Here is a 57,671-nt window from a genome sequence, read left to right on the forward strand (position 1 = left end):
GGGATTACCTCAACCCATGTGCTAAATCGGGATTTCAACGCCACGGCACCTAATACGAAATGGGTCACCGATGTGACCTATCTGCCAATCGGTTCTCGCTTTCTGTACCTGTCGGTTATTTTGGATCTGTATACTACGAGGTTGTTGCCTTTCGGATCGGACGCCACAACTATTTAAAGCTAGTGCTGGAGACCGTCCAAGTTTCAAATCGATGGTAATTTCGGCGGCACAGGGGGCATTGCCGAGATGCTGCTGCAAAGCCACGCTGGTTTGATCCGTCTGCTGCCCGCTTTGCCAAACAGCTGGAGCGATGGGGAAGTCAGAGGGCTGCGGGCACGAGGCGGCTTTACCTTGAATTTCACCTGGACCAAGGGACAGGTTACTGAAGTGATCGTGTTCTGCGCAGTCTCCGGTCCATGCCGTATAAAAGCACCTGGACTTGACCCTGATTCATTTACGGGAGAAGCCGGCCGCACCTACACGTTCATCAAGAAAAGGGTTGAGTGAGTATCAAATAACTTTATTGATCGAGATACGCATTCTTAATGAGGCTACGGATCCGGCTCATCATCTAATGACTGCTGCTGGACTCAGTTTCTGTATTCACTGGGCGCCATCCCCGTCCACCGCTTGAATTGGCGGCTGAAATGCGCATTGGTTTTATACCCCAGCATCATCGCAATATGATCAATGCTTAGGTCTGTTTGCTTCAACAGCCGCTGGGCCTCATTCAGGAGGGTTTCGGATAAAAACTTGCGCGGTGCTCTGCCGTATACCTGCCGAAAGATCCGATTCACCTGCGACGGACTAAGGTTCAGCGACTTGGCGATGTCTTGGATCCAGGTTCGCTCGGTCTCCTGAATTTCACCGTGAAGATGGATATATCTTACGGAGTCCTCGATTTGCTCGGCGATCTGACGGGCGATGGATTCTTTTCTGGATAAGGTGACGGATGTGGTCTGCGACAGCTGTCCGACCAGGGAGCCGAGCAGTTCGAATACGGCGGCATGGACCCTCATCTGTTTGGAGGCCGGCAGCGGGCTGGATAAGTGCTCTGTGGCCAGATTGTACAGTGTAGACAGAGAAGAAGACATTCCCTGGGCTAACGCCGAATCAGCCGGATAATAAATGTCCTTGCAGCGGTTGAGTTCTCTGCAAAAGGATGTATCGTGAATGCTAAAATGAACGGAGAAGTAAGTGAAACCCTGCGGACCGGCGCCCGTGCAGGAATGTGTCATGCCGGGGCGAATGAACAACAAGTCTCCAACGGACTGCTTGTACAGCTGTCCATTGACCACCATATTCATCTCCCCGTCCATCATCCAATGAATTTCATACATGGAATGCTCGTGGGACGGATAAGTCCAGCGGGAATCCACTTTTCTTGCATGCAGCCCCAATAATTGAAAAGACATGCGAACATCGGGCAGACGACCTAAATATGCGGCTTCGGAAAGCTTGGTCACAGCAAACCTCCTCTGTATGTCCTGTTTTCCAGTAACGGTTAGACTCATCTTAACAGAAAAATTATGCGTGAAAAGGGTAAATCGTCGTAGAGATTAGCGCATCGTCATGGTCGATCGGTGGTGCTATGGTAGTAGTATCAACCCGATGGGGAAGAAATGGGGGCAAGCCTGAATGCGAATTATTCGATTTCTAGACAGACAACAGAAGCGGCTGGCAGCAGTCACGGATGATGAGAGAGTCTATCGTCTGCCGCAGCCGGATTTTATGACGTTGATCCATCAAGCTAGGGAGCGGGATATTTTACCTGTTCAACTGGTTGAAAGCGCTGTTATTTCGTCAAACGAGCTGGCTGGCGATTGGACTTCTTTGCACCTTGTCACGCCAGTGGACGCGCCGGAAGTATGGGCGGCGGGTGTTACGTATCAACGAAGCCGCGAAGCACGAAATTATGAAGCTACGGATGGAAGGCTGGATGCGGAGACATTTTACGATAAAGTCTATGACGCTGAGCGGCCGGAAATCTTTTTCAAATCCACAGCCGCCCGCACCATCGGACCGAACGAGGCCGTCACGCTGCGCAGCGATTCCACATGGCAGATTCCAGAGCCTGAGTTGGGACTAGTCCTTGCCGCTGATGGAAGTATAGTGGGATACATCGTGGGTAATGACATGAGCTGCCGCGATATCGAAGGGGAGAACCCGCTGTACCTGCCGCAAGCAAAAATATGGCGCAATTCCTGCTCCATCGGACCGGCCATCCGGCTTGCGGAAACGGTGCAGAATCCATATGCATTCAGCATCATCTGCGAAATTTACCGCGAGGGTCGTATGGTCGTTAAGAGCGAGGCCAGTACAAGTGAATTAAACCGAAAGCTGGATGAACTGGTCTCGTTCTTGGCAAAGGACAATGATTTGTTTGACGGTACGGTGCTTTTGACAGGCACAAGCATTGTGCCGCCTAATGAGTTCACGCTTGAGCCCGGGGACCGGATTGAAATTTCGATCAGTAGTATCGGTACGCTGGTGAACCCTGTCATATCAAATTAGTTTTTAATAAGGAGGGCGTATTTCCATGACGGCATTTCAAGGAGAGCAAGTATACAGGAACTATATCAACGGAGAATGGATGAAGGCTGCGTCCGGAGAAACCGAACCCAGCATCAATCCGGCAAACCGGAATGAGGTAGTCGGTTTTGTACCGGTTTCCGGTATAGAGGATCTGAACCGTGCTGTCGCTGCGGCCAAAGCGGCAGGCCTAGCCTGGCGGCGATTAACCGGCGCGGAACGCGGCAATGTTCTGTTCAAGGCGGCGAATGTGCTGGAACGCCGGGCCGACGAGGTCGCCGAGGCGATGACGAGGGAAATGGGCAAAACGCTCGCAGAAGCTAAGGGAGAGACAATGCGCGGCGTCGCGATCCTAAGGTATTACGCCGGCGAAGGGATGCGAAAAATCGGCGATGTCATTCCTTCGACGGACAGCGAAGCGTTGATGTTTACGACCCGTGTACCGCTTGGCGTCGTGGGCGTGATTGCCCCATGGAATTTTCCCGTAGCGATTCCGATTTGGAAGACGGCCCCGGCTCTGATATACGGCAATACCGTTGTGTTAAAGCCGGCGCAGGAAACGGCGGTCACGGCAGCCAAACTGATGGAATGCTTTGAGGAAGCGGGAATTCCCGCAGGCGTTCTCAATCTTGTATGCGGCAGAGGTTCGGTGATCGGATCTGCGCTTGCCGAGCATCCGGATGTCAGCGGGATAACGTTTACAGGTTCCAACGAAGTCGGAAAACGGGTCGGCGCCGCCGCTTTGGGGCGGGGAGCCAAGTATCAGCTTGAAATGGGCGGCAAAAATCCGATCATTATCGCGGCAGATGCGGACCTGGACTTGGCAGTCGAGGCGACCATCAGCGGCGGCTTGAAATCCACTGGCCAAAAATGCACTGCCACCAGCCGGGTCATCGTTGAGCGGAAAGTATATGAAGCCTTTAAAGAAAAGCTCCTGTCGCAAATCCGGGAGATCCGGTTGGGCGACGGCATGTTTTCCGAAAGCTGGATGGGACCGTGCGCAAACGAAGGACAGCTCGAAACGGTGCTGAACTATATTCAGAAAGGGCAGGATGAAGGTGCCGTGCTGCTGACCGGTGGAAAAAGAGCGGAAGGTCCAGGACTTGAAGAGGGATTCTATGTCCAGCCAACCGTATTTGAGGGGGTCGAACCGCATATGTCCATAGCCCGGGAAGAAATCTTCGGCCCTGTGCTTGCATTGATCGTAGTGGATTCCCTGGAGGAAGCCATAGAGACGGCTAATGACAGCGACTTTGGCTTAAGTGCCTCTATCTATACGCAAAATGTCGGGGCAATGCTGTCTTTCATCCGGGATATGGATGCCGGATTGGTCAGGATCAATGCGGAAACGGCCGGCGTAGAGCTGCAGGCACCGTTCGGCGGGATGAAGATGTCAAGCTCGCATTCCAGGGAACAGGGTCAAGCGGCCATCGAGTTTTTTACTTCCATCAAAACGGTTTTCGTGAAGTCATAAGCTGCGGGAGGGTGCCATGCACGAACAGATTATGTCGATTATGGGGGAGAAAGACTCAAGCGGTTTCGATATTATGGCGTATGCTCCCGGGGCGGCGGGACGGCTGCCTTTAACGGATGACTTGCTGCGGAACGCTCCGAGCGGCGACTTGTTCGGCATGTCCCAGAATGTCGGAATGGGCTGGAAGCCCGGGGAGTTGAACGGAAAACAGTTTCTGATCCTGAGCACGCAGGGCGGAATTCGCAACGAGGACGGCAGTCCTGCCGCCCTCGGTTACCATACGGGCCACTGGGAGGTCGGCCTGCTCATGAAGGCCGCGGCGGAAGAGATATCGGGCCGCGGTGGAATTCCGTTTGCCGGCTATGTCAGCGACCCTTGTGACGGCCGATCACAGGGAACGACAGGCATGTTTGATTCCCTTCCATACCGGAACGATGCTGCCATGGTGTTCCGCAGACTGATTCGCTCCTTGCCGACGCGCAAAGGGGTGATCGGCGTCGCCACTTGCGACAAAGGTCTGCCGGCGATGATGCTTGCGCTTGCGGGCATGCCACAGCTGCCGGGTGTGATCGTTCCCGGCGGCGTCACCCTTCCGCCTGTCGATGGAGAGGACGCCGGCAAAATTCAGACGATCGGCGCACGTTACGTCAGCGGCGAGCTCTCCCTGGAAGCGGCGGCGGAGCTCGGCTGCCGGGCATGCGCTACACCGGGGGGAGGCTGCCAGTTTCTGGGCACGGCGGCAACGGCCCAGGTCGTCGCCGAGGCGATGGGCATGACGGTGCCGCATGCCGCGCTTGCACCATCCGGGCAGCCGATCTGGATCGAAATGGCTCGGCAATCCTCACGCGCACTGATGGTGATGGAGTCCCGGAGGCTAAGAATGGCGGACATTGTCACCGATGCGGCGATTCGCAATGCGATGGTCGTTCATGCCGCATTCGGCGGCTCTACCAATCTGCTGCTCCACATTCCCGCCATTGCCCATGCAGCCGGTTTAACCGTGCCTGCGGTACAGGACTGGATCCAGGTCAACAAAGATGTGCCGAGACTGGTCAGCGCCCTGCCGAACGGCCCGATCTTCCACCCGACCATTCGGGTGTTTCAGGCCGGAGGCGTGCCTGAAGTGATGCTTCACCTCAGGCAGTTTGGCGTACTGGATGAGTCCGTGCTTACCGTAACAGGTACAACGCTGGGCGAGGTGCTCGACTGGTGGGAATCGTCGGAACGCCGTCATCTGCTGCGGAAGCAGCTGAAAGAGAAGGACGGGGTGGATCCGGACAGTGTCATTATGAGCGCGGAGTATTCGCGGCGTCTTGGCATTACCTCTACGGTAACGTTTCCGACCGGGAATATCGCTCCGGAAGGCTCTGTGATCAAATCCACATCGATCGACCCTACGGTACTGGATGACCATGGCGTGTATCGTCACAGAGGCAGAGCCAAAGTATTTACAACCGAACGCGAAGCGATCCGTGCGATTAAGCACGGCGGAGTTCTGGCAGGCGACGTCGTCGTACTTCTCGGGCGGGGTCCGTCAGGGACCGGGATGGAGGAGACTTACCAGCTTACGTCTGCGCTGAAGCATCTGTCTTTCGGCAAATACGTGTCGCTCATTACCGATGCCCGGTTTTCCGGTGTTTCCACCGGCGCGTGCATTGGCCATGTTGGCCCCGAAGCGCTGGCAGGCGGGCCAATCGGCAAGCTTCGGAACGGTGACTTGATCGATATTGTCGTGGATCGCAACACGCTGGTAGGCAGCATGAACTTTGTCGGTGAAGGGGAAATCGAGGTTTCGCCGGAGGAGGGAGCTCTCATCCTGGCACAAAGGCCCTTCCATCCGGATATGCGGCCTGATGAAGCTCTACCGGATGACACCAGGCTGTGGGCTGCGCTGCAGTCCGTCAGCGGAGGGACATGGAGAGGGAATGTGTACGACGTGGAGCGGATCATAACCGCTCTGGAAGCCGGCAAAAAAGCACTGGGCTGGCATTGAAATCAAACATTTTTTGTACAAACATCATTTTCATACCGGAGGTTGCTTCAATGAATATGATCACGAACCCCGTTCTTCGCGGTTTTCATCCCGATCCGTCCATATGCCGGGCGGGGGAAGATTATTATATCGCCACATCCACCTTCGAATGGTTCCCGGGCGTACGGATTCACCATTCCCGGGACCTGGTTCATTGGAAGCCGATACAATCTCCGCTGACCCGGACATCGCAGCTGCATATGGAAGGCAACATCGATTCCGGAGGCGTATGGGCTCCCTGCCTTAGCTATGACAACGGCGTGTTTTACCTGATTTAAACGGATGTCAAAAGCCGGGTCGGCGCTTTTAAAGATACCCATAATTACCTTGTGACGGCAACGGATATCGAAGGCCCGTGGTCCGAGCCGGTGTATTTGAACAGCAGCGGGTTCGATCCTTCCTTATTTCATGATGAGGACGGACGCAAGTGGCTGGTCAATATGATTTGGGATCACCGTAAGGGAAAGAACCGGTTCTCGGGCATCGTGCTCCAGGAATTTTCCGTTCAGGAACAAAAACTGATTGGGCCCGCCGTTAACATATTCAAGGGCACGGAATTAGGGCTGACGGAAGCGCCGCATCTGTACAAATATAAGGGGTTTTATTATCTGCTCACGGCTGAAGGGGGAACCGGTTACGAGCATGCGGTGACGGTAGCACGATCCCGCTCGTTACAAGGACCTTATGAGGTCGATCCTGCCAATCCGATCCTGACTTCATGCGGCAGACCGGATTTAAAGCTGCAGAAGGCCGGTCACGGCAGCCTCGTCGAGACGCATACCGGCGAATGGTACATGGCCCACCTGGTCGGCCGGCCCGTCAATGGACAGTTTTGCACACTTGGCCGTGAGACGGCGCTGCAGCAATGTATTTGGAGCGTGGACGGCTGGCTGCGGCTTGCGGGCGGTGACCGATATCCCGAGGTTCAGGTGCCCGCACCGAAAATCAAGCCACACCCTTATGAACCGGTACCGGAGATGGACCACTTTGATCAAGCCATGCTCCGAAGCGATTGGAATACGCTTCGTATTCCGCCGGACCCGACGTGGCTGAGCCTTACGGAACGTCCCGGTTACTTGCGCCTGCGCGGCATGGAGTCGATGAGCTCGACACACAGGCAAAGCATGGTCGCCCGAAGACTGCAGGCTTTTGCGTGCGAAGCCGAAACTTGTCTGGAGTTTGCACCGGACCATCCGCAGCAAATGGCAGGGCTGATTCTGTATTACGATACGAAAGACTATCTCTATTTACGGGTAACTTATCACGAAGAGAAAGGACTGTGCCTGGGAATCATTCAGTCCAGATATGGGGTTTACGATGAGCTGCTGGAGGATATTCCGCTGAAATCGATGAACGGAATCCGGTTAAAGGTTGTGGTTGATCATGACCGTGCCTGCTTCTACTATGCATTACAGGATGATCCGTCCTGGCAACCGGCAGGCGGATGGTGCGATATCACGCATCTGTCCGATGAATCTCCTGAATATATCCGGTTTACGGGAACCTACATCGGTCTTTGCGTGCAAGATCTTGGCGGGACTCGGAAACACGCTGATTTTGATTATTTTGTTTATAAAGAAATGTGAATGGCAAAGGCGGTATCAGACCATGGAGTTCACCCCTTAGAATAACATTGGAATCCTCTGGCTATTCCGATGATTTCTAGGGGTGCATTTTATGATGCAAACAAAGAATAAAATTCATACATTTTCAGAAGACTCAAGCAAGAAACCATCCGACTTCATGCGTAGGAGAAGTGGAGCTATCGACAAATCAACGAACTCGGACACCAATTAGCATTGATGCATTAAGACAAAACGATTTCAGCAACGCAGCAGGCAGGAAGGTGCATATCAAAGCGGTTGTCCTTAATGGGAATAACCGGCATCTTTTTTATTTCGACTTGTGGGGGATGTCCGAACGCGTTGTGGCTCGTCATGGTCCCAGATATGTAACGAACTTCGGCAGAGGAAAACGCTTGACCATCTAACACGCCAAGGAGCTGCTGGGACTCATCTGCGGACAAGTTCACCACTGTGGCGTGAACGCGGCCGTCCGCCCGTTTCGATGCGCTGACGTGCAGTGCCGGCACCTCGGCTTCGGTTGTCCCCGTCAGGTGCTGCTGAATATAGCTCTCGATCCGTGTCGAATCTTGATGCCCTTTATAGAGATCGAATACATGGTACGTCGGTGTGAGCACCATATCCTCGCCTTCCGTCAGGATGACCGATTGGAGCACATTGACCAGCTGTGCCAGATTGGCCATCTGAACCCGATCGCTGTGGGCGTTAAATATATTCAGGGACACCCCGGCGACAATGGCGTCTCGCATCGAATTTTGCTGGAACAAGAATGCCGGGTGAGTCCCGGGCTCCACCTCGTGCCAGGTTCCCCACTCGTCGATAATGATCGACACCACGCCTTTGGGGTCGTAGCGATCCATGACATGTTTATGCCGGGTAATTAATTCATCCATATACAACGCTCGGCGCAGGGTGCGATAATAGGTCGGCTTGTCAAACTCCAGAGCCGGACCTTTGCGCTCCTCGGGATATTCGTCAGATTTGTAATATCCCGGCATGGTGTAATAATGCAGAGACAATCCATTCATATTTGTGCCCGCTTCGCGCATCAAGATTTCGGTCCAGGCATAATCGTTACCATCGGCACCGCAAGCAACTCTGAAAATCCGATGATTGCCGTAATTGCGAACATAAGTGTTAAATTGCTTGTACACATCGGCATAATATTCCGGCCGCATTTGCCCGCCGCATCCCCAATTCTCATTTCCGATGCCGACATATTCAACCTTCCACGGTTCGTGCCTGCCGTTCTGGCGCCTCCAGTTCGCCATTGGCGAGTCTCCGTCAAAGGTCATGTATTCAATCCATTCGCTCACTTCTCTAGGGGTACCGGAGCCGACGTTGGCGGCGATATAAGCCGAGCAGCCGATCTGCTCGCATAGATCCAAAAACTCGTGGGTGCCAAATGAATTGTCCTCCACGACGCCGCCCCAGCCTGCATTCACGATGCGCTTGCGCTCAGCACCTACGCCGTCTTTCCAATTGTAATATTCAGCGAAGCATCCACCGGGCCAACGCAGCACCGGCACCCGGATATGCCGCAATGCCTCCACAACGTCGGTGCGTATCCCTCGGACGTTGGGAATTGGGCTGTTTTCGTCGACATAAATGCTGCCATAAATTCCTCGTCCCAAATGCTCTGAAAAATGCCCGTAAACATTTTTGTTGATTTTTCCGTACTTCCGCCCTGAATCGATGAACAGTAACGCCATAGCCTTCCTCTCCATTCGGAATAATATATGTTGCTAGACCTGTGAACTTCCTTGCGATGTTCCATTATAGCGCTTTCATTTTAACGGTTCAACCCGATTTCATGCTCCCGAACGAGGTCGTAAAGAAATGATAAACTTGTTGAAAACTGCGAGCATAGGGCGAGACAAAAGCGTAAACAAATGTTAGAAATGTAACAGCTCGCCTGTATTCATTCCTAAACTTGAGGGTTAAAATGAAACGTGATTCAAAGCAAAATCGATTTCAAGGGGGTTATTAGCATGAAACGAAGGATTTACCCGAAAGTCGTCCTCATCTTAGCGACAATACTATTAACAGGAGTGATCGCCGCATGTAGTTCCGACTCAAACAATCAACAGTCAACCAATCCGTCAGGAAGCAGTTCAGGCAAATCATCTGAAGGGGGAGCCGCCGCAGCGGAAGGACCGTTCGGCAAATATGAAGAACCGCTTACGATTCGATTTGCCCGCGATGTAGACAACGATATGCAGGATAACATCATACCCAAAACACCTGGCGAAACAGTGGAAGACAACCGCTGGTTGAAAGCGTTCTCGGAAAAACTGGGAATCAACGTAAAATACGATTGGACGGTCAGCGGTGGGGATGCTTATACCCAAAAGGTTAACGTAACGTTGACATCTGGGGATATTCCGGACATGATTCGCGTCACAGCCGCACAAATGAAACAGATGGCTGAAGCAGATATGATCGAGGATCTCACACCGTACTGGGACGAATATGCTTCTGACCAAATGAAGGAGCTGTACGCAGTGCAAGGGCCTGCGGTCCTCCAGGCCGCTACGGTTGATGGTAAGATGATGGGCCTAGGTCCGCCGGAGGTATACGGAGACGGCGTATTTATCTGGCTTCGTGCCGACTGGTTAGAGAAACTCGGGCTTTCAGAGCCCAAAACGATGGATGATGTGATTGCAATCAGTAAAGCGTTTACCACGCAGGACCCGGACGGGAACGGAGTCAATGACACCTACGGTCTAGCAATTACGAAGGATCTGTACGGCGGAGCCATGGGGCTGGAAGGTTTTTTTGCCGGCTACCACGCGTACCCGAACATGTGGATCGATGACGGATCGGGTAATCTGGTTTGGGGCAGTACGCTTCCTGAAGTAAAGGAGGGATTGAAAGCGCTGTCTTCGATGTATAAGGCCGGTGAAATCGACAAGGAATTCGGTGTTAAGGACGGCGGCAAGGTGGCTGAGACGATAGCCGCCGGCAAGGTGGGCATGGAGTTCGGGCAACAATGGAATCCGATGTACCCGCTCATTAGCAACTATCAGAACGATCCGGGTGCAGATTGGAAAGGCTACGCCTTGGTTTCGGTGGACGGGGAACCGGTGCTTTCACCGCAGAAATTTGCCGCATCGGAGTTCTGGGTCGTCAGAAAAGGATTTTCCAATCCGGAAGCCTTGGTGAAAATGTTTAATTTGCACATTGAGTTGAACTGGGGAGAAAGCGGAGATTTCGATTATTATTATATGCCTTCCGCCAATGACAGTGTAGGCGTGTGGAAATATTCGCCGGTACAACCCTACCCGCCATTTAAAAACGTGAATGCGTTCCAGGAAATCGAGGAGGCGCGTAAGAATAAAACCTTGGATCAGCTAACCGGTGAGGCACTGTCGATTCAGAAAAATATGGAAGCCTTCAACAATGGAGAAACCACTTTATGGGGATGGCCTAAAATTTACGGGGAAGACGGCGTGTTCCAGCATAGCGTGAAGTACCTGGAGAACGACCATTTCATGCTTGAGGCGTTTGCCGGACCGCCTACCCAAACCATGGCGGAAAAGCAGTCCACGCTAAAGGCACTGGAAACCGAGGTGTTTGTCAAAATTATTATGGGCGCCACTTCGATTGATGAGTTCGACAAGTTTGTAGAGAACTGGAATAAGCTTGGGGGAGCCGATATGACCAAAGAAGTCAACGAGTGGTACGCATCTGTAAAATAAGTACCTAGGACCATGAGAAAGGATGCTGCATTGACCAAGGGCATCCTTTCCCTTCCTCATTCTCATCTTAAGAAACGGGTGATTTATTATGCAAATAAGAAGCTGGAAAAGGGAATTGCCTCTGCATGTAATGATTTTGCCGGGTTTTCTTTTTTTGCTGGTATTCAATTACCTTCCCATCGGCGGAATCATTATTGCGTTCCAAAAGTTTATACCGGCGAAAGGTTTGTTCGGCGATCAGGACTGGATTGGTCTGCGCAACTTCGAATATGTGATGAACCTGCCGAGCTTCGATAACATCATGTGGAATACGTTTTATATCGCGATGATGAAAGTCATTCTAGGACTGCTTGTGCCCATTGTGATTGCGATCCTATTAAACGAGGTCCGGCATATGGCATTGAAGAGAGGAGTGCAGACCGCGATTTACTTGCCCCATTTTTTATCCTGGGTAGTATTGGGCGGAATCTTTATCGAAATTCTGTCACCGAATGACGGCTTGGTCAACCGGGCGCTTCAATCGTTCGGGATTGAACCGATCTTTTTCCTTGGGGACAATCGGTGGTTCCCAAACACCATGATTTTGACAGACGTATGGAAAGAGTTTGGATACGGAACCATTATATATCTGGCCGCGCTTACAAGCATCAACCCGAATCTGTACGAAGCGGCGCAAATCGACGGAGCGAGCCGTTGGAGGCAGACGCTTCACGTGACGCTGCCCGGGATGCAGATGGTTATCGTATTGCTTATGGTACTTAATTTGGGGAATTTGCTGAATGCCGGATTTGACCAGATTTTTAACATGTACAGCCCGATGGTATATGAAAGCGGGGATATTCTCGATACCTTCGTGTACCGCATCGGACTGCTGGATGCGCAATTCGGGGTTGCAACCGCAGTCGGATTATTCAAGTCCGTTATCGCGCTTGTTCTCGTGTCCGCCTCCTACTACATCGCGTATAAAGTTGCGGACTACAGGATTTTCTAAGGAGGGACTGATATGCCTGTAAAAAAGAAGCTGGATTGGTTTGTTGTGTGCAATAGTATATTCTTGATCGCAGTCGGAATGCTGTGTCTGATTCCGATGATCCACATCCTGGCCGTGTCATTAAGCTCCAGCGCTGTTGCTGCAACAGGAACCGTAACCTTGTGGCCGAAGGAATTTACGTTGAAATCCTATGAATTTGTCGCACATCGTTCAGCCTTTTGGCAATCGATGCTCGTTTCCCTGGAGCGCATCGCATTGGGAGGGACGCTGAATCTCGTATTGATCGCTACTGTCGCATATCCGCTTTCGAAAGAAAAAGGAGAATTCCGGCTGCGCACCTTTTATTCATGGGCCTTTTTTATTACAATGATATTTGGGGCTGGATTAATTCCGACGTATATGGTTGTCAAACAGCTCGGGTTGATCGACACGATCTGGGCGCTGGTCTTCCCGACTGCGATTCCTGTATTCAGCGTCATTTTGCTGTTGAATTTTTTTCGAGCAGTGCCAAAGGAACTGAGTGAGGCCGCGTTTATCGATGGTGCCGGACATTGGCGAACGTTGTGGCAGATTTACGTTCCGGTATCCTTGCCGGCTCTTGCGACCATTCTGCTATTTTCACTGGTTACGCACTGGAACAGCTGGTTCGATGGGTTAATCTATATGAACGATCCCAGCCATTACCCGATCCAGAGCTACATTCAGACGATCGTCGTTCAGCGCTCGTTAGCGACGATGACGCCGGAAGAAGCCAAGCTCATGGCAGACATTTCGGATAAGACGCTGCGTTCGGCCCAGATTTTCCTTGGAGCTCTGCCGATCATCTGCGTGTATCCGTTCCTGCAGCGTTTCTTTGTCAAAGGAATTGTACTTGGGAGCGTGAAGGGATAAACACGAAAGGCCGACCTCGTTTCCCGCAATAATAATCGTGAATAAGGGAGGGAGGGCAGATCAAGAACAGCATTTTCGCACGATTGATCGCGTCCTTCTTATTGGCGATCGTCCTAATTATTTTCTTGGGCATCTATATGTACAATTGGAGCTTGAACACCGTAAAAAATGAAATTATTAATTCTTCGACTGCACAGGTTTCGTTTTACCTTACAAGCCTGGAGGAGGAGATCGAACGCATTAAAATTTTGCAACACGAAAGCTTGACTGATGAATACCTGGGCAAACTCGCGGTACGGTATTCCATCATGGACGAGTATGAAATCATGGAAAGCATGCGAAAGCTCCATCAGCGTCTCGTCACTATTCATAACAGCAGCTCCTACACCTCAAATGTAAGCGCACACATTTTACCGATTCAAAAAACCATTTCCTCCACCGCTACCGTAAGTCCGATCGATATGAACAAATTCGATCAGATTCGCGTTCCGGCGGGGGAAACTGGCGCGCAGCTGGTACAATACAAAAATAATCTTTACATAACCACTCTGCATACCGAGAATGCCGGCTTGCCTCAAAAGTACATGATCGAGATTGAGCTGGATACGACGGCGTTTCAAGAGGCGCTGGGCCAGTTTCATACTTACGACAACAGCGGATCCTTTTTGATTGATCTGACGCACGATATCGTCATTAGCGGCAAAGGCAACGATGCAAATGTACGTTTACAAGATTTGGCGGGAAACTACCATGAACTTAAGAGCGGGAATGTCACATACAGCAACATAAACGGTCAGAAAATGTATGTGGTGTCTGTCAAATCGGATTATTTGAATATGCTCTTACTGCGTTATATTCCCCAAGAGCTCATCTTTGTACCGTTGCGGGATTTTTATATCTGGCTGTGGGTATTCACCGGTGCAGGCGCAATGATTATGTTGTTTTACTCTATCTACACTTATAACTTAATTCACAAGCCCATGCGTAAGCTAGTCGGATCGTTCCGACACGTCGAAAGCGGAAATTTTAACGTCTCGATCCACGTAAACAGCAAAAACGAGTTCGGTTATCTTTATCAAGGCTTTAATTCCATGGTACAGAACGTATCTGCATTAATCGAGCAGGTGTACAAGCAGAAAATTCTTAACCAGAGGGCGGAGCTAAAGCAATTGCAATCGCAAATTAGTCCGCATTTTTTATATAACAGTTTGTTTTTGATTAACACGATGGCCAAACTTGGGGACGATAATTTAATCCCTTTTACTAAGCTGCTGGGTGATTATTTTCAGTTTATTACAAGAAATGCATCGGATTTTTTGCCGCTGCGCGAGGAAGTAGAGCACGCACGGACCTATAGCGAGATTCAGTTCATGCGTTTTCCAAGCCGGCTGACGATCCAATTTGAAGATCTTCCGGATGAGGTCAAAGAAATACAGGTGCCTAGATTGATTCTTCAACCGATTCTTGAAAATGCATTCAAATATGCTGTGGAACAAACCAAAGTCAAAGGCTTGATCACAATGCGCTTTCAGCAGGAGGACCGCGCTTTGCGTATTATTGTAGAGGACAACGGAACGGATCTGTCGGAGTCCAAATTATCCGCGCTCCAAAAGCTCCTTAACGATACGTCCAATATCGAGACCTCAGGTCTGATTAACATTCATCGCCGGCTTCGTTTGATATATGGTGATGAACACGGCCTGATTTTGGAACGAAGCGCAATGGGCGGCTTGAAGGTGACGCTGCAACTTGACCCGAAAGCGAGTGTGTAAGGGATGTACAGACTCCTGATTGTCGATAACGAAGAGATCATAGTGAATCATCTTTATGAAATTTTTCGCGGATTTGATCATTTGGATCTCGATGTCTATAAAGCCTATGGAGGAGAAGAAGCCATCGAGTGGCTCAACCGTACAAGAATTGATATCGTGCTGACCGATATCGACATGCCCCACATTGACGGTCTGCAGCTCATGGAGGAGATTTTTCGAAGCTGGCCTCAGTGCAGAGTGATTTTTTTAACAGGGCACAGTGAATTCAGATATGTATACAAAGCGATTCAGTATCAGGATGTCAGCTATATTCTGAAGACTGAGAACATCGACAAAGTGATTCAGGTGGTCGAAGAGACCGTATCCAAAATCCGCCAGGAAATCAAAACGGAAGATCTGATCCGGGAGGCCAAAGAGCAAATAAACATAGCGCTGAATTTGTTTCAAGAAGATTATCTTCTAGGCATGTTAAAAGGCAGCCGCGGGTTACAAGCCAGCCAATCACAATTCGAAGAATTGTCGATCCCGTTGAATGTTAAGTGGCCGGTTGCCCTGGTCGTGGGCAAGATCGATAAATTCCCCGACTCGACCGGTTATATGCAGAAGATGCAGCAAATCTATGCCATACGGCAAATCATGCACAGGTACTTAGCCACCCGTGTCAATTTCGTGATTGTGTTGGATGATAGTCGCAGATTCGTGATTTTTATTCAGCCTAAGGAGTCGTTGTCCGCCACCGGTACTGAGAATGCGGAGACGATCTTGCAGACGTTTAATAAAACAGTGTCGTTCCTTAAAGGAATATTGGAGGTCATCCAATCGGCATGCCAGGAAAATATCGGAATTCCGATCAGCTTTACAATCGGCAGCCAAGCGGATGGTTGGGAATCAGTTTCCAATAAGTATCACTCGCTCCACCACTTGCTCAATTACCGGATCGGACTCGAAAATACAGTTCTTCTGATCGACGATGTGGTTAGTCATGATGAACCCGATGAGGCAGGCAATGTTCAGGGATTAAAGGAAGAGGATCTCGAAGGAGAAAGGCTTGCGCGGGTGCTTAAGTCCAACGATCTTTCGCTTATCGAGCAATATCTGGAGGCAGGACAAAGGAGTAAGTATTTTGAAGCCTTGGAGCTGCTTCTTGGTCCTATCAGAGACGTTCGCACGAAAAATAATGCTTTTGCCCAGGAAATTTATTACACCGTGTCGTTGTATTTGATGTCCTATATCAATCGATGGGCACTCAATGAGAAGATTGAAGCTCAGGTGGGTCAAAACAAACTGATGCGGATCGATTTTTTTGACAGCTGGAGCGAAGCTTCCTTATATTTGACGGAGTTATCGTCTGTGTTGTTCGACATGCAAAAAGTAGAGCAGAAAAAACGCGCGGATCATATCATCGATTTTTTGCAGGAATTCATTCGGAATCATTTGGATGAAGACCTGTCGTTGGTACGATTGGCGGAACAAGTATATTTGAATCCGTCATATTTATCCCGCATCTACAAACAGGAAACCGGAAACAATCTGACGGATTTTATCGACTCCACCCGTCTTATGCAAGCGAAGCGTCTGCTTCATAGCGAGAATCTCCGAATCGGTGAAGTTGCCCGCCGTGTGGGCTACGAAACCGCATCCTCTTTTACTCGTTTTTTCAAAAAAGCTACCGGCTGTTCACCGCAGGAATACAAGGAAAAGCATATGATCCAAAAGCCATAGCCGGCATGGCTGGCGGGGTGGATATGCAGACTGCCATATGAAATCGAAAAGAGGTTGCTGACTAACGGGCAGGAAAGCGGGACGCCATGCCGAATACCTAGTTTTAAGACGATTTTCCTGTAAATTACTGGTTAGTAAACCCAATGGTGCGATGGCCTGGGTTTGATGAAATTTATGAGTGCCGATTCAGTTTGACAGAATCAAGGAGTATTTGGACATTCTGGTAAACCATTGATCAATAGATTCAAGACAAAAACCTGCATGCTGAATAGGAGAGTTCATATGGGAGATAAGTTGAACTGGGCGGGGAATTATCGCTACTGTTCGATGGAGCTGCTTGAGCCTAAAAGTCTAGAAGAAGTTAAGGACCTAGTAGTTAGCCGCACAAACATGCGAGTGCTTGGCTCGCGCCACTCTTTTAACGGGATTGCCGACACCGGGGGCAGCCAACTTTCGCTTCGAAAGATGAATCGGGTAATCGATCTCGACCGTGTACAGAGAACCGTAACCGTCGAGGGTGGCATTCGGTATGGCGATCTGTGCCGATATGTTAATGATCATGGCTATGCGTTGCATAATTTAGCATCGCTTCCGCACATTAGCGTGGCTGGCGCCGTGGCGACGGCCACGCACGGCTCGGGCGATCTGAATGCAAGCCTGGCGTCTTCTGTACGTGCTATCGAGCTAATGAAAGCGGATGGAGAAGTTACGGTCTTCACGCGGGGGATCGACCCCGAGTTCGATGGGGCGGTCGTCGGACTTGGCGGACTGGGAGTCGTCACTAAGCTTACACTGGATTTAGTCCCCTCGTTTCAGGTAAGTCAGACCGTATATGATCGTCTTCCTTTTTCTGCACTGGAACATGGCCTAGACGAAATTCTATCTTCAGCATACAGTGTCAGCTTGTTCACGGATTGGGCAGAGCCTATATTCAATCAAGTGTGGGTAAAACGGAAGGTGGGAATAAACGGGGAGGACGAGGCACCTTCCGATTTCTTCGGGGCTTTACCAGCGCAGGAAAAACGGCATATGGTAACTGGCCAATCTGTGGTGAACTGCAGCGAGCAGATGGGCGCTCCTGGACCATGGTATGAACGGTTGCCTCATTTCCGCATGGAATTTACCCCCAGTGCGGGCAACGAACTGCAAAGTGAATACTTCGTTCCAAGGCGGCATGCGATCGAAGCGATGCGTGCGTTAGGTAAACTGCGTGATCGAATTGCGCCTCTGCTCTTCATTTCCGAGATACGAACCATTGCTTTGGATACCTTTTGGATGAGCCCATGCTACCGGCAAGACAGTATTGGTTTTCATTTTACATGGAAGCCGGATTGGGAGCGCGTGCGCCAGTTACTTCCGCTTATTGAACGTGAACTGGAACCGTTTGGAGCACGCCCGCATTGGGCGAAACTGTTTACGATGGAACCGGAAATGATACAAGCTCGGTATGAGCGGTTACCGGATTTTCGTCAGTTGCTGCTTCGATACGATCCATTAGGGAAGTTTCGAAATACGTTTCTGGATAAGTACATTATCCGCTGATTCAAAGGGTTAATTACCATGAATGGAACACAAGATTCAAAAGAGAGGATTTGACAAATATGAAAGAGGAAGAACGCATTTTCCAAGGTAAGTTGTTTGCCCCGTCGCACCCTGATTTAAAACTGATAAAACGAAGTGCTCATAATCTAAGTCATCATTATAGCGATGCATACGAGTGGCAGGAAGAAGAACGTAATAGTATACTCGAGCAATTGCTAGGACGTGTGGGGAAGAATTGCTATATGCAAGGACTGTGACGGATCCAGATCAATAAACACGGGACAGAAATGATCCGGTACTGGCAGAATAAAAAGCTCACTGATAATGTTGTCGAAGCCTATGCGGTAGGTCCACGCGAATTTGATTTTGTCGGACTAGAATATGTGCTTGATGAGATATCTGCAGCTTCTTTCCTTGAAGGTTATTCGACGATCCTGGATCCCCCCGATTTATCGAAATATCGTAAGGTGTACCGCTACTTCTACCGCTTATTAGGAGTACAAGGGTCTGTTGATTTGAATCAATGGTACGCGCAGCGGGCAATATTCTGACAGCCTGCCATTCAACTAACGGGACACGATAGCATGACAATAGGCAACCGAGATCTTCGGCTGCCACCTTATAATAATATGATTCGTGATTATCTATGGAGAACATCCGAGTATTCGGAGATACGTTCGAACCGTCCCTTGGCAAACGGGCATAAGGGTAAAATCTTAATACCGTTTTCCCTCGCGTATTCCACCATAGCTTTGATCAGCTTATCGCCAAGCCCTTGTCCTCGGGAAGCATCTTCGACCAAAGTGTGATCAATAATGTAAAGCTCCGGACTTGAGATAACATACGTCATCACCGCAGCAATGCCACCGTTATCTCGAATAAGAAATCTTTTATTAGCGGTATCATGTTCTACAATATGCATGTCTATCACTCTTTCTCTGTTGAATAATCACTGTCCAGACGTCTATACGTCAGTGCTCCGCTTGGACAAGTGTCAATAAGCCGGGCAATTGCCTCCGCAGTATCAGCATCGGGATTAACCCAAGGACGCTTGCTTAAATCAAAAACACCAGGGAGGCCCTTTACGCAAATACCGGAATGAATGCATACCTCCGAATTAAACATTACCTCGATATCTTTACCGTAATATACTTTCTGCTTAATCATAATTTCGTCACCGCTTTCACTTTTGAGTTTGTATAAAGTCCATGTTCTATTCTTCGAAAGCTGTCAGAAATCTCTCCAACACTGAGATAACCGACTAGGGATCGCCTTGGCTCTCGATGTCCGAATTATAAAGAGGAATCGTTGGTAAGTCAACAGTGCTTCATTGGCACAACGTACTGGAGATTAATTATATTAAGTCCGGCACGGAGGGGATTGTTGCAGGCATTAGACCCGGTTCGTTTTCCGGTAAGCGGAAGGACTGACTTTCATCAGCTTCGTGAACACGCGGCTGAGGTAGAAGCCATTGTTGAAGCCGCAAGCTAATGCGATCTGCTCTAAATTCAGATGGGTATCGACGAGCAAGGACTTTGCTTGCTCCAGCCTAATGTGGCTTAAATAGCGCGAAGGAGTCATCCCCACGCTTCGTGTGAATCTGCGGGTGAGCTGAACGGGACTGATGCCCAGCTCGTCCGCTAGCAGCAGCATGCTCATGTCCTTATAGGCGTTCTGCTGGATATAGAGCCGTGCCTGTTCCATCAGAGGATCGGCAGGTTTTTTGTCATCGCCAACCACACCGACCGCTATCGACTGCAAACAAAAGAGCCAAATATCGTTCAGCGCATGGTTTTGCCAATAGCTCCGCTGATCGATCTCCGCTGCAGCTTCGTCCTGCCTCTTGAAATATCTCAAATTAACGGCAAACCTCTCCTTATGCGCGACGGCGGGCTTGTAGGCAGAAGCCGCTAAACGATGGTGGACGTCCTGCACTGCCTCTTGCCCTTCAACCGCCTCTCCCGATATAAAACCTAACGAAAATCCGATGAAATGAAAGGACGGGGCATGGATAACGTCGCGATGAAAATCGATGCCCGGCGGACAAACGATGACGTCGCCCATCTGCGCCGTACCTTCGCTATCGCCGATCCCATAACGGAAGCTGCCGCCCTCCACCGCAAATAGAACCCAATGTCCGTAGGTGTCCACGCTGTATTGAAATTGCTTCTTATGATTCCAAAAGACATGATGCATTAGACTAGGATATAGGATGGGGCTTCGATTTAACATCATCACGGCAATCCGCCTCCAGAATGAAATAAAGTATATGCCAATATGATAGCGCAGTGCATGTTAAATAACGACCCCCTCGATTAAGATGATAGTAATTCTAGGCATGGGGGGATTCGATTGAAGTTTGAATTCATAAAATCCGACATTACCGTTATTGGCGGAGGCCTGGCTGGCGTATGCGCTGCCGTTGCAGCGGCACGTCTTGGCCAAACCGTGTCGCTCGTGAACAACAGACCCGTACTCGGAGGCAATTCTAGCAGCGAGGTACGGGTGTGGGTATGCGGTGCTACGGCGCATGGTACGCAGCGTTACGCGAGAGAAACCGGCATCATGGGTGAAATGTTCGTCGAGAATCAATTCCGGAACCCGGATGGAAATCCGTATTTATGGGATCTCGTCGTACTCGAGACGGTCCGAGCAGAGCCGAACATTGCCTTGTTTCTCAATACGGATGTGCACGAGGTCGAAGCGGAGGGCACGGAGGAGGAGCGCATCATGAAGTCGGTCACGGGCTGGATGATGGGCTCCGAGCGGAAAATCCGGTTTGAAAGTGATATGTACATCGATTGTACAGGAGATGGCCTTGCGGGTTTTCTGGCAGGCGCTAAATATCGGATCGGCCGCGAGGCCGCAGAGGAATACAACGAGGACTGGGCACCGGAGACGGCGGACGATATTACGCTTGGCAGCACGCTCCTGTTCTATACGAAGGAAGCCGATCGGCCGGTCAAGTACATTCCACCGAGCTTTGCGAAGGACATTACGCAAACGGCGATCCCGATGAAGCGGGTCATTCGCAGCGGCGACTCAGGCTGCCACTATTGGTGGATCGAATGGGGCGGCGAGCTGGATACGGTGCATGATAATGAACGAATACGCGATGAGCTCTGGTCGGTCATTTACGGGGTATGGGATTATATCAAAAACTCCGGCAATTTCGATGCCGATCGCATGACGCTGGAATGGGTCGGGTCGCTCCCTGGCAAACGGGAGTATCGCCGATTCACAGGAGATTATATGTTGAACCAAAACGATATTATCGAGCAGGTGCCCTTCACCGATCGCATCGCCTTCGGAGGCTGGTCGATAGATCTTCATCCGCCGCAAGGCATGTATTCGACAGAGAGCGGTTCAAAGCATTTATTTTCGGACGGCATCTATCATATTCCATTTCGGTGTCTGTACTCCAGCAACGTCACTAATCTGATGTTCGCAGGCCGCGATATCAGCGCAACTCACGTCGCATTCGGTACCACGAGGGTAATGGCAACCTGTGCGGTCATCGGCGAAGCAGCCGGAAGCGGGGCTGCACTGTGCGTGCAGAAAGGGATATCGCCGCGTGCGCTGCACCGTGACCATATGAACGACCTGCAGCAGACGATGCTCAGGCAGGATGCGTCGATTATCGGGATCGCGGCAGACGACCCTTACGATCTCGCCAAATCGGCCCGAATTACGGCATCCAGCACAATGACCAAAGTGTCGCTGACGGACTCAACCTATACACACCCGTTGGACAAAGAACTGGGCATCCTGTTTCCCGTGAATCCCTCGCTTGAATCAGTGGCGCTGCTGATCGATGCGGCCAAGTCTGCTACTCTTGAAGTGGAGCTGTGGCATACGGAAAAAGGTGAAAATTACGTGCCAAAGCAGATGGTGGCTGAAGCATCGGTGTCAGTAGCCGAAGGTACCAGGCAGTGGGCTAAGCTGGACTTAGTTTGGCAGCCCGATGCACCCTGCAATGCATTCCTTATTATTAAAGCAAACGAAGCGATTCAACTTCACGGATCGGATTCTCCGATGACCGGCGTGCTGTGCTTTGAGAAAGGGCCAAAGCCGATCGTCTCGACTCTTTTAGAGGATCGTCAGCCGGATCAGCCGGTCGTACAGTGGAGCATGCGCCGTTGGAACCGTAAGCCGCTATGTCTGCAGGTTACGCCAAATACGGAAGCGTACGCTGCCGCGGCGGTGGCGGACGGGTATATTCGGCCGTTCGCCGGTCCGCATTTATGGATGTCCGAGCCGATGTCTCCAGGCAAACCGGAATGGCTGCAGCTGGAGTGGGCTGAAGTGCAATCGATCGCCGAGATCCACGTCACCTTTAACGACGATGTTAATGAAGACTTAATAAATTTGCACCATCACCGCACCGCTTTCGAAGCGATTCCTGAGCTCGTCCGAGCTTATCGGATAGAAGCGCTCATCGGTGAGGAATGGGTCACACTGGCTGAAGAGAAGCACAACCATAAGCGCAAAAAAGTGCATAAGCTCAGCCGTTCCATCTCGTCGCATACGATTAGACTATGGATCGACGAAACGAACGGAGGACCACGCGCGGAGGTTGCCGAAATAAGAGTCTATGCTCTATAATGGAATAAATAAAATGATAGCGCTTTCATTTTGTGCTAAAGGAGAGGATATCATGGTCATAAAGCCGCTTGGCGTATTGATCGTCGAAGATGAAATTCCTCTGCGCCAAGAGCTTCGGATCTTTCCATGGGAGGCGTGCGGAGCCGAATGGATAGGGGAAGCGAGCAACGGGTCGGAAGCGATGCAGCTATGTGCTGAGCGCACACCAGATGTCGTGATAACAGATATTACGATGCCGGTTATGGACGGCATTGCTCTCATACGGGAACTCCGGAAGCGGCACCCGAACGTTCAGATCATATTGTTAACCTGTCACAGCGATTTTCATTACGTACAAGAAGCGCTCCGTCTTGGAGCGCTTGAGTATATCTTGAAGGTGTCATTGGAGGAAGAAGAGCTTAAACAGGCGATGGACAAAGCGAGAGCTGCGGTCGCCAAGGAGCGCATGGTGCACGAGCATGCGAGAAGGGAACAGAGGCAGCTGCAAGCCGCCTTATTCGGCAAGCTGCTTCACGGGCAAGAGCCAGCTGGCTCCGATTGGCAATCGATGACGCTAAGCGTAGATCGTCCAATTCGACTGGTACGACTTCAGCTAGACATTCCTCCATTAGCCTATTTGCCTGTGAAGGAAACGGTTCAGCAGAGGCTGACCGAGCAGGAAAAAAAGGATCCAAACTGGTTGGCTTGGCTGACGGTACGGGAGCGGGAATATTTTGTTCTGCTTGAAGGCAGAACTCCTACCCATGCTGTTCTTGAGTCACTCCGCACGTTCGTTCAACACTTGAGTGAGCTATTGAATCGGAAAGAGACCAAGCAGGAGCGATGCGCTACAGTATCTGCCCTATTTAGCCAACCGCTCACATCGAAGGAAGAAATTGCATCGGCGCTCGCCTATTCAAACGAGTGGAAAGTTGCGCTGTTTTACGACCGATGTCCCGAGGAAAGCGCTGTGTACGCGCAGCATTCGTTGCCTCTAACGGATCTGACGGAAAAGAAAACGAAGGAATTAATCGAGATGCTGAGAAAAGCATCATTGTCTCCTGCGAGCTTGAAGGAATGCTTGCTTGGCGAGTTCAGGGATTGGTGCATCGCAGAGCGAGTGAAGCCAAGTCAACTGAAGGAACGGATACTCCATTGGCAGGTTGATTGGCACAGGCAGCAAGAGGGCGCTGAGCTAAGCGCAGTCCGTATGGGGCTATTAATGGACGCAGGAACGTTAGCTGAGCTGATCGCCAATATTGTTCAGGATATGGAAGCTGCCGAACTAGGGAAGTCGCGTTCGCGCTTTGAGATTCGTTTGGCGGTGCAATGGATCAAAGACCATCTCAAGGAGCCGATTTCGCTGCCCATTATCGCAGAGCAGGTAGGGCTGAGCCCACATTATATCAGCAAATTGTTTCGCGAGGAAACGGGGAGTACGGTCAATCAGTATATAACCCGTCTTCGTATGGAGAAGGCGATTGAGCTTCTTAGGCATTCGAATAAGAAAATATATGAGGTCGCGGAAGAGGTCGGCATTCCGAGCTACCGCTATTTTACCGTTACGTTTCGAAATTGGACCGGGGTATCGCCGACGGACTATAAACGGAATGGCTGATAGCACGGGAGCGTGAGAACGGGCGCGAAAGAAGGGGGATAATGACGAAACTGTTTCATTGGTATGCCAGCCTTGGTCTCGCTACCAAGCAGTTTATTTATTTGTTCATCGTGACGCTGCTGCTCGTTCAAGTGCTTGCATGGCGAAACCTCAACGAGGCTGAAAGTCTGCTTCAGAATCAAGTCATTCGCGATGCAGAGCTGCTCGTCAGCCGGACGAATCAATATATCGATGCAAGTTTGGACAATGTGGAAAATATGCTGCTGCTACTCTCGACCCGCGCCGATTTGCTGGAGGAAGGGAATGAGGTGGCAGCCGTCGAGACGCTTCGCAAGTTTGCGGGAATTAACAACTCCATCGCCAGAACTTTGTACATGATTCGAGCTGACGGCCAAGTATTTGCAAGCTCACAGGTCGTTTATGACATCATCGGCAATCCAAATCTGAATCAACTCTATGAGCTGGCGCTAATTAACTACGGGGCCATTAACGTGAGCGAACCTTATGATTCGCCAATGTCGGGGCGAACGCTTGCTTACGTACTGCCTATAGCGGATGCTGGCAAAAAGGTGAAGGGTGTCGTAGTCGCCGAATTTAATCTCGATTTGCTCACGGAGCGTATTGCGCCGATGATCTATCAATCTTATATACTGTTCACGAAGGAAGGCAGCGTCATTAATCGGCTGGATTCCCGCGATAAGCTGCTCCCCTTCCAAGCCGCCTCGTATCCGCCGAAGCTGGAGGAGAGCTTTCGCGGGCAGCTCGCCTTGCTCAAAGTCGGCGTAAGCGGCATAGAAGGGGATTCCTTGAATCCGCTCGTTGCCGTGAAGTCGACCAAAAACCGTCTAGGCTGGTCGCTTGCGGCGTTCATCGAAGAGGATTATTTCTATCAGGACCTTCAGAGGCTGAACAACAACTACCGGACCGCGAGTATCGTATGGATCATGATGCTTCTGATCAGTGCGTATCTGCTCAGCCGATCGTTCACACATCCGATTCGCCGATTTGTCGAGAAGATGGACCGTCTTAACAACTTTGAGGTTGTGGCGAAGCTGCCTGTTACGAGAATGGACGAAATCGGCAGGCTAACGCAGAGCTACAATGCCATGCTCGAGAGGATTCAGAGCCTGCTCCAAAAGACGAAAAATGCGGAGGAACAGAAGAAGGAATACGAGCTGAAGATGCTGCGAAGCCAGATTGCGCCCCATTTTCTGTATAATACCCTTGCCTGCATAAGCAGCTTGGCAAAGCAGCAGCGTATCGACGAGCTGCGCGATACGATTCGTTCACTGGTCAAGCTGTTAAGCTTCAGCTTCGACAAGCAATCAGAATACGTATCCCTTGAGGAGGAGCTGGAAGGGCTGCGAATGTACATGCATATTCAGCAGGTGCGCTTTGGGGAACAATATCAGTTTAGGATTGATATAAATCCTGACCTTCTGCAGTATCGCATACTTAAGCTTACGCTGCAGCCGCTCGTAGAAAATGCACTTTTTCATGGACTAACGCCGAATCACGGCGGGCTTATCGTCGTGAATGGCGGGCTGAGGAAGGGGATTCTGAGACTCTATGTTCGCGATAACGGGATAGGCATCAGGCAGGAGAAGCGGAGGAGGCTGCTGTTGGAAAATCAGGACGGTGGGCAGGGCTCCATGTACCGGTTTACGGGCATCGGGCTGCGGAACGTACATGAGCGGATTCGGATTCATCACGGTGAGTCGTACGGCTTGCGGATCGGAAGCGCGGAAGGGGCAGGTACTGTTGTCCGCGTCGATATGCCCGTCCTGACGGAAAGTGACGAACGATTAGGTATTTGGCGTTAACCAATAACGATACCAAGGCTGTCACGTGGTTTCTTCAGACCATTCGTGACAGCCTTTACTCATTTATCGTTGATATTGATGCAGATGGATCCATATTCGATGTTAATGATAATGAAGGAAATGCTTACATTTTTTACGTTTTTGTGTATATCGAGGAGACGTCAGGACCTTTATACTTACCTTAATTGGAAGCGCATTCAAACTAGGGAGGGATACGATGGAAGCCAATCATAGCCTAACGCCAGCCCCTCGGATACGGTTATCTCCGCGGACAAGGCTGCTCATGTTTTTAAAGTTAGCCTGGCGGTTTAAAGCCTTTTACGTCATGCTGCTGCCCGGCATTATTTATTTTGTCATATTTCGGTACTTCCCGATGTACGGAGTCATTATCGCTTTCAAAGATTTTGCGATCCTGGACGGCATAACGGGCAGCTCGTGGGTTGATCCGTGGTATAAGCATTTTCAGAGCTTTTACGAGTCGCCTTACTTCAGCCAGCTGCTAACCAATACGCTGTTGATCAGCCTCTACAAGCTGTTATGGGGGACGCTGCCGCCGATCATGCTGGCCGTACTGCTGAACGAATGCCGCGTTCGCTGGCTGAAGTCGATTGTACAAACGCTGACCTACATGCCGCACTTCTTGTCTTGGGTCATTATTTTCGGCATTCTTTTGACGCTCTTCTCCCAGAACGGTGGCCTCATCAACCGCTGGATTGTGGAAGCTGGGGGAAGCTCGATCCCGTTTCTGACCTCGACGGAATATTTCCGCAGCATATTGGTCGGATCGGAGGTATGGCAAAATCTCGGCTGGGGTGCAATTATCTATTTAGCCGCGATGGCGGGCATCGATCCGACGCTTTACGAGGCGGCAAAGGTGGATGGTGCGAGCCGAATACGAATGATCTGGCATATTACGCTTCCTGGCATTAGAAGCATTATCATTCTGCTGTTTGTTCTGAAGCTTGGCCATCTGCTTGATGCAGGCTTTGATCAAATTTACATTCTGTACAATATTCAGGTATACCCGGTTGCGGACATCATCGACACATGGGTTTACCGGACTGGTCTGCAGCAGCTTAATTTCAGCCTGGCGTCGGCAGTCGGATTGTTCAAATCGGTCATCGGGCTCATCCTTGTGCTAGGTGCTAACCGCGTGGCGAAGAAATGGGGTGAGGGCATATGGTAAGAGGCCTCGATGATAAAATTTTTAACGCAATCATATACGTTATTCTCGGATTATGCGGACTTGTCGCCATTCTTCCAATCCTTTATGTCGTATCCGTATCCATCACTCCGTTCGGAGAAGTACTGCGCAACGGCGGATTCATATTGTTTCCGAAGGAAATTACGTTTTCCGCTTACCGCACGCTGCTGACGGAGTCCAATATTCCGAAGGCGTTCCAAATAACCGTTCTCATTACGGTGATCGGAACAGCGGTCAATCTCGTCTTGACGGGACTGATGGCGTACCCGCTTAGTCGCCGGAATTTGCCGGGAAGAAACTTTTTTCTGCTCATGATCGTGTTCACCTTGTTGTTCAGCGGAGGGCTTATTCCGACTTATCTGGTCGTTAAGTCGATGGGGCTGCTCGATTCGATCTGGGCGATGATTCTGCCGAATGCAGTCTGGAGCTTTAACGTGCTTATTATGAAAAGCTTTTTTGAAGGGCTCCCTGAGGAACTGTTCGAGTCGGCCCGAATGGATGGAGCCAAAGAGTTCCGCATCCTGCTGCAAATTGTTACGCCGCTTTCCGTTCCGGTCTTGTTGACGGTTGGATTGTTTTACCTGGTCGGCCATTGGAACGAGTTTTTTCAAGCGATATTTTATGTGACCGATCGCACGCTGTATCCGCTGCAGGTCGTCGTCCGGGAAATTCTGATGCAAAGCCAGCAGCCGCTGGAGAACGCGGAAAATATGATGCCGACGCAGACGATGCAAATGGCATCCGTCATGATTGCGAGTTTGCCGGTCATCGTGATCTATCCGTTTCTTCAAAAGCATTTTACAAAAGGGATGCTGCTTGGTTCGATTAAAGGTTAACCGATGAAACCATTCAGAGAGGGGTTAAGATCATGAAGAAATTAGGGACTTTGCTCGTAGCCGTTTCATTAGCGGGGGCCATGCTTACGGCTTGTTCGGGTGGAAACAGCAGCGATAATCCGGGGAACCAAACGGCTACATCCAAGCCCGGAGCGGAAACGACGGAACAGCCTAGCGGCAAACCGGTTAAGCTCGACATTATCGAGACGGGGAATAATCTTCCGTCGCCCGATAAAGACATGATTAAGCAGGAATTGGATAAGGCGCTGAATATCGACCTGAACCTGACTGTGTATCCAGCAGCGGACGATTACAACAATCAACTAAACGTTCGGATGTCTTCGGGGAACTTTCCCGACCTGTTCATGGTCGACCGGCAGCAGCTCATTCAATTTTCCAAGCAAGGGCTGCTGCTCGATCTGACGCCGTATATGGATAAGCTGGAGCAAACGGTAGCGTTCATCGGGGAGGACAGCGTCAAGAAGGGAATGGTCGACGGGAAAGTATATGGCATCTCCAAATCTCCGCAAATCCCTTACAACACCTTATGGATCCGCAAGGATTGGCTCGACAAGCTGAAGCTGGAAGTGCCGACGACCGTGGAGCAATTGGCTTCCGTAGCGGAAGCGTTCACGAAGAACGATCCGGATGGAAATGGCAAGCCGGACACCTTTGGTCTAACGGGCGGCAAGCTCGGCGCGTTCTCGACCATATTCGGCGCATTCGGCGTCGGAATGCCAGGCAACTTCTACGAGAAGGACGGCAAAGTCGTCAGTGCGCTGCATGAGCCGGCAATGAAGGACGCTTTGGCCTTTATTAAGGACATGATTGCATCCGGATCGGTTGATCCGGAGCTGCTGGCCAATAGCGGTTTGCAGCATCAAGAGAAGGCGATCAAAGGGCAGGCGGGCATCATCTATATCGATTGGCCGAACATGACGAAGGAGCAGTTCGTGGAACAGATCAAAACCGTTAATCCGAATGCGGAATGGTTGCAAATCGCCGCTCCTTCGGGTACAGGAGGACAATTCGACGGTTCGTGGGATATCGGTGCGGCGCCTGGGCGATATGCCATTCCGAAAGCGCTTGAGAAAGACCCGGAGAAACTGCAGCGTGTGTTCGATCTGCTCAACTATATTTCGAATCCGGACGGAGGCTCGCTGCTCGTGCAGTTCGGGGTGAAGGATACGCACTTCACACTTGAGGACGGCAAGCCGAAGATGACGGACAAATCTGGCGAAGTCGGCCATTCTTGGCTGTACCAATTCACCGGCAGACCGGAAATGGAATATTTACAGGCGAAGTTCGCCGCACAATCGGCTGCAATCGAATTTGCGAACGATCAACCCCGTATTGAAGCGTTGAACGGATTTGTCGATAATCCGGAGGGGTATAACCCTGCCGATGCGAATCGGTACATGGAAGAGGAGATCGCGAAGTTTATTTACAATAAACGTCCATTGACCGAATACGATGACTTTATCAAGACGCTGGAAACGTCCATGAACTACAAAGCGTTAGTGGACAGCGCCATGGAACAGCTCAAGGCGCTCGGTTACGGGGACTAAATAACGGGAACGAAAGGCCGACCTCATTCGATGCAGGTCGGCCTGATTCTATCATACGCTATGTGTTTTTCGATACGACGAAGGATTGACGCCGCACAGTTTTTTGAAGCTTTTGCTTAAATGATGCTCGTCGGTAAATCCGCAATGCTCGGCGATTTGGGCAAGGGTAAGCGAAGAGTATACAAGGAGTTGCTTCACTTTGTCCATTCTAAGATTAGTCGCGTAGGCGCTTGGCGTTATGCGGAACTCGCGTGTAAACAGTCTTGTCAGCTGCACCTGGGTTAGACCAAGCTCCACAGCGATCGACTTCAACGATAGGCCGAATTCCGCTTGCTGCCGAAGCAAATGCAGGGCTCGCCCAAGGGTCGGATCCTCGCTGAACAAGGTCTTCGTATACTGCTCGGTTTGCTCGATCTGAAGCAAATAGAGCAGATCCCTGAGGAGATGTTTCTTGTACCTATGACCAATCTCTGCATGCAAGTATTGAGCTTCGCGAAATTGAGAGAGCGTGGATTGGAAGCGTTTGTTGTTCAATAGCCGAAGCTTGCCGAAAGTCGGGAAATCGGCCGCACGCGGCGGCTCCTCTAGGGAATTGATCCATTGAAACCCCATGAGATGAAACGATAAACCGTCCGTTTGCCGGTAGAAGGTTAGATCTGGCGGGCATATTACGATGTCATCCTTGACTGCCCTTCCGCTTTGGCTGCCCATTCTGTAATTAAAAGCGCCTTCTTCGACGATGAACAACGCCCAATGATCATACGTATCATGCGTTTTCTGAAAGTGAGGGGTATCCTTCACGTAGACATGGTATTGCAGATCGGGATCCAGAAATCGGCTGAACTCCATTGCATGACAACGCCCTTTCGCAGATTGAAATTATTTACAAGGAAAATCACTTTATCTTACATTATAACATGTTCGTTGGCCAAATATAATTAAATTAAATACAAGTAGGAGGTATAAAGAATGAAGACAGCCCAATTGGAAATACCGAAATTAATGGAGCAATTTCATGAACAGGGGTATTTGGTTATACCAGATATTTTGTCGCAGGAACAGGTGAGCCGGCTGAATGCCGCGATCGACGAAATTGTCTCGACGGAACCAGAAGCGCTTTCGCACAATATTTATAACAGCGTAGAACGCCATGCCGAGATTGCTGCATTAATCGATCAGCCTTCCATTCTTCCGTTAATCGTTAATTTGCTTGGCCACAACATTCAGCTTCACATTTCCCACCTCACGATCAGGCAACCGAATCCAAACGAAGCCCAAACGTCCACGCACAGCTTTATCGATTGGCATCAAGACGGTCCGCATCCGCAGTTTCCTGTCATTAACGGCTTGACGGCAACCTATTATATTAAGGTTTGTTATATTCTGAGCGATATGTCGGAGCCGGATCGCGGCAATACGAAAGTGATTCCTGGCAGTCACAAGCAGCCGTACAATCCGAATCAGAAGGATGTGCGCCAGCAGCTTGACGGAGAGGTGCAGGTGTGCGGAAAACCAGGTGACGTCTTCGTGTTCGCCCAAAACTTGTGGCATGCTGGCTCGCCGAATCGCTCCACATTCACAAGAAGGCAGCTGTTCCTGGGCTACAGCCCGATCTGGATGCGTCCTATCGACTATCATTCGGCGTCCGTGAGTCTGCTGAAGGACGCCGATCCGATACGCCGCCAGCTGCTTGGGCAGATCAGCGACAACAAATTCAATTATTACGTTCCGGAGGAGTCGATGGTGCCTCTCAAATCCATGCTGATCCATCCATCCTCGCAGTAGATTTTACTATCCATTGAATGGGAAGGATTTTCATCCCTATTGTTTTCTGTTAGAAGAATGAAGAAAGTTTGTTGTGTTGATACCACGGTGCTTGCATCCGGCAGCAACTTCAAAGTCCATTAAATATAGGGCAGGATAGATTGAGATCATTTGCGGTGAACCGTAATTACAAATCATGGCAAGTTTTTTTCGATTGACGGCAATAAGAATACGTGATACTGATGGCAGGATAATAAAGGCAATGCAACCTTCGGGTTCAACCTCGCTGAAAAGTGGGTTGGACCCTTTTTGCATTGCAAAACTAGGGGAGGATTCGGAATGTTGAGAACAGAATTGCTGTTACAGCGGCTGGGCGAGATCGGTAAGTCGCTCGAACGCAAGGGGGGAGCTCTTTTATTATTAGGCGTTGGTTCCGTGGGGGTCGAGACCGGACGGCTGGATGAATATTCGGATTTAGATTTTTTTGTCATTGTAGAGCCAAGGGAGAAAAACAGATATATAGACCGATTGGATTGGCTCGAGGACGTACACCCTCTTGCTTATGCGTTTAAAAATTCGGATGTTGGCTACAAAGTACTGTTCGAGGATGGTATTTTCGGGGAATATGCTGTATTCGAGGAGGGGGAGCTGGGGAATGCGACCTATACGGAAGTCAGAGTCATATGGAAGAACCCCCTGTATTCCAATACGGCCATCGCCAAACCTACCAACCCGGTCCCCAACCTAAAAGTGGATTCCTTGGACTTTCCTTTGAACGAAGCGTAACCAATCTATACGTGGGGCTCGGTCGCTTTGCAAGGGGAGAGCGTCTCTCCGCGACAAGGTTTGTTCAAGGTTACGCAGTGGATCGGATTCTATCCGTGCTTCATCTGCTGGAGCAAGAGGTGGACTACTTTCCCGACCCATTCGGCAATGAGAGGCGGCTAGAGAGGAGATACCCGCGTTTTGCTGAAATCATAGGAGATATGATACAGGGATACGATCATGTTCCCGAATCGGCTCTTCGTATTTTAAACTTCATAGAAGAAGTGTATCCAGTCAATCGAAGGTTAAGCAATGAGATACGACGATTGGCTCACCTGACTTGCTGATAGAATTCTGTCAAGGGACAAGAGTTTAAGCAATTGCCGTAAAGTACAAATTGCTGACCCATTTTTTGAAGGTACACTAAAAAAATGACCCTATTGCATTATGCAATCAGGGTCATTTTTACAAGATTCATGAGTGGCGAACCGAACCTCCATTATGCTGCGCTCCTGACAGACATATTCAGATTTATATTGATCATGCCGACATCCCAACATGCGTCTGTTTTGGGTTTATGACCGTCTGGCGAACGAGCTTAAAGACGCTACCGCAATACCTGTTTAATAATGTGGACCCCCTGAGCGGGTAATGGTTTAAAGGTGTTTCAGATAGGATTTAAAGGACTTTAAGCGCTATCTAAAATTTTTGGCAAAGTAGCACACTACAGGGCCCCCCATGTTACAAGTCCATTCGCAAACTGTGTTGGAAAAGACCAGAAATAAAAGGATCGACCTCTACTCCCTCTGGGCTGCCTCCCCTACAATAAGAGACAAGACAGAGAAAAGTAGGTGGAGATCGTGAGCAAACGTAGCGGAAGAGAAGGCACTCTCCTGTACGCCGGCGGACGGCGTTGGAAGCTGATTAGAGGCAACTTGGATATGTATTTGCTGCTTATACCGGGCCTTGCGTTCTTGTTATTGTTCAAATACACGCCGATGTACGGGATCGTTATCGCTTTCCAGGATTTCAACATTTTCGGCGGCATATCCGGCAGCGAGTGGGTAGGGATGGCGCAGTTCGAAAGGTTGCTGCAATCGGATGAATTTCTGCAAGTATTAGTAAATACGCTGCTCATCAGTTTGTATAAAATAACGATTTTATTCCCGATTCCGATTGTCATCGCGCTTATGCTCAATGAAGTGCGGCGCATGTTCTTCAAGCGGACGATCCAAACGATCATTTATTTGCCGCATTTCCTTTCCTGGGTCATTATCTCGGGGTTGTTCCTTAACATTCTATCACCTACCGGCGGTATCGTGAACGAAATCATCCGTTCGTTCGGCGGAGAGCCGATCTCGTTTTTTACCGACAACAGCCTGTTCCGCAGCTTGGTTGTCTTCACGGCAGGGTGGAAGGAAATCGGCTGGAACGCTATCGTGTTTATCGCCGCGATCGCGGGTATCGAGCAGGAGCAATACGAAGCCGCAGCCATCGACGGGGCGGGGCGGATCAGACAGATGTGGTCGATTTCGCTTCCGGGCATACTGCCTACCATCGTGTTGATGTTCATCCTGCGGATCGGCAGCCTGCTGGAGGCGGGGACGGAACAAATTTTGACCATGTATAATCCGCTCGTGTATGAGACCGGGGACGTCATCGGCACCTATGTATACCGGATGGGACTCGGCCAGCAGGATTACAGCTTCAGTACGGCGGTTGGCCTATTCAACTCAGCGGTCGGATTCCTGCTTATCGTCATCGGCAACATGCTCAGCCGCAAATTCCTGAATCGCAGCATCTGGTAAAGGAGGAACGACCATGTATAGGAAAACTGTCAAAGATTTCATGCTCGATGGCTCTATCTACGTTCTGCTCATCGCGATGGGGCTTATTACACTGCTTCCGTTTGTAAACGTATTTTCCAAGTCGATTAGTGAAGAGTGGGCCATCCTGTCTGGCCAAGTCGGAATTTTCCCGGTCGGCTTTCAGCTCGAAACGATGAAATTCGTCGTCACGAACAGCCAGTTTCTAAACTCACTCTGGATATCGGTGCTGATTACAGTCATCGGTACCCTCGCATCGCTGCTCATTACGGCGCTGACCGCTTATCCGCTCTCGAAGCGCGAGCTACCGGGCATGGGCATCATCATCGTTTTGTTCATCTTCACGATGATGTTTAACGGAGGCATCATCCCCAACTATCTGCTCATCCGCGAGTTGGGCCTCATTAACCATCTAGGCTCACTCATTTTGCCGGCGCTCATCAGCGTGTTCAACATGCTGGTCATCAAGAGCTACTTTGAAAGCTTGCCGGCCAGCCTGGAGGAATCCGCCAAAATCGAAGGAGCTAGCAATTTAACGGTTCTGTTCCGTATTATTTTGCCGCTAAGTGGTCCCGTGCTTGCGACGATTGGTCTGTTTTACGCCGTTTATTATTGGAATGACTACTTCAACCCGATGCTGTACATCAACAGCTCGTCGCTAAAGCCGTTGCAATTGTACCTACAGGACATCGTCATGAACGCCGATACATCTTCGGCGCTTGACAAGACGGCCGACGATCTCATGAACGTGCCTGCGGAAGGCGTCAGGTCAGCAACGGTCATCGCATCCACGATTCCGATTCTGCTCGTTTATCCGTTCCTGCAGAAATATTTTATCAAAGGCGTGCTCATCGGTTCCGTTAAAGGTTGATTGCAACCAAGTAAAGCAGCTTTCCGAAGGCATTAACTTTTCCAGCAGCGGCGATGAACGTCAAGGCATGACTTCAGGTACCGGAGAATCGCCCCGTCATCGGGACGTTGCGGGAGAATTAATGATATAGATTATACTGATTGCAGGAGGGTCTCATTATGAAAAAAGCATTCAAATTGATGTCTGTCATGGCCATGTCTGCGCTTCTGGCAATGACAATGGCTGCTTGTTCCGGCAACGGAACGAACACGAGCAACGAAGCGACGGCCAAACCGGATACGGGAAAGCCTGCCTTAAAGCGACTGAACGTATGGCAGAACGAAGAATACAATGCATACCCGGTTGCCAAGCTGCTCGAAGAAAAAACGGGCTACAAAGTGCAATACGATATGCTGCCTCAAGACAAGTGGGCGGAGAAGCTGAACCTGATCATGTCCTCCGGCGAAGCGTATGACATCGTCACTTCCTATAACGACATGGCTTTATATTCGGACTATGCGCAAAAGGGTGCGCTCGTCGACCTGACGCCGCTTATCGACGAATTTGGCCCACATATTAAGGCGGCTATAAAGCCCGAATCGATGGAAGCGCTTAAGGTAAATGGCAAGCTATACGCGCTCCCGGTAACCGTTACGTATGATATCAACAGTTCCATACTCATCCGTACGGACTGGCTCGAGAAGCTGGGTCTGTCCATGCCGACGACGACCGAAGAGCTGACAAACGTTCTCACGCAATTCAAGGAGAAGGACCCAGGCGGCAACGGCGACCGCAACGTGCCGCTTACGATCAAGGGTGACCAATCGATGATTGACAACCTCGTAGGCGCTTTCGGGATCGCCAATACTTGGAACGACGTAGACGGCAAGCTCGTGCCGCGTGTCATGGACCCGGCATTTAAGGATTATGTCGCTTACGTAGGCAACTTGTACGAGAAAGGATTGATCGACCGAGAATTCGTAGCCAACAAAGACGCTACAGCGAAGGAGAAATTCGCAAGCGGCGTAGCTGGCGCCATCGTTGTTCACTGGGCGGACATTCCGGCCATCTCGGATTCGCTTGCGAAGACCAAGCCGGAGGCCAAATTCGCATTCGTGCCGGCGCTCAAGGGGCCTAACGGAGAAGCCGGCTTCGCGGCAAACGCTGGATTTGACCGTCTGACGTTCATTCCGAAAGCATCAAAGCATCCGGAAGATGCGATCAAATGGATCAATGCAAGCCTGGAGCCGGAAACGTTCAAAAATATGGCCATCGGCGTGGAAGGCACGCACTATAAAGTTGTTGACGGGGCATACGAGCCAATCCAGCCGATCTTCACCGACGAGCGCAACTTGGCGAATAACTACATGGCGGGAACGGATGAAGAAAACTATCCTCAATATTGGCAAGCGCGCGTTCGCAAAAACCCGGTTATGTTTGACGCGTTTAACTTCCTGAACAACGAACAGCCAGCTGAAGTGAAAATTAAAAACGTCCTGGGTCTTGCTCCGTACATGCAGCAATATTCGAAGACGAATCAGCAATTGAGCACCATGGTTGGCGACTACACGGTCAAACTGATCGCCGGCGCAGAGTCCATCGATAGCCTAGCCGACTTTCAATCGAAGTTTATGTCATCGGGCGGGGAAGCGGCTTCAAAGGAAATTAACGATTGGTACGCAACGACTAAATAAAAAACAGGATAAGCGGAGGCGATCCTTTTTTGCGCATATCGCTTGTTCTACACTAAGGGAGAGATCATCATGAAACATGCAGTGTATTCGTTCGAACGTCAAGTGAAAGCCCATGCCAAGGCCGACGTTGTCGTCATCGGAGGCGGACCTGCAGGGACGGCCGCTGCCATTGGCGCGGCCAGACGCGGCAAACAGGTGATCTTGCTGGAGAAATCCGCTCAACTCGGCGGGATGGGGACGCTAGCCAATGTAAGCGTCTTTATGCCTGTCGGCAATGTGACTGGCATCTACCGCGAGATCATCAAGGAGATGCTGGCCGACTATCTGCCCGCCGGCCATGACGAATCGGTCGCGCCGCAGTATTCGCCATTTTTGCTTCGCCAATACTTGAATGACAAAATGAAGAAGGAAGGGGTATCGGTCTACTTCCATTGTGAATTCGTTGGCACGATCCGCAGCGGCAGCAGGATCGGTGCGGTTATCGTCTCGACGCGCGAAGGTCTAAGGGCGATAGAAGGCGATGTCATCATCGATTGCACCGGCGACGCGCGAGTAGCCATCGATGCGGGTGTGCCTTACCGCACCGGCCGCGAGTCTGATGGACTCACGCAGCCGATGACACTTATGTTTACGATGCAGGATACGGGAAAGCCGGTAGAGAAGATACTTCCGGAAGGCTGTTATTATTACGAGGAGGTATCCGATCTGCCGCAGGGGCGCAGGTTATATTGGAAACAGCGCGACGACGGCGTGTTGCTCATTAATATGTCGCGTGTCAAAGCGAACGGAGCCGATATGGAGCAAGTCAATTACGCGGAGACCGAAGCGCTTAAGCAGGTGTTCTCGATCGCGCATTATTTGCAGAGAACGGGCTTCGAGACATACGCCATCGCACACATCGCACCGCAGACAGGTGTCAGGGAGACCAATCAAATTGAAGGGCTGTACACGTTGACCGAACAAGATGTTGTAAGCGGCACTCGGTTCCTGGATGTGGTCGCCCAAACAAATTACGAGATCGATATTCATAGCCCGGACGCGGGCAAGACAACCGACGAGCGCCGCGTAGACGGCTACGATATTCCGTATCGCACGATGGTGCCTGTTGGCGATATCGACAACCTGCTCGTTGCGGGCAGATCGATTTCCGCAACGCATGTCGCAATGTCTTCGATGCGCGTCCAAGCGACTTGTTATGCGCTGGGTCAAGCAGCAGGCATTGCGGCCGCGATATCGCTCGAAGACGGCCTGCCCGTTCGCGAAGTAGACATTGACAAAGTGCAGGCCGAGCTTGCCAATCAAGACGCTAGACTGTTAGGCCGTTAAATTAGGAGAAGGGAGATGGCGGGCGATGTATCGATTGCTTATCGTGGATGATGAACCGGCGGTCCGAGCGGGCTTGCGCGCTTATTTCGATTGGGCCGCTTACGGAATTGAAGTGGCAGGCGAAGCGGATGATGGAGACGTGGCTCTTGAGATGATCGCCCGTGATCAGCCCGATCTTATACTAACGGATGTCCGGATGCCGAACATGGACGGTATTACGATGTCGCAGTGTATCTCGGCCGAATATCCGGCCATGAAGATCATATTCGTCAGCGGGCACGACGACGCCGATTATCTTAAATCGGCGATGAAGGTCAGCGCGGTCGACTATATATTCAAGCCGGTTAATTTGCAGGAGCTGGGTACGGTCATCAAGCGCGTCGTTGCCGATCTGGACGCGGAGAGCTCCGAACGGATTTATAAGCAGGAGCTGCTCGTTAAACTAAAGGAAGGTATGCCGCTCCTGCGTGAGAAGTTCCTGCTCTCCATGATCAGAGAGGGTGCGCCGAAGTCGGAATTGGCGGAGCGGGTGTCGTTTCTGGGATTGGACTTGCCCGTGAATGCTTCCTATTGGGTGATGGTCGTCTGCGTGGATGATCTTGCCGATGTGATGGCCAGCCGTTCCGAGCGCGACCGCCAGCTGCTGTGGTATTCGGTGCTGAACATCTACGAGGAGCTGCTGGATACGCATATGCGAGGGTATGCCTTCGAGCAACGTACCGGTGAGTTTGTAGGCGTGCTGCAGGTGTCGGAGCCCGGCGGCGATTCGGTAACCGAAGCGGCGGAGGCACTGTTTGCGCTGGCCGGCGACCTTCGCTCCAATCTGGAGCGCTGGCTCAAGATCGGCGTAACGATCGGCATTAGCGATATGGCAGGCGGCTTATCCGGACTGGCGCCAGCTTACAAGCAAGCTCGCGAAGCCGTCGATTACAAGTGGTACCTCGGCAAAAACCGTATCATCACAATGGACAGTCTGGAGAGCGCAGAACCGGAGGAAGGCGCCATGCGGAAATACGATTACGAGCTCCATGAGAAGCTGATTTCCGCACTCAAGGCGGACGATGAGGACAAGATTAGCGAAGCCGTGGAGATGATTTTTGCCAGCTTGTCCTACACCCGTCCGGACGGCCTGAAGTACGGCCGCAATCTGTGCATGCAGCTCGTGCTCGCGATCGGACAGCTGCTCATGGAGCTTGGCGCGGGGGACTCCGAACTGGAAGTTATGGAGGGAGAGCTGACAGAGGCGTTGTACGCGAAGGAGACGTTAAAAGATATGCGGGGGCTGATCGAATCGTATCTGGCGACTGTCGGGGAACACATTCGGGAGAAGCGGACTGGCAGGGTAGCAAACGTCATTGAGCGAGTACGCGGGTATATCGATCAGAACTACGCCAACGGCGGGCTTACCGTGGCCGATATCGGCAAGGCGGTCTATTTGTCTTCCACGTACGTCAGTCTCCTGTTTAAGCAGGAGACGGGGCAGACGGTGGGCGAATATTTGACTAAAGTGCGCGTGGACAAGGCGAAGGAGCTGCTGCGCGATCCGCAGTACAAGTTTTATGATATTTGTTACGCGATCGGATATACCGATCCCAGTTACTTCTCGAAGCTGTTCAAAAAGGTAACGGGTGTTACACCTAGCGCATACCGGAGTTCTCATGCGTAGAGCCTGGGTCGCCGTAGCCGGCTTGCTTTCACCGCTGCTCCGGCCAGCGGCGATTCGCCGTTTCTCGATCCCCCGTTCTTGGTTAATCGCGTATCTTCTGCTCATTGTGCTTCCGGCGGGCATTTTCTTGTATGGTTATTACGCGCGTTCCGCGGATATTCTGAGGAGCGAGGTCATCCGGACGATGCAGCAAGCGTTAAAGCAGGCCGGGAGCAATCTCTCCTACCGGCTGGAGCGCATCGAGGATATTAGCGACGCCGCATTCATGAACGCAAACCTGCATTCGTACTTATCCGTTAATTCGGATGATCAGTCAATCGGCACACAGATCAAGGTGATTGAGGATTTGCGGTATTTGGTCGAGACCGTACAGTCTAATTCCGACGTGTTTCATGTTCGGGTGTTCGTGGACAAATCTAAGCTGTATGCAGAAGAGAGAATCAATTTCTTCACGCTGGATAGCTTGATGGTTAGACCGTGGTTTCGTTCCATCATCGATGGAAACGGTGGGATCGTATGGACGGGCGTATACGAGGAGTCGTATCTCGGCGGCTCCAATGAGACGATATTATCTGCTGCCCGTATGCTGCGGGATCCGGATGATTATGAGAAAGTGTCCGGTGTGCTCATGATCGACGTCCGTCAAGACATCGTCTCCAATATTCTATCCGAGCTGCAGTTCGCACCGGGCACAGCCGTTTACCTTGTTGCTCAGGATGGCGCAATCGTGTATCATCCCGATGCGGCGCTTATCGGCACGGCGGTTGATCCTCACATGCTGGATTCGCTGAACGAGGGGGCGGAAGGAACAAAGTCGCTTCTGCTGAACAATGAACAAAGCGATCTGCTGTATACGACGCTTGCGCCGACGGGCTGGAAGCTTGTGGCACAGGGAACGAAATCCCAGCTGTCGCCCGCTACGCAGCGACTGACGAAGCAATCAGAGTGGCGCTCGCTGATCGAATATGTCGCGTTGTTCCTGATCCTCCCGTTTGTCCTTCTGGCGATTATCGTGCGGGGGATGAATCGGCGAGTCAACCACGTGATCACCGTCATCCGAAAGGAAGGCAAGGAGGGCAAGGAAGCGATCGACGGTCTGCATGAGTTACCGGCGGTTAATGGTGACTTCCATATGCTGGAGCGAAGCGTCGACCATCTGATCCTGAGGGTGCGTACGCTCGTCGAAGAAAACTACAGAGCTGAGATTCGCGAACGGGAAGCCCAGCTGTCGGCGTTGCAGGCGCAGATCAATCCGCACTTCCTTTACAACACGCTGGATACGATCAACTGGATTGCCATCGGTAAGGGGGCAACCGACATCAGTATGATGATCGACAGTCTCGCGAAGTATTTCCGTCTCAGTCTCAATAAAGGAAATACCATCGTAAGCGTTACGGACGAGCTGAGGCTGGCAGAGGTGTATCTCGAAATTCAGCAGAGCCGATTTTTCGGCTCGTTCGATTTCAAGGTGGCTGCTGGGGATGAGTTGAAGGCATATCGCATGCCTAAGCTTATCTTGCAGCCGATTGTCGAGAACGCGTTGCTGCACGGCATACGCAAGGCGAAGGACCGGAAAGGGCTTATCGATATTACGGTGGAGTTGGATCAAAGCGATCTCGTTTTCGTGATTTCGGACAACGGCATTGGCATGGACGAGGAGATGTCCCGCAGACTGCTGACGGAGGAGCGAGTCAGCCCTGGCGATCACAGGGGCAACGGAAGTTCCTATGGCTTGTTTAACGTGAACGAGCGGATCAAGCTACACTCTGGTGAGGGGTACGGCCTGAGCGTCTCGTCGAAACTCTGTGCGGGTACCTCTGTCACCGTCCGGATGAAAGCAGAGTTTATAACCTCCTGGGATGCTGAAGAAATTAAAGTTTAGCTGCATGCTATAGGGGATCGAAGTTATCCTGGCATCGTCTGCGAGCCATAATACCAGAAGACATTCGTTGAGTTCATTGAAGCGTGGAGACACCGTATCGGAACCTGTTAGAAAGTCGCTATTATAGCGGCGAGTTCATGTCTAGAGGACAAGAACTTGCATCGATTGCCGCAAAGGAAAAGAACATGAGCCGACAATGGATTAGATAAGTATCTAGTTATGTCTACATGCTTATTCATTCATAGCTTGAGAGCACAGTTCCTGAAGTTGGCGGCTGACGATCTGCTCCATTGTCTCCGGCGTGTAGAGCTCCGGGCGGAGCAAAGCGAGTATCGTTAAGCCTTCGACAATCGCGGCCAATCTTAATGTTTCAAGTTGTAGGTCTACTGAAGGGAGGAGAAGCTTCGCCTCAGCTAGGATGTCGAGGACGGCTTTAGTCAGGTAGTGGAGTCCGTCCGTGAGCTCGTCTTTTTTAGCTTGTAATGCCAGACTCGTGAGGGAGCGGATGGCGAAGACCCACCAGACGCCGCTGGAAGTTCGTTTTTCTGCATCCAAAGGGAGCAGTTGTAGCAGAATTTCCCTTGCAGCCTTCATCGGAATAGGGCTTATTTCGAGTCGCTCTTCTGCTCTGGCAACCCCTCTTGTCAAATAATAATCCACGATAAATAGCAACAGCTCGTCATGTGTTGAAAAATAATGCCGCAATGCGCCGGGTGATAACCCTGCCGCAGCAGCAATGGCACGGATGGACGCGTGTTCGATCCCTTTTTCTTTAATAATATTCCATGCTGATTCGGCGATTAGTTTTCTTTTTTGTTCGTGATCCACGACTTTCGGCAACGCTAACGCCCCCCTTGTCTGATTTAGCACAATGTATTAAAATAAATAACACAGTGTATTATTTAGAATTTATTTAGTTATATCGCGTTGCAGTAATCACGTCAATAGTACCGGACTTTGTCGTGAATGACAGGAGGGGATGCAATGCAAGAGCGAATCGATGGATTTTTTCGTCTTCGTACCACCTGTGATCATTGCAGAAAAGAGTTTTATGTCATTGAGGGGACTCAAGCTTACGACCGTGTGAAACGAAATTTCAAAGGAATGCATTGCTGCGAAGATTGCAAAAACAGGATCGAGCTTGAAGCACGATTGCAGTTAGGAAGACGACTGTTGACCGGCAGAGATTAGGTTTTAGGCCAGAAGGGGCCAAACCGGGAGATGTTGGACGGTAAACCGGCTTTTTCGAAAAGACTTATTCCTTATGTCGAGGAACCCCAAAGCAATTCGTTCATTGTATCCAAGTACGAAAACGTATATTCCATAGTGCTCGGTGGAACGACGCTAGATCAGTTGATCATGGGAGAAAATGATTGATTATTTAAACAAACTCATGCAGTCGTTGTTGAGTAACGAGTTGGTTCGGCCGCCGTGGTTTTAAACATAACAATAGCTCAATAAGAACAAGAAGGCAGCCGATCCAAGTAGATCGGCTGGTTTACTGACGAGAGACAAGAACATGGTTCTATGGTTATCTAAAAATAATTCTTTACCGATCGTTCTCAATATGGTAGGATACATTCAAAGAAAAACAAACCGGCTTTCGACCAATTAGAATGATCGTTCTCATTATAATGCTAAGAGTAACCATCCCGACATGATTCTTTATCGATCATTCCCAAAATGATATGATAGACATGGTATAGAATTTGGGGGGAAGATAGAATGGCTAGAAGCAAAGAATTTGAAGAAAATGAAGTCCTGGAAAAAGCCATGAAGCTTTTCTGGGAGCAGGGATATGAGAAGACGTCGATGAGTGATCTTGTCGAGCATATGGGGATCCACCGCAGGAGCCTTTACGATACATTTACAGACAAACACACCTTGTTTTTAAAAGCGATGGATCGTTTTGAGAAACGCACAGATGCCAGATTGGCAGCAGGAATAAAGCAGTCTAAAACAGCAAAGGAAGCAATCCAGTTCATTTTTGATTACATGAGCATCGGTGAGGAAGGCGCGCCGCCAGGGTGCATGTTTGTCAATTCAGCTGTTGAAATGGCATGTCGGGATGAAGTTGTAGATGCAAAAGCAGTAGGAGCCTTCGAGAAAGTGGAACATCTGCTTGTGGAGCTTATATCCTGGGGGCAGCAGAGTGGAGAGTTCAGCGATCAGTATACAGCAGAGGAATTTGCGGAGTACCTGCACAATGCCCTGACAGGGATAAGAGTAATGGCTCGAACCTCAGTATCAAAGGAAAAGCTCCAGCGCATATTTGTAATGACCATGCATACTCTTGAAAAATAAGACGAATTTAATTTTTGAGATATCTAGAATGATCATTCTTGTAAAAGGTTCACGGCAGGTCACAAGGCAGGAGAACCTCCTGTCTTAACCAACTGCTGAAATCCATCCCATTTTATTTCTAGAACGATCATTCTTATATAATGAAATGGAGCGTTTACTGTGAAAACATTGATTATTTGTGGCTCATCCCGACCTGCAAGGTTCACGAATTAATAAGGCCTTAACTGAAGCGATGAGAAGTCAGCCTGATACAACGGTACTGTTCTATTTGAAGTGCTCTACATAATGCGAACCATATTACGGATGAACAGATCACCGAAAGCCAAGTTGCTTATTTGCAGCATCTCCGAAGTGTACGACCTGTACAGACAGCCGATTTGATCTCGATTAACAAATAAAAATATATCAGTATAACCCATGAGGAGGAAGTAAAATGACAATTAAAATTGCATTGGTAACCGGCGCGAACAAGGGAATCGGGTTTGAAGTCGCCAGACAGCTTGGACTACAAGGCATTACGGTATTGGTCGCAGCACGGAATAAGGCAACAGCCGATGAAACGGCGCAAAAACTGAGCAGTGAGGGTGTTACATCGATCGGCGTAGAGCTAGAAGTGACGAATGCGGACCATATTGCGGCTCTAACCACATGGATCAGTACTACCTATGGACGTCTGGATATCCTCGTCAACAATGCGGGAGTATGGGCCGAAAAAGAGGAATATGACGGGGATGCATTTCGCGATACATTTGAGGTCAATACATTTGCTCCATATTACATTACGGAAGCATTGCTGCCGCTCCTACTGAAGAGTGAAGCCGGAAGAATTGTGAACCAGAGCAGCGCATTGGGCTCCATTCAATTTATGCTCTCCAATGAGCTTGCACAGCGTATTGGTACACCAGCTTATTCAGCATCTAAAGCGGCATTAAACATGCTTACAGCATATTGGGCACAGAAATTAAAAGGAACCGCCCTGAAAGTAAACGCTGTACACCCTGGCCTCGTCAAAACCCAGATGGGTGGAGAAAAGGCCGAACTATCGGCTGAGGATGGAGCAAAGACGGCAGTTCGCCTGGCTACTTTGCCTGAAGTTGGTCCAACAGGCGGCTTCTACTATATGGACAGCGAGCTTCCATGGTAAGCCCTTATTTTGCTGGATAATTTCCATATCAATATTCTTATAAAAGGAGAGAGTTAGCCATGTCTAATGAAATGATGAAAGCTGTAGGATTATATCAATACCTTCCGATCGAGCATCCCAACAGTCTTGTGGATGCCGAAATTGAGAAGCCAGTTCCAACAGGGAAGGAATTATTGATCAGGGTGGAGGCTATCTCAGTTAATCCGGTAGATGTAAAAGTAAGAGCACCAAAGGAACGCATTGAAAATGAACTGAAGGTGCTGGGATGGGACGTAGCTGGAGTAGTCGAGCAAGTTGGACCGGACACTACATTGTTTAAGCCAGGCGATGAAGTCTATTATGCAGGCAGCATCGTCCGCCCTGGCGGGAACAGCGAATTTCATCTTGTAGATGAACGTATTGTTGGGTTAAAACCGTCCAGCTTGGATTTTGCAGAGGCAGCGGCCTTACCTCTAACCTCCATTACAGCTTGGGAGGGGCTGTTTGATCGGCTGGGAATACCGGTAGATAAGGCCTTGAATAAAGGCAAGTCCATCCTGATTATTGGAGCTGCTGGGGGCGTGGGATCTATTGCTGTTCAGCTGGCAAAGTACGCAGGATTAACTGTGATTGGTACGGCTTCTCGATCAGAATCGATTGAGTGGGTGAAGGAACAGGGAGCGGATCAAGTCATTAATCATTACAATCCATTGTTGCCACAGCTTCAGGCGGTGGGAATTGATCAGGTTGAATATGTATTTTGTTTAAATCGTACTGAGCAGCACTGGAGCAGCATGGCGGAAGTTATTGCTCCCCAGGGTAAAATCTGTTCGATTGTTGAGACAGATGAATTATTGGATTTGACACTTCTTAAGAATAAAAGCGCAACCTTTGTTTGGGAATTCATGTTCACACGCTCCACCTATCAGACAGCCGATATGATAGAGCAGCATAAACTCCTTAATGAGGTCGCACGGCTCGTGGGCCAAGGCATCATACGGACGACCATTGCACAAAAGCTGGAGCCGATCAACGCGGAGAACCTGCGTAAAGCGCATGGTCTTTTGGAAACAGGACGGACAGTGGGTAAAATCGTTCTGCAGCACTTTTAAGATCGTGAAGATACATGAACTAACATGAGATAGATCACGCTGAAAAAAACGGCTCTTGCTGATTAAATCTGATCTATCTGAAGCCCTTGCTGGAAGATGGTTTGACAACGACGCGTGAGTGAAATCCAGCAGATATCAGGTACCGATATGGCGATAGCCTGATATAAAAAGTCGCACAATGTGCGGCTTTTTTAGTGCACAAAATAAACAATATGATATCACGCTTGACAGGAACGACCACAAACTCATGGTGAACTTGTTATTCGCAATCAGGCATGGATTAGCACTATATCTTCTATAAAAAACCATTGAATTTAAAGGTCGAAATTACCAGCCATAACTTGATACAACCATGTAGATAATGAATTCGGGGAAAACAAAAAAGGAGGTATTCACATGAAAAAAGCAGCAGTTTTCGCTTTGTCCACTTGTTTGTTCCTTTCAGCTTCCGCAGTCTCCGTATCGGCGGCACCGGTAGAAAGCCACCAACACAAAGTGCATGTCAAAGAACACAAAGCGAATGAGCACAAATTGCATGTAAAAGAACACAAAACCAAAGAGCATCATAAAGCGAAAGAACACAGAATGAAAGCAAAAAGTAAAGCACACAAAGTGCATACGAAGAGCATTAAGCCAAAAGCATTGCCAAAAACAGGTTACGGCGGTGTGAGCGAGTAAGATTAAAGAGCGAAAAGAGGAAATTATGTTTCCTCTTTTCTTTAAACTAAGGGGATGGTACTTATGTCCATTAATCGAAAATCAACACGAATCGTATTTATATTCCTTCTTGTTTTGTTATTCTCCGGTTGTCAAAATCACGCATCAGACTCTTCTCAAAACAAGAATACTGCCCCGCGCAGCTTGCAACAAACGGATTCATCTTCTCCTCGGGAATATCCGGAGAGCATTAAGCAAAACGTAACGGTAAAGGACTTAAATAAGGATAAAGAAGAAAAACTAATAAATGACCCATCGATGTTTATAACTCCAACGCGATTGTGGATTCCATCAGTTGGCATAAAGGCTCCTGTTGAACCCGTAGGACTGTTAGAAAACGGGCAGATGGAAGCCCCCGTATCAAGCAAGGTGGCTGGTGTGTTAGTGGATGGCATTTTACCTGGACAAAAGGGAAATGCTATCATGGCAGGGCATGTGGATAACTATACGGGTCCCGCGGTTTTTTACCCGCTGAAAAAATTGAAGCCCGGGGAACCTGTAGTGTTATCGGACAATGAAGGAAAATACCTCGTCTTCAAGGTCGTGGCCGTAGAATCTTACCCTACAGCTGAAGCACCCATCGAAAAAATTTTCGGCGATACCGAAATGGAGCAGTTAAATTTAATAACCTGCACAGGAAAGTATAACCGAGCAAAGGGCGAGCATGAAAAGAGACTTGTCGTTTATACGCGTTTGTTAAAATAACAATAAAGATAAGTAGGAGAAAAAATGATAAAAACTGCTTACCTTAGTATGTTCACAACCCTAATTCTGCTGTTCGGAAGTTCACCCATTGCTAACACTAATCATTCAGAGGAAGAGATAAAAAGGTATTTAGATGAGTTATTCGCTGCCCGGTCAACCTTTTTAGTGAAACCTAACTCAAAAATGACGAAGTATTACGATCAAGCCACAAGATCAAGTCGGAATGCATTTCGAGTAGAGGAAAAGAGAAAGACATATCTAAACACTTGGGGAGAGCATAGAGGAATTCATTTTACGGGCTCTCAAAGTAAAATTCGTGTTACCCGAATTCAAACGGAAGGGGATACAGCGAAAGTGTCTTTAGCTCATTCCCAAAAATTAAGCTACATATATGTAGACAAAGTCTTACCTCCACAAAGCTTTGGGATTGGGACGTGGCATTCTCTAACCTTAAAAAAGAAAGGTGGAAGTTGGATTGTATTAAAAGAGTGGTATTTGGATCCATTAGATGAAAACCCGAAATTAATTGAAGGATCTATCGGAGATACTGTGAATTTTCCCCTGCACAATGAAACGATTAAAGATGGACAAAAATACAAAAGAAAGAAAGCCGTAGAATATGCAGATAAATATGCAGGTACTGCATGGGGGGCAGGCAATAAGGGACGCTATAATCCTAAATATATGAATTATAACGTAAAAGGTGGGGATTGCACGAATTTTGCTTCACAGGTCCTTGGTGATCAGGAGGAAGGGGGAGCACTCCAGATGAAAGGACCTTGGCGTTATCGTTATGGTGGAGGAGGCACTCGAACTTGGGTTCAGACGGATGCTTTCAAAAGCTTTATTATTCGATCGGGTTATGGAGAAATGATTGCAAGCGGAACTTTCGCAGAGCTTATAAAACCGACAAGCAAACACCCGGATACCGCTTTTGCCAAGCTGTTGCCTGGCGATTTAATTGCTCATGTTTTAAACAATGACGTAGACCATTTTTCCGTAGTAACCGGATTTGACGACAACGGCTATCCTTTGGTAAATTCACACACCGCGGATCGTTATCGAGCACCTTTTGATTTGGGCTGGGATAAACATACCCACTATATTCTTATCCACATTAATGACTAGTGCTTGTTTGGACACTGATGAAATATTGCTTCATTCATATCACCTTCTCCATGGTCATAAGATGATGTTACGGACAAGTCTTATGCAGTGGAGGAGAATGATGAGCTCTACTTTCATCAAACATACAGTGATTCGAATAACTGCAATTCTTACGGTCAAAGCAATCGGATTAATCGGCAAGGTCTCACTGACTCGAATGATAGGTGCAGAGGGAATTGGGCTTTTTCAGATTGCTTACTCTTATTATGGGCTAGGGTTCATGCTGCTAACTGGCGGATTGCCAACAACATTAGCTTTGTATACCGCGAAGCATCCCTCAGATGGTTGGATTTGGTTTAAATTCTTTTCCATCTACTTAATGATAATAGGAGGATGTGCAACTGCACTCACCTTTTATTATTCGGATTCCATCGCAAGGTTTCTTGGTAACGAGCAGCTTCATGTATTCATTCACTTTCTGGCACCAGCCTTCTTTGCGGTTCCATTATTAAGTCTGCTTCGCGGTTATCTGCAAGGCATTGAATTGTATAATGTCATTGCTTTCTCTGAAATTATAGAGCAAGCCATTCGAGTGGTGTTCATGCTGGTTATTGTTTTTCTTTTTATGCCTCAAGGTCCTGCCATTGCAACCGGTAACAGCATGATAAGTACATCATTGGGTGCGATTTCTGCTTTTTTCGTATTAATTTCATATTATCTATTCGTGAATCGAAAAAGTGATCAAACTCCGTCTCGTTCGAAAGATACTAGTTTCCAAAAGGAAATAAAATGGTTCTTACACAGCTCTCTCATTATATCTCTTACCCGATTACTGGTACCACTCTCAGATGTTTTGGACGCGATCATTATCCCTAACCGACTTCAAGCCGCTGGTTATACATCCGCAGAAGCAACCGCAATTTTTGGAGTTCTCACGGGCATGGCTGCACTTGTAGCCTATATGCCCACATTGGTCACTGCCGCGATTTCACATACATTAACCATGAGAATGGTAGCAGATTGGCAGGCAAGAAACTTTGATCGTTTTCATTTGCGTACGAGAATAGCACTGAAGATAAGCTGGATATGGGGCTGGACAGCGAGTCTGTTTCTTTATGTCTATAATGAGGAAATTTCACTTATTCTATTTGACACAATCGAAGCTGCAAAACCCATTCAATATTTATTTATCGTTCCGTTGCTTGTCGGTATACGTGAGGTCAGCACAAGCATACTTTGGGTCCAAGAGAGTAAAAGAGTTCCATTAATTGGCCTAATTAGTGGAATAAGTATATCAATAGTCGTTCATTATTTTCTTGTAGCGATACCTGGACTGAACTACAGGGGGCCAACCTTGGGGATTCTCATTCTGGAATTCATTGCGGTTTGTTGCAACTTAATTGTTCTATTCCCGATGATGAAGAACTTAAAATATGGCCGATTGATGATCGACGCCCTGGTCATAATATTGTTCATGTTGCTTATTAATCATTTTACTCATCATTCAGAATCTGAATTAACGCTGACCATTATCGGAATGATCATTTATATATGCGGCAGTTTAACTTATGGAGTCTTTCGTTTCAAATCTGAAACATAAAGGGGAAGTGAAGAGTGGTCTCCTTAAGACAAGGCGGCACATACACCGTAAAATGTAAATTCATGTCCTGATTCTCAAACGATCCTTATATTTCAACCGAATCAAAGGGATTCATGATACAGCATGACATATTGTCATAAGAAATAAATGAAATCCGTGGGCCGCTGTACGTATCGAATTTCTCATATGCGGCATTAGACTATATCAGGACTTCAGATCGAATGTCTTGGATCTACATTCCCCCGATATTAAAGCCGAAGCACCGCCGAGCTAGGAGTACGTATTACGAACGTGAAAATGAAGCAGGTCAAGCAATAGCGGCACCGGGATCTGCCGCCTATTACTGTATGGGGATATGACGTATGACGGGAGATACCCGGGAACGACCATTATCGCTCGAAAAAACGAACGTTTCCGGGTAAAGTGGATCTACGCGCTGCCCTGTAAAGGGCGTATATCCCTCGATCGTACCGATTTTCGCCAAATTTGTCCCCTATATGGGCAACTACGTTTGGCATTGCCATATCCTAGAGCACGAGGACTACGATATGATGCGGCCGCTTAAAGTCGTTCGCGGCAAAGGACGCCAAAGCAAAAAATGATTCGTTCGAAAATTGGTCCAGATTCGCTTTTAAGGAGGGAAGTCGGTTGAGTATGAGTCATAATGAACGTCTTTGCCGAAGGTTCGCCAAAATCATTGGTGGAACACCCGGATTTGCAGGCGGAAAATGCGTCGCAACCATTACGCGGAATCGAATTAAGGCAACGATTTTAAAGAAAAGGTTTATGTTAACCTCATCATTCTCGTTTGAATCATTAAATACTGTGACTGGTAGAGCGTTGTGTTTGGGAAGAGTTGTCCTATTGCAAAAGGAAACGGATCGGTTTATTACAAGTCTTCTTAAACAGGGCATCATCGTTTCGTCCATTCATAACGAATGGTTGTTCGAACGCCCTAGATTGATCTATGTCAACATCGAAGCGGTACAAAATCCGCTCCGATTCGCCAGAAAAGTCAGAAGAGCACTTGACTTGCTGTTACCACCCGGCTCGCCTTCGCTTGGACAGTTTAGCCGTAGTAGCTAATAGATTCACCATACAACAATAATCCAACTACACCGAAGTTGCGTAACGATAGTTGAATTAGGAAGAGAAGGCAGCTGATCAGGGCGATCGGTTGCCTTTTTATGCTAACGGGCAAATTAGATTAGCCATCTGTAAGAAACATTCCGAACTGAAGTGTACTATATTGTAGTTTAAGTTGGCCCCCTAAAGGCTAAAAGAATAAACGATAGACGCACACAAAGGAGTGAAGTTATGAAATTATTGCTCACATCTGCACGAAACGACATGGCAGAAGGGATTATGTTTCTAGAGAATAGACTTTCCGATTCCGAAATGAGTCAGGTGGAAGGGTAGACTATTTCTTGAAAAATTATGCTCTCATCGTTTTATTTTTTTAAAACTGCCCATACTTAAGATAGTAAATTGTAAACAGGAGGTATGGGTTCGTATGGTTGATCACATGATAATTCTGCTTCGCAGTATATCAGCATTCGTAATTCTGTTAATTATTACGCGTTTCTTAGGGAAACAAACGTTATCTAACATGAATTTTCATGAGTTTGTTACGGCCGTTATTTTGGGTGCAATTGCAGCGAATTTTGCTTTCAATGAAAAATTGCAAGTCATACCCTTGCTGATTTCGCTTGCCGTATTTACATTTACGTCATATTTTTTATCCATTATTGTCGTGAAAAACCGTAAATTCCGTATGTTGGCTGAAGGGACACCAAGCGTAATTATAGAGGGCGGAAAGGTTTTGGAAGACAATCTAAAGAAAAATAAACTAACTTTAGATACAGTCAATCAGATGTTACGTCAAAAAGATGTTTTTGACATTTCAGAAGTTGAGTACGCAGTATTGGAAATCAATGGAATGATATCTGTGATGAAGAAAAAGGAATACCAGAATGTAACGTTAAAAGATTTGAAGAAGGGATCGAAAGGGAACCAACAGTTTCCAATTGAGCTTATAATGGATGGACAACTTCTGGAAAAGAATCTAAAAATAAATGCCCTCTCTCCAGTTTGGATTACAGAAAAATTAAAAGCCCGCAACAAAAATATTGAAGATGTTTTTTATGCAGTCAAAGGGACTGACGGTCAACTGTATATCGATTTTTATAAGGATAAAATACAACATCCGATTGACGTAGAATAACAATTCGATGGGGATTATATAATTAATTTTCTGTCGATTGAGAAGAACATTTCCCCATTGAAAGTCGCTATGTTAGCGGCTTTTTTGTATTATCGGCTAAAGTTCTTGTCCCGATTGCCGTAATGGACAATAACTTGCGCAGAAGAAATGATACCCGATATCGAGGGGAGAAGAACTTGTACCGATTGGCTTTGCGCCTTATTGATTTATTAAATAAGGAGTAAGGCACGTGAAATATTCTAAAGCCGAATTTATTTTTCCGGAAGAATTTCTTTGTATCATTCAAGAATACGTTACGCTGAGATTCAATCCCTATACCGCAATGGAGTCAGCATAAGGGAGTTGGCGGATCGGTATCAATCCGTTAAATCGTCATATCGACGGTTTAGCGGATTTTGTGCAAAAGATGAATTAAATCAACTTATACATAGTAACCGCACCTCTAAATCGATAGACTCTAGTTGAGGTTGTTGTGATGAAGGACGGCCAGCTCATACGAAGGGGTGTAACGGATGAACGAAATCATAAAGAAGAAGCTGCTGGACAAAAATGAACTGCTGATCAACATGGTGATCGAACGCGCAAGAAGAGATTTTCTAGACGATATCGCAATTATTGGGCTTACGGGTTCGTTTAGCACCGGGGACTTTCACGAGAAGAGCGATCTTGATTTAATTATCATAAATAATACAAATAGGGGATGGGGAATATCCGATTGCTTCATCTTAGATGACGTTGGCTATGACATCTATTGCACACCATGGGATACAAGAATACACGAACAATCTCTCTTAGAGAGTCCCAACGTTTCGAGTCTAACCGAGCTCGAAATTCTCTATTATGCCAAGCCTGAGGATTTGGAGAAATTCAACGACTTTAGGCAAAAAGCTCTTGATGCGCTTGCGGAGCCAATAGGAGAAGCGTGTCTTAATCGAGCAAAAAAATGGATCGATCTGGCTAAGCAAGCATACTGCGATACGATGCTGGGTGATAATATCGGTTCAGTGAGACATGCATCTGCCAGCGTTCTGTACAATCTGGTCAATGCCTTGGTCAGCATGAATAACACGTGCATCAAACGAGGTGTCAAGCGATATTTAGAAGAAATACGCTCGTATCGCTTTGTTCCAGATGATCTGGAATCCTTATACATGTCAGTCATCGTAGCTCATACCATTAAAGATATCCGAATTGCTTCTTTTAATATGTTGAACAGCGTTACGAGGTTACATAGCAAGATGTGTGATAACTTCATTGTTAAACCCGCTCCGACCTTTGATAATCTGAGGGGAACTTACGAAGAATTGTGGTGCAACTACCGCAATAAAATCTTGAACAGTGTTACAACGAACGATGCCTCCTATGCCTTTCTTTCGGCCTTTGGAGCACAAGGATATCTTGATGAAATGACTGCGGAGAAAGGAACCAAGAAATTTGATCTCATGCAGTACTTTGATGCAAGTGATTTACCAGTAATGAAGGAGAAGTTCCTTGAAATCATGGATGAATATATGGACGAATATGGTAAGGTCGGCAGAGAAGTCGAACGTTTTACAACCTTCGAGCAATTATATGACCATTATATCAATCATTCAATTTCATTAAGCTAACGGGAAGGATATTTCCTTCGTTTCTCGAAAGAGCTATTTGTTAATCCGATCTCCTCCGTAATAAGCGAGATCGGTTTTTTTGTAGTCGCTAGGAGCTGTATGGATTGATGAATCCTTCGGGCTGCTATGTATTCCGTGATGCTGATCCCTGTCGCTTCTTTAAAGAGATGTGACAAATGGTAGGGTGATAAGTGCAGTGACTTCGCCATATCGTCCAATCGGAAAGGAATCGTATAATTCGTTTCAATCCAAGTAAAGATGTGCTCCACTCGATGATTTATACGGGGTTGGTAAGTTGAACTCCGTTCTTTCCGCTTATCCCAGGCTTTATTTCATAACTATTGTTACTAACGATCATGGTTCCCCTTCCTTGATGAATGAACAACACTTCTAGGCCAAGATGGGAATATACAATTTGACATGCTGTCATAACCGTACATAGCCATGCATATATATCCCCGAGAATGTAGGTAAGGGGGGCGGATCCATGGACGGTAACAAATCTAACAATCAGGCAAAAGCTCGAAGCTGGCAGGGAGGCAATGCTCAATCACAATGGAATGCTATGCAGTCGCCGGATCACCATTCGCAGACGGTGGGGGAACGGGGGCCGATTCTGGAACAGGACAGCATGCTGCATGAAACACTTGAAACCTTTGTCCACGAAAAGATATTAGAGCGTCCGGTCCATGTGAAGGGGTTTGGTGCCATGGGTTATTTTGAAACCCTTCACTCGATGGCCGCTTATACGAACCTGTGCTTCTTGCAGCAGCCGGGACAACGGGTACCCGTTACCGTTCGTTTCTCACTTGCGGTCAGCAACAAAGGGACACCAGACACATCCCGCAACGTGCGTGGATTCTCGACGAAATTTTATACCGAGCATGGCGTATTCGACCTGCTCTGTAATCATATCCCTGTGTTCCTCGTACGTGACCCGATCCGGTTCCCTGAGTCAATTCATGCTTTCCTGCCATCACCAGTTAACAACCTTATCGATCCGAATCGATTCTGGGGTTTCATTGCTACTGCGCCAGAGGCAACTCATTTCGTTGTACGTCTGTACTCGGACGAAGGGACGCTCAAGAGCTTCCGCCATACGCCAGGACACAGTGTTAACACCTATGTTTGGAAAAATGCACAGAACGTCCGCTTCTACGTCAAATATCGCTGGATTCCGTTGGCTGGAGAGCAATATATCGATGCGCAAGAAGCGGCTCGTTTGGCCTGCGAGAACCCGGATTATTCGGGTAAAGATCTGTATGACACGATTGCAAAAGGCACACCAGTCCAATACGGGTTGTATGTGCAGTTGATGAACCCGCAGGATGAGGCGAAGCTGTCGTTCGATCCGCTGGATGATACGAAAGTGTGGGATGTGCATCAATTCCCTCCGCTGCCAGTTGGTCGACTCGTATTGGATAAGAACCCTACTGATTATCAGGAGCAGATCGAGAAGCTGGCATTCTCTCCGTCAAATCTTCTAGATGGTGCCGAGCTGTCCGATGATAAGATGCTGCAAGGCCGCAGCAATATTTATTGGGATTCACAGCGGCATCGCCTTGGAACGGATTTCCGCAAAATTCCGATTAACCATCAAGCAAACTGGTCACCGACTGAACAGGTAACGAGCGGGGCAGGTCGCTATGTAGCCGGCCGGCTCGTTCGATCCGATATTCCGAAGGCCGATAATTTCACGCAAGCGGGACAATTCTATCAATCGCTCACACAAGTTCAGCAGGATCATCTTGTTCAGAACCTCGCTGATGACTTATCGGCGACTTCTCATGAGATTCAGAGGGTAGTGTTAGGCTATTTATTCCAGGCAGATGCAGCATTAGCCGAAAGGGTAGCACATCAGATCGCCACACCGAAGAAGGGATGATTCACGCAATTACATGAAGGAGAATGAGGTCAACCCATCCATTCGGTTGGCCTTTTTTGGTGTTGGCGGACAAGATCATTGTCCATTGAATGTCGCTATTCTATCAGCTTTTTAGTTTTATCGGTACAAGTTTTTGTACCGATTGCCGTAAAGTACAAGAACATAAGCCGATAACCGTTTAGATCCATATCGAACTGGTTTCCATGCAATTTCATTAAGCTAACGGGCAGTTTTGTCCCAATATGTGGTATTATCTGTATAACTTATTATCGCGTTACTTTAATTTCAGTACGTATGGGGGTGTGAGTAACATTAAACAGAAACATTTTGTTGGATTGTTCGGATCAATATTTCTCATTCTCTATGGTATATGGAAACTAAATCATTTTTTTGAACCAAAAGTTGGTCCAGTAGGTAACGGTCTTAGTGATACTGATGTGAAAATAGTGTGGATATTGTTTGGGATATCCATGGTTTTAGGCGTTGGTGGAGTGATATATTTTTCTTATTCTCTTCTTAAAAAGAAATGATTAATTAAGATTGGGGATAATCTCACGATTTATCTTGCGTCTATACATATAAGGACTTGTAAATATAGGAGGTTTTAGTGATGAAGAAATTAGTATTATATTCTTTTGCTGTTCTATGTTCTTCGCTTTTGTTACTTCCAACCAATGAGGCAGCCGCAGCAGTACATAGTCCAAAAGGAGCACAAGTTGTTGTGAATAATCATGACGTAGATTCAAAAGATATTCTCAACAAGAACAATCAGGTATTTATTAGTCTGACTTCACTCAAAGGTTTAGGTGGCTTAACCTTTGCCTGGAATAATACTTCTAAGCAAGTAACAGTGAAGGGGGACGGGACAAACTTAACGTTGACTATGAATAATAAAGTAGCACAAAAAAATGGAACTTCAGTTTCATTAAGTACTGCTCCATTTATTCAAAACGGTAAAACAATGATTCCCTTGCGCTTTATTGCTGAAGCGTTGGATGGTTCAATAACTTGGAATCAAAATAGCCAAACGGCGTTTGTTTCAAAACCGAGCACGAAACTGCTGACTGACGTTAAAAGTCGTTCATTAAGCACAGCCAGAAATGCTGCAATCAATCTTCCTAGAGTGTCACAGCTCCCGGAGGACTTTAAACCATTTATGGAAGCATCCAGTCTTCAGTATTATTTCCCAGTAAATACCATCGACCGATTCATCGAGGTCAATCATAATGTAATCCGCTATTATCAAATTACGAAGAACACAGCTTACCTTAAGTGGCAAGCTTTCATTAGCGAAAAGACCACTACGCAAGATAACCTTTATTTCATAAACCGCTCCTTTACAAAAGAGAGCGGTTCCCTGCCAAATTTTAAAGATACGACATTCGCCAACTTTCGCTGGATGCCTCATATTACTTCTACTGGATATGGATTAATCACTAAGGAGAACTGGAATGACGTTGTTCTTAAACAAGCCGAACTGCCTCAAGTTAATCTGAAGGAAAACTATATTATTGTTGACATTCCAGAAGAAACATAATATGAAATTGTCATAATAAGGAGTTTGCAGTGGACGCAATTATTATCGCTAAGTTTATTAGGAGTTGAGAACAGCATGAATTACTATAAAGGAGCAGTACC

The 57,671-nt window shown here is 48.5% G+C and carries 47 protein-coding genes and 4 pseudogenes (1 of these 51 running past the window's edge); 43 read left to right on the plus strand and 8 right to left on the minus strand.

Annotated features, from left to right (window positions below; all coding sequences use genetic code 11):
• Together BMX45_RS32060 and BMX45_RS29425 are read left to right on the plus strand one after the other, a co-directional pair.
• A pseudogene (locus BMX45_RS32060) lies at positions 1-132 on the plus strand (IS3 family transposase); the annotation flags it as partial.
• A gap of 69 nt (positions 133-201) precedes the next feature.
• Positions 202-507, plus strand: a pseudogene (locus BMX45_RS29425) (glycoside hydrolase family 95-like protein); the annotation flags it as partial.
• An 83-nt stretch (positions 508-590) separates the two neighbouring features.
• Here BMX45_RS29425 and BMX45_RS29430 read toward each other — a convergent pair.
• A complete protein-coding gene (locus BMX45_RS29430) occupies positions 591-1,466 on the minus strand; it encodes an AraC family transcriptional regulator (RefSeq protein WP_090914156.1) in 876 nt (291 codons plus the stop codon).
• Positions 1,467-1,638: 172 nt separating this feature from the next.
• On the opposite strand from BMX45_RS29430, the gene BMX45_RS29435 reads away from it, so the two are divergent.
• From BMX45_RS29435 to BMX45_RS29450, 4 genes and pseudogenes are all read left to right on the plus strand, one after another.
• Entirely contained in the window at positions 1,639-2,514 is an 876-nt protein-coding gene (locus BMX45_RS29435) for a fumarylacetoacetate hydrolase family protein (protein WP_090914158.1), read from the plus strand.
• A gap of 25 nt (positions 2,515-2,539) precedes the next feature.
• The gene (gucD, locus tag BMX45_RS29440) at positions 2,540-4,006 is read left to right on the plus strand and encodes an alpha-ketoglutaric semialdehyde dehydrogenase GucD (protein WP_090914160.1); all 1,467 of its coding nucleotides are present in this window, start codon (positions 2,540-2,542) and stop codon (positions 4,004-4,006) included.
• Between the two features lie 16 nt (positions 4,007-4,022).
• Positions 4,023-5,999 (plus strand): YjhG/YagF family D-xylonate dehydratase, encoded by a 1,977-nt coding sequence (locus BMX45_RS29445; protein ID WP_090914162.1) that lies wholly within the window; start codon positions 4,023-4,025, stop codon positions 5,997-5,999.
• A gap of 50 nt (positions 6,000-6,049) precedes the next feature.
• Positions 6,050-7,624, plus strand: a pseudogene (locus tag BMX45_RS29450) (glycoside hydrolase family 43 protein).
• A 221-nt stretch (positions 7,625-7,845) separates the two neighbouring features.
• Here BMX45_RS29450 and BMX45_RS29455 read toward each other — a convergent pair.
• A complete protein-coding gene (locus BMX45_RS29455) occupies positions 7,846-9,333 on the minus strand; it encodes an alpha-N-arabinofuranosidase (RefSeq protein ID WP_090914164.1) in 1,488 nt (495 codons plus the stop codon).
• A gap of 279 nt (positions 9,334-9,612) precedes the next feature.
• Here BMX45_RS29455 and BMX45_RS29460 point away from each other — a divergent pair, with 279 nt between their 5' ends.
• The 8 genes from BMX45_RS29460 (at position 9,613) to BMX45_RS29495 (ending at position 18,791) form a co-directional block, all read left to right on the plus strand.
• Entirely contained in the window at positions 9,613-11,322 is a 1,710-nt protein-coding gene (locus tag BMX45_RS29460; RefSeq protein ID WP_090914166.1) for an extracellular solute-binding protein, read from the plus strand.
• An 88-nt stretch (positions 11,323-11,410) separates the two neighbouring features.
• Positions 11,411-12,313: an ABC transporter permease gene (locus BMX45_RS29465; RefSeq protein ID WP_090914168.1), complete on the plus strand. Its 903-nt coding sequence runs from the start codon at positions 11,411-11,413 to the stop codon at positions 12,311-12,313.
• A 12-nt stretch (positions 12,314-12,325) separates the two neighbouring features.
• The gene (locus BMX45_RS29470) at positions 12,326-13,204 is read left to right on the plus strand and encodes a carbohydrate ABC transporter permease (protein WP_090914170.1); all 879 of its coding nucleotides are present in this window, start codon (positions 12,326-12,328) and stop codon (positions 13,202-13,204) included.
• A gap of 263 nt (positions 13,205-13,467) precedes the next feature.
• Positions 13,468-14,976, plus strand: a complete 1,509-nt coding sequence (locus BMX45_RS29475; RefSeq protein ID WP_254778354.1) for a sensor histidine kinase — start codon at positions 13,468-13,470, stop codon at positions 14,974-14,976.
• Between the two features lie 3 nt (positions 14,977-14,979).
• On the plus strand, positions 14,980-16,698 hold the full coding sequence (locus BMX45_RS29480; protein ID WP_090914174.1) for a response regulator transcription factor: 1,719 nt from the start codon (positions 14,980-14,982) through the stop codon (positions 16,696-16,698).
• Between the two features lie 282 nt (positions 16,699-16,980).
• Complete coding sequence (locus tag BMX45_RS29485) at positions 16,981-18,240, plus strand: FAD-binding protein (RefSeq protein ID WP_090914176.1); 1,260 nt, start codon at positions 16,981-16,983, stop codon at positions 18,238-18,240.
• Between the two features lie 59 nt (positions 18,241-18,299).
• Positions 18,300-18,497: a maltose acetyltransferase domain-containing protein gene (locus tag BMX45_RS29490; protein WP_254778356.1), complete on the plus strand. Its 198-nt coding sequence runs from the start codon at positions 18,300-18,302 to the stop codon at positions 18,495-18,497.
• Between the two features lie 30 nt (positions 18,498-18,527).
• Positions 18,528-18,791: a glutathione S-transferase family protein gene (locus tag BMX45_RS29495; protein WP_175495236.1), complete on the plus strand. Its 264-nt coding sequence runs from the start codon at positions 18,528-18,530 to the stop codon at positions 18,789-18,791.
• A gap of 89 nt (positions 18,792-18,880) precedes the next feature.
• Here BMX45_RS29495 and BMX45_RS29500 read toward each other — a convergent pair whose 3' ends face one another.
• The 3 genes from BMX45_RS29500 to BMX45_RS29510 form a co-directional block, all read right to left on the minus strand.
• Positions 18,881-19,162, minus strand: coding sequence for a GNAT family N-acetyltransferase (locus BMX45_RS29500; RefSeq protein ID WP_090914179.1), 282 nt, complete (start codon positions 19,160-19,162; stop codon positions 18,881-18,883).
• A 5-nt stretch (positions 19,163-19,167) separates the two neighbouring features.
• Entirely contained in the window at positions 19,168-19,407 is a 240-nt protein-coding gene (locus tag BMX45_RS29505; protein WP_090914182.1) for a (4Fe-4S)-binding protein, read from the minus strand.
• A gap of 225 nt (positions 19,408-19,632) precedes the next feature.
• Complete coding sequence (locus BMX45_RS29510; protein ID WP_254778358.1) at positions 19,633-20,436, minus strand: AraC family transcriptional regulator; 804 nt, start codon at positions 20,434-20,436, stop codon at positions 19,633-19,635.
• A 156-nt stretch (positions 20,437-20,592) separates the two neighbouring features.
• On the opposite strand from BMX45_RS29510, the gene BMX45_RS29515 reads away from it, so the two are divergent.
• From BMX45_RS29515 to BMX45_RS29540, 6 genes are all read left to right on the plus strand, one after another.
• The gene (locus tag BMX45_RS29515; RefSeq protein ID WP_090914186.1) at positions 20,593-22,845 is read left to right on the plus strand and encodes an FAD-dependent oxidoreductase; all 2,253 of its coding nucleotides are present in this window, start codon (positions 20,593-20,595) and stop codon (positions 22,843-22,845) included.
• A gap of 52 nt (positions 22,846-22,897) precedes the next feature.
• Positions 22,898-24,442: a response regulator gene (locus BMX45_RS29520; RefSeq protein WP_090914188.1), complete on the plus strand. Its 1,545-nt coding sequence runs from the start codon at positions 22,898-22,900 to the stop codon at positions 24,440-24,442.
• A gap of 41 nt (positions 24,443-24,483) precedes the next feature.
• Complete coding sequence (locus tag BMX45_RS29525; protein ID WP_090914190.1) at positions 24,484-26,265, plus strand: sensor histidine kinase; 1,782 nt, start codon at positions 24,484-24,486, stop codon at positions 26,263-26,265.
• Positions 26,266-26,548: 283 nt separating this feature from the next.
• Complete coding sequence (locus BMX45_RS29530) at positions 26,549-27,451, plus strand: ABC transporter permease (protein ID WP_302847934.1); 903 nt, start codon at positions 26,549-26,551, stop codon at positions 27,449-27,451.
• A complete protein-coding gene (locus BMX45_RS29535; protein WP_090914194.1) occupies positions 27,445-28,305 on the plus strand; it encodes a carbohydrate ABC transporter permease in 861 nt (286 codons plus the stop codon). Before BMX45_RS29530 ends, BMX45_RS29535 begins: the two co-directional genes overlap by 7 nt.
• Positions 28,306-28,337: 32 nt before the next feature.
• Positions 28,338-29,873 (plus strand): extracellular solute-binding protein, encoded by a 1,536-nt coding sequence (locus BMX45_RS29540; protein ID WP_090914197.1) that lies wholly within the window; start codon positions 28,338-28,340, stop codon positions 29,871-29,873.
• Positions 29,874-29,924: 51 nt separating this feature from the next.
• Here the strand turns inward: BMX45_RS29540 and BMX45_RS29545 are convergent, their stop codons facing one another.
• Positions 29,925-30,722 carry an AraC family transcriptional regulator gene (locus tag BMX45_RS29545; RefSeq protein ID WP_090914199.1) on the minus strand — a complete coding sequence of 266 codons (798 nt, stop codon included), beginning with the start codon at positions 30,720-30,722 and terminating at the stop codon, positions 29,925-29,927.
• Between the two features lie 120 nt (positions 30,723-30,842).
• Here BMX45_RS29545 and BMX45_RS29550 point away from each other — a divergent pair, with 120 nt between their 5' ends.
• From BMX45_RS29550 to BMX45_RS29585, 8 genes are all read left to right on the plus strand, one after another.
• Complete coding sequence (locus tag BMX45_RS29550) at positions 30,843-31,658, plus strand: phytanoyl-CoA dioxygenase family protein (RefSeq protein WP_090914201.1); 816 nt, start codon at positions 30,843-30,845, stop codon at positions 31,656-31,658.
• 318 nt (positions 31,659-31,976) lie between these two features.
• Positions 31,977-32,423: a hypothetical protein gene (locus BMX45_RS32315; protein WP_368087187.1), complete on the plus strand. Its 447-nt coding sequence runs from the start codon at positions 31,977-31,979 to the stop codon at positions 32,421-32,423.
• A gap of 839 nt (positions 32,424-33,262) precedes the next feature.
• Complete coding sequence (locus BMX45_RS29560; protein WP_090914203.1) at positions 33,263-34,210, plus strand: ABC transporter permease; 948 nt, start codon at positions 33,263-33,265, stop codon at positions 34,208-34,210.
• A gap of 13 nt (positions 34,211-34,223) precedes the next feature.
• Positions 34,224-35,099, plus strand: coding sequence for a carbohydrate ABC transporter permease (locus BMX45_RS29565; RefSeq protein ID WP_090914206.1), 876 nt, complete (start codon positions 34,224-34,226; stop codon positions 35,097-35,099).
• A 158-nt stretch (positions 35,100-35,257) separates the two neighbouring features.
• Positions 35,258-36,772 carry an extracellular solute-binding protein gene (locus tag BMX45_RS29570; RefSeq protein WP_090914208.1) on the plus strand — a complete coding sequence of 505 codons (1,515 nt, stop codon included), beginning with the start codon at positions 35,258-35,260 and terminating at the stop codon, positions 36,770-36,772.
• A gap of 69 nt (positions 36,773-36,841) precedes the next feature.
• The gene (locus tag BMX45_RS29575; RefSeq protein ID WP_090914210.1) at positions 36,842-38,098 is read left to right on the plus strand and encodes an FAD-dependent oxidoreductase; all 1,257 of its coding nucleotides are present in this window, start codon (positions 36,842-36,844) and stop codon (positions 38,096-38,098) included.
• Between the two features lie 25 nt (positions 38,099-38,123).
• The gene (locus tag BMX45_RS29580; RefSeq protein WP_090914213.1) at positions 38,124-39,764 is read left to right on the plus strand and encodes a response regulator; all 1,641 of its coding nucleotides are present in this window, start codon (positions 38,124-38,126) and stop codon (positions 39,762-39,764) included.
• A complete protein-coding gene (locus tag BMX45_RS29585) occupies positions 39,757-41,646 on the plus strand; it encodes a sensor histidine kinase (RefSeq protein ID WP_090914215.1) in 1,890 nt (629 codons plus the stop codon). The genes BMX45_RS29580 and BMX45_RS29585 overlap by 8 nt, the downstream gene beginning before the upstream one ends.
• Positions 41,647-41,877: 231 nt before the next feature.
• On the opposite strand, the gene BMX45_RS29590 is transcribed toward BMX45_RS29585, so the two are convergent.
• Entirely contained in the window at positions 41,878-42,486 is a 609-nt protein-coding gene (locus BMX45_RS29590; protein ID WP_090914217.1) for a TetR family transcriptional regulator C-terminal domain-containing protein, read from the minus strand.
• A 144-nt stretch (positions 42,487-42,630) separates the two neighbouring features.
• On the opposite strand from BMX45_RS29590, the gene BMX45_RS29595 reads away from it, so the two are divergent.
• The 12 genes and pseudogenes from BMX45_RS29595 (at position 42,631) to BMX45_RS29655 (ending at position 54,148) form a co-directional block, all read left to right on the plus strand.
• The gene (locus tag BMX45_RS29595) at positions 42,631-42,837 is read left to right on the plus strand and encodes a hypothetical protein (protein WP_090914219.1); all 207 of its coding nucleotides are present in this window, start codon (positions 42,631-42,633) and stop codon (positions 42,835-42,837) included.
• Positions 42,838-43,371: 534 nt separating this feature from the next.
• Entirely contained in the window at positions 43,372-43,950 is a 579-nt protein-coding gene (locus BMX45_RS29600) for a TetR/AcrR family transcriptional regulator (RefSeq protein WP_090914221.1), read from the plus strand.
• 433 nt (positions 43,951-44,383) lie between these two features.
• Positions 44,384-45,094, plus strand: coding sequence for an SDR family oxidoreductase (locus BMX45_RS29610; RefSeq protein ID WP_090914223.1), 711 nt, complete (start codon positions 44,384-44,386; stop codon positions 45,092-45,094).
• Between the two features lie 59 nt (positions 45,095-45,153).
• Positions 45,154-46,185 carry a zinc-binding alcohol dehydrogenase family protein gene (locus BMX45_RS29615; protein WP_090914225.1) on the plus strand — a complete coding sequence of 344 codons (1,032 nt, stop codon included), beginning with the start codon at positions 45,154-45,156 and terminating at the stop codon, positions 46,183-46,185.
• 396 nt (positions 46,186-46,581) lie between these two features.
• A complete protein-coding gene (locus BMX45_RS29620; protein WP_090914228.1) occupies positions 46,582-46,863 on the plus strand; it encodes a hypothetical protein in 282 nt (93 codons plus the stop codon).
• 63 nt (positions 46,864-46,926) lie between these two features.
• Positions 46,927-47,607, plus strand: coding sequence for a class F sortase (locus BMX45_RS29625; protein ID WP_254778359.1), 681 nt, complete (start codon positions 46,927-46,929; stop codon positions 47,605-47,607).
• A gap of 24 nt (positions 47,608-47,631) precedes the next feature.
• Complete coding sequence (locus tag BMX45_RS29630) at positions 47,632-48,735, plus strand: amidase domain-containing protein (protein ID WP_090914232.1); 1,104 nt, start codon at positions 47,632-47,634, stop codon at positions 48,733-48,735.
• A gap of 100 nt (positions 48,736-48,835) precedes the next feature.
• Positions 48,836-50,314 carry an oligosaccharide flippase family protein gene (locus BMX45_RS29635; protein ID WP_175495237.1) on the plus strand — a complete coding sequence of 493 codons (1,479 nt, stop codon included), beginning with the start codon at positions 48,836-48,838 and terminating at the stop codon, positions 50,312-50,314.
• A gap of 464 nt (positions 50,315-50,778) precedes the next feature.
• A pseudogene (locus BMX45_RS29640) lies at positions 50,779-50,916 on the plus strand (multicopper oxidase domain-containing protein); the annotation flags it as partial.
• A gap of 52 nt (positions 50,917-50,968) precedes the next feature.
• Complete coding sequence (locus tag BMX45_RS29645) at positions 50,969-51,400, plus strand: DUF1259 domain-containing protein (RefSeq protein WP_090914267.1); 432 nt, start codon at positions 50,969-50,971, stop codon at positions 51,398-51,400.
• A 427-nt stretch (positions 51,401-51,827) separates the two neighbouring features.
• Positions 51,828-52,538, plus strand: a complete 711-nt coding sequence (locus BMX45_RS29650; RefSeq protein WP_090914238.1) for a DUF421 domain-containing protein — start codon at positions 51,828-51,830, stop codon at positions 52,536-52,538.
• A gap of 512 nt (positions 52,539-53,050) precedes the next feature.
• The gene (locus BMX45_RS29655; RefSeq protein ID WP_090914241.1) at positions 53,051-54,148 is read left to right on the plus strand and encodes a nucleotidyltransferase domain-containing protein; all 1,098 of its coding nucleotides are present in this window, start codon (positions 53,051-53,053) and stop codon (positions 54,146-54,148) included.
• Here the strand turns inward: BMX45_RS29655 and BMX45_RS32065 are convergent.
• On the minus strand, positions 54,145-54,357 hold the full coding sequence (locus BMX45_RS32065; protein ID WP_254778362.1) for a helix-turn-helix domain-containing protein: 213 nt from the start codon (positions 54,355-54,357) through the stop codon (positions 54,145-54,147). The genes BMX45_RS29655 and BMX45_RS32065 overlap by 4 nt on opposite strands.
• Before the next feature lie 278 nt (positions 54,358-54,635).
• On the opposite strand from BMX45_RS32065, the gene BMX45_RS29665 reads away from it, so the two are divergent.
• The 3 genes from BMX45_RS29665 to BMX45_RS29675 form a co-directional block, all read left to right on the plus strand.
• Positions 54,636-56,033: a catalase gene (locus BMX45_RS29665; protein WP_090914243.1), complete on the plus strand. Its 1,398-nt coding sequence runs from the start codon at positions 54,636-54,638 to the stop codon at positions 56,031-56,033.
• 610 nt (positions 56,034-56,643) lie between these two features.
• A complete protein-coding gene (locus BMX45_RS29670; RefSeq protein WP_090914245.1) occupies positions 56,644-57,570 on the plus strand; it encodes a copper amine oxidase N-terminal domain-containing protein in 927 nt (308 codons plus the stop codon).
• Positions 57,571-57,645: 75 nt separating this feature from the next.
• Positions 57,646-57,671 carry the start of a hypothetical protein gene (locus BMX45_RS29675; RefSeq protein ID WP_090914247.1) on the plus strand. It continues 154 nt past the right edge of the window, so 26 of the gene's 180 nt are visible here — the first part of the coding sequence; its start codon is at positions 57,646-57,648; its stop codon lies beyond the right edge, outside the window.

Source organism: Paenibacillus sp. cl141a (assembly GCF_900109305.1).
Taxonomy (GTDB): domain Bacteria; phylum Bacillota; class Bacilli; order Paenibacillales; family Paenibacillaceae; genus Paenibacillus_AQ; species Paenibacillus_AQ lautus_A.

Bases quoted from the DNA above. Each gene is read 5' to 3' on its own strand.
- BMX45_RS29435 (WP_090914158.1), top strand. From the start codon at position 1,639: ATGCGAATTATTCGATTTCTAGACAGACAACAGAAGCGGCTGGCAGCA.
- gucD (WP_090914160.1), top strand. From the start codon at position 2,540: ATGACGGCATTTCAAGGAGAGCAAGTATACAGGAACTATATCAACGGA.
- BMX45_RS29445 (WP_090914162.1), top strand. From the start codon at position 4,023: ATGCACGAACAGATTATGTCGATTATGGGGGAGAAAGACTCAAGCGGT.
- BMX45_RS29455 (WP_090914164.1), bottom strand. From the start codon at position 9,333: ATGGCGTTACTGTTCATCGATTCAGGGCGGAAGTACGGAAAAATCAAC.
- BMX45_RS29460 (WP_090914166.1), top strand. From the start codon at position 9,613: ATGAAACGAAGGATTTACCCGAAAGTCGTCCTCATCTTAGCGACAATA.
- BMX45_RS29465 (WP_090914168.1), top strand. From the start codon at position 11,411: ATGCAAATAAGAAGCTGGAAAAGGGAATTGCCTCTGCATGTAATGATT.
- BMX45_RS29470 (WP_090914170.1), top strand. From the start codon at position 12,326: ATGCCTGTAAAAAAGAAGCTGGATTGGTTTGTTGTGTGCAATAGTATA.
- BMX45_RS29480 (WP_090914174.1), top strand. From the start codon at position 14,980: ATGTACAGACTCCTGATTGTCGATAACGAAGAGATCATAGTGAATCAT.
- BMX45_RS29485 (WP_090914176.1), top strand. From the start codon at position 16,981: ATGGGAGATAAGTTGAACTGGGCGGGGAATTATCGCTACTGTTCGATG.
- BMX45_RS29490 (WP_254778356.1), top strand. From the start codon at position 18,300: ATGAAAGAGGAAGAACGCATTTTCCAAGGTAAGTTGTTTGCCCCGTCG.
- BMX45_RS29495 (WP_175495236.1), top strand. From the start codon at position 18,528: ATGATCCGGTACTGGCAGAATAAAAAGCTCACTGATAATGTTGTCGAA.
- BMX45_RS29500 (WP_090914179.1), bottom strand. From the start codon at position 19,162: ATGCATATTGTAGAACATGATACCGCTAATAAAAGATTTCTTATTCGA.
- BMX45_RS29505 (WP_090914182.1), bottom strand. From the start codon at position 19,407: ATGATTAAGCAGAAAGTATATTACGGTAAAGATATCGAGGTAATGTTT.
- BMX45_RS29510 (WP_254778358.1), bottom strand. From the start codon at position 20,436: ATGCATCATGTCTTTTGGAATCATAAGAAGCAATTTCAATACAGCGTG.
- BMX45_RS29520 (WP_090914188.1), top strand. From the start codon at position 22,898: ATGGTCATAAAGCCGCTTGGCGTATTGATCGTCGAAGATGAAATTCCT.
- BMX45_RS29525 (WP_090914190.1), top strand. From the start codon at position 24,484: ATGACGAAACTGTTTCATTGGTATGCCAGCCTTGGTCTCGCTACCAAG.
- BMX45_RS29530 (WP_302847934.1), top strand. From the start codon at position 26,549: ATGTTTTTAAAGTTAGCCTGGCGGTTTAAAGCCTTTTACGTCATGCTG.
- BMX45_RS29535 (WP_090914194.1), top strand. From the start codon at position 27,445: ATGGTAAGAGGCCTCGATGATAAAATTTTTAACGCAATCATATACGTT.
- BMX45_RS29540 (WP_090914197.1), top strand. From the start codon at position 28,338: ATGAAGAAATTAGGGACTTTGCTCGTAGCCGTTTCATTAGCGGGGGCC.
- BMX45_RS29545 (WP_090914199.1), bottom strand. From the start codon at position 30,722: ATGGAGTTCAGCCGATTTCTGGATCCCGATCTGCAATACCATGTCTAC.
- BMX45_RS29550 (WP_090914201.1), top strand. From the start codon at position 30,843: ATGAAGACAGCCCAATTGGAAATACCGAAATTAATGGAGCAATTTCAT.
- BMX45_RS32315 (WP_368087187.1), top strand. From the start codon at position 31,977: ATGTTGAGAACAGAATTGCTGTTACAGCGGCTGGGCGAGATCGGTAAG.
- BMX45_RS29565 (WP_090914206.1), top strand. From the start codon at position 34,224: ATGTATAGGAAAACTGTCAAAGATTTCATGCTCGATGGCTCTATCTAC.
- BMX45_RS29570 (WP_090914208.1), top strand. From the start codon at position 35,258: ATGAAAAAAGCATTCAAATTGATGTCTGTCATGGCCATGTCTGCGCTT.
- BMX45_RS29575 (WP_090914210.1), top strand. From the start codon at position 36,842: ATGAAACATGCAGTGTATTCGTTCGAACGTCAAGTGAAAGCCCATGCC.
- BMX45_RS29580 (WP_090914213.1), top strand. From the start codon at position 38,124: ATGTATCGATTGCTTATCGTGGATGATGAACCGGCGGTCCGAGCGGGC.
- BMX45_RS29585 (WP_090914215.1), top strand. From the start codon at position 39,757: ATGCGTAGAGCCTGGGTCGCCGTAGCCGGCTTGCTTTCACCGCTGCTC.
- BMX45_RS29595 (WP_090914219.1), top strand. From the start codon at position 42,631: ATGCAAGAGCGAATCGATGGATTTTTTCGTCTTCGTACCACCTGTGAT.
- BMX45_RS29600 (WP_090914221.1), top strand. From the start codon at position 43,372: ATGGCTAGAAGCAAAGAATTTGAAGAAAATGAAGTCCTGGAAAAAGCC.
- BMX45_RS29610 (WP_090914223.1), top strand. From the start codon at position 44,384: ATGACAATTAAAATTGCATTGGTAACCGGCGCGAACAAGGGAATCGGG.
- BMX45_RS29615 (WP_090914225.1), top strand. From the start codon at position 45,154: ATGTCTAATGAAATGATGAAAGCTGTAGGATTATATCAATACCTTCCG.
- BMX45_RS29620 (WP_090914228.1), top strand. From the start codon at position 46,582: ATGAAAAAAGCAGCAGTTTTCGCTTTGTCCACTTGTTTGTTCCTTTCA.
- BMX45_RS29625 (WP_254778359.1), top strand. From the start codon at position 46,927: ATGTCCATTAATCGAAAATCAACACGAATCGTATTTATATTCCTTCTT.
- BMX45_RS29630 (WP_090914232.1), top strand. From the start codon at position 47,632: ATGATAAAAACTGCTTACCTTAGTATGTTCACAACCCTAATTCTGCTG.
- BMX45_RS29635 (WP_175495237.1), top strand. From the start codon at position 48,836: ATGAGCTCTACTTTCATCAAACATACAGTGATTCGAATAACTGCAATT.
- BMX45_RS29645 (WP_090914267.1), top strand. From the start codon at position 50,969: ATGAGTCATAATGAACGTCTTTGCCGAAGGTTCGCCAAAATCATTGGT.
- BMX45_RS29650 (WP_090914238.1), top strand. From the start codon at position 51,828: ATGGTTGATCACATGATAATTCTGCTTCGCAGTATATCAGCATTCGTA.
- BMX45_RS29655 (WP_090914241.1), top strand. From the start codon at position 53,051: ATGAACGAAATCATAAAGAAGAAGCTGCTGGACAAAAATGAACTGCTG.
- BMX45_RS32065 (WP_254778362.1), bottom strand. From the start codon at position 54,357: ATGGCGAAGTCACTGCACTTATCACCCTACCATTTGTCACATCTCTTT.
- BMX45_RS29665 (WP_090914243.1), top strand. From the start codon at position 54,636: ATGGACGGTAACAAATCTAACAATCAGGCAAAAGCTCGAAGCTGGCAG.
- BMX45_RS29670 (WP_090914245.1), top strand. From the start codon at position 56,644: ATGAAGAAATTAGTATTATATTCTTTTGCTGTTCTATGTTCTTCGCTT.